This is a genomic window from Variovorax sp. V35 (assembly GCF_041154465.1).
Lineage (GTDB): Bacteria > Pseudomonadota > Gammaproteobacteria > Burkholderiales > Burkholderiaceae_C > Variovorax > Variovorax boronicumulans.
On record NZ_AP028666.1, the window covers coordinates 6,927,605 to 6,983,362 of the forward strand.

The 55,758-nt window shown below is 65.7% G+C and carries 56 protein-coding genes and 1 tRNA gene (2 of these 57 only partly in view); 15 read left to right on the top strand and 42 right to left on the bottom strand.

Going from position 1 to position 55,758, the window contains the following annotated elements:
* The 3 genes in view from ACAM42_RS32045 to ACAM42_RS32055 are tightly spaced (at most 24 nt apart) and all read left to right on the top strand, a layout consistent with a single transcriptional unit that may run on beyond the window.
* Positions 1-435 carry the 3' portion of a thiamine pyrophosphate-dependent dehydrogenase E1 component subunit alpha gene (locus ACAM42_RS32045; protein ID WP_369630555.1) on the top strand. The gene continues 588 nt to the left of window position 1, outside the view, so 435 of the gene's 1,023 nt are visible here — the last part of the coding sequence; the start codon falls outside the window, past its left edge; its stop codon occupies positions 433-435.
* Positions 426-1,388 (top strand): alpha-ketoacid dehydrogenase subunit beta, encoded by a 963-nt coding sequence (locus tag ACAM42_RS32050; protein WP_099793780.1) that lies wholly within the window; start codon positions 426-428, stop codon positions 1,386-1,388. Before ACAM42_RS32045 ends, ACAM42_RS32050 begins: the two co-directional genes overlap by 10 nt.
* 24 nt (positions 1,389-1,412) lie before the next feature.
* A complete protein-coding gene (locus tag ACAM42_RS32055; protein ID WP_070062984.1) occupies positions 1,413-1,862 on the top strand; it encodes a MarR family winged helix-turn-helix transcriptional regulator in 450 nt (149 codons plus the stop codon).
* Here ACAM42_RS32055 and ACAM42_RS32060 read toward each other — a convergent pair.
* A complete protein-coding gene (locus ACAM42_RS32060) occupies positions 1,850-2,617 on the bottom strand; it encodes an SDR family oxidoreductase (RefSeq protein WP_062474843.1) in 768 nt (255 codons plus the stop codon). The two genes, ACAM42_RS32055 and ACAM42_RS32060, sit on opposite strands and share 13 nt — an antisense overlap.
* Positions 2,618-2,740: 123 nt before the next feature.
* Here ACAM42_RS32060 and ACAM42_RS32065 point away from each other — a divergent pair, with 123 nt between their 5' ends.
* Together ACAM42_RS32065 and ACAM42_RS32070 are read left to right on the top strand one after the other, a co-directional pair.
* Complete coding sequence (locus ACAM42_RS32065; RefSeq protein ID WP_369630556.1) at positions 2,741-3,670, top strand: LysR family transcriptional regulator; 930 nt, start codon at positions 2,741-2,743, stop codon at positions 3,668-3,670.
* A 71-nt stretch (positions 3,671-3,741) separates the two neighbouring features.
* A complete protein-coding gene (locus ACAM42_RS32070) occupies positions 3,742-4,776 on the top strand; it encodes a Bug family tripartite tricarboxylate transporter substrate binding protein (RefSeq protein ID WP_369630557.1) in 1,035 nt (344 codons plus the stop codon).
* A 125-nt stretch (positions 4,777-4,901) separates the two neighbouring features.
* Here ACAM42_RS32070 and ACAM42_RS32075 read toward each other — a convergent pair whose 3' ends face one another.
* Both ACAM42_RS32075 and ACAM42_RS32080 read right to left on the bottom strand, forming a co-directional pair.
* Entirely contained in the window at positions 4,902-5,231 is a 330-nt protein-coding gene (locus ACAM42_RS32075) for a DUF1840 domain-containing protein (protein WP_070062980.1), read from the bottom strand.
* 17 nt (positions 5,232-5,248) lie between these two features.
* Positions 5,249-6,517, bottom strand: coding sequence for a class I SAM-dependent methyltransferase (locus ACAM42_RS32080; RefSeq protein ID WP_062474832.1), 1,269 nt, complete (start codon positions 6,515-6,517; stop codon positions 5,249-5,251).
* 119 nt (positions 6,518-6,636) lie between these two features.
* Between ACAM42_RS32080 and ACAM42_RS32085 the strand changes: the two genes are divergently transcribed.
* The 6 genes from ACAM42_RS32085 to ACAM42_RS32110 are packed head-to-tail and all read left to right on the top strand — an operon-like array spanning position 6,637 to position 13,583.
* Positions 6,637-9,021 carry a bifunctional salicylyl-CoA 5-hydroxylase/oxidoreductase gene (locus ACAM42_RS32085; RefSeq protein ID WP_369630558.1) on the top strand — a complete coding sequence of 795 codons (2,385 nt, stop codon included), beginning with the start codon at positions 6,637-6,639 and terminating at the stop codon, positions 9,019-9,021.
* 1 nt (position 9,022) lies between these two features.
* Positions 9,023-9,502, top strand: coding sequence for a MarR family winged helix-turn-helix transcriptional regulator (locus tag ACAM42_RS32090; RefSeq protein ID WP_101491458.1), 480 nt, complete (start codon positions 9,023-9,025; stop codon positions 9,500-9,502).
* The gene (locus tag ACAM42_RS32095; RefSeq protein WP_139700614.1) at positions 9,499-10,353 is read left to right on the top strand and encodes an enoyl-CoA hydratase family protein; all 855 of its coding nucleotides are present in this window, start codon (positions 9,499-9,501) and stop codon (positions 10,351-10,353) included. The genes ACAM42_RS32090 and ACAM42_RS32095 overlap by 4 nt, the downstream gene beginning before the upstream one ends.
* 8 nt (positions 10,354-10,361) lie before the next feature.
* On the top strand, positions 10,362-11,555 hold the full coding sequence (locus ACAM42_RS32100; protein WP_307582028.1) for an acyl-CoA dehydrogenase family protein: 1,194 nt from the start codon (positions 10,362-10,364) through the stop codon (positions 11,553-11,555).
* A 4-nt stretch (positions 11,556-11,559) separates the two neighbouring features.
* Positions 11,560-13,188, top strand: a complete 1,629-nt coding sequence (locus tag ACAM42_RS32105) for an AMP-binding protein (protein WP_369630559.1) — start codon at positions 11,560-11,562, stop codon at positions 13,186-13,188.
* On the top strand, positions 13,185-13,583 hold the full coding sequence (locus tag ACAM42_RS32110; protein ID WP_056576966.1) for a RidA family protein: 399 nt from the start codon (positions 13,185-13,187) through the stop codon (positions 13,581-13,583). The genes ACAM42_RS32105 and ACAM42_RS32110 overlap by 4 nt, the downstream gene beginning before the upstream one ends.
* Before the next feature lie 204 nt (positions 13,584-13,787).
* Here the strand turns inward: ACAM42_RS32110 and ACAM42_RS32115 are convergent.
* The 18 genes from ACAM42_RS32115 to rplN all read right to left on the bottom strand — a co-directional run bounded on the left by ACAM42_RS32115 (position 13,788) and on the right by rplN (position 22,712).
* Positions 13,788-13,864: transfer RNA gene (locus ACAM42_RS32115), tRNA-Met, on the bottom strand.
* Positions 13,865-13,882: 18 nt separating this feature from the next.
* The gene (rplQ, locus tag ACAM42_RS32120) at positions 13,883-14,281 is read right to left on the bottom strand and encodes a 50S ribosomal protein L17 (protein WP_056576970.1); all 399 of its coding nucleotides are present in this window, start codon (positions 14,279-14,281) and stop codon (positions 13,883-13,885) included.
* A gap of 87 nt (positions 14,282-14,368) precedes the next feature.
* Complete coding sequence (rpoA, locus tag ACAM42_RS32125; RefSeq protein ID WP_056576973.1) at positions 14,369-15,358, bottom strand: DNA-directed RNA polymerase subunit alpha; 990 nt, start codon at positions 15,356-15,358, stop codon at positions 14,369-14,371.
* Positions 15,359-15,500: 142 nt separating this feature from the next.
* Positions 15,501-16,124 (bottom strand): 30S ribosomal protein S4, encoded by a 624-nt coding sequence (gene rpsD, locus ACAM42_RS32130; RefSeq protein ID WP_056576976.1) that lies wholly within the window; start codon positions 16,122-16,124, stop codon positions 15,501-15,503.
* A gap of 130 nt (positions 16,125-16,254) precedes the next feature.
* Complete coding sequence (rpsK, locus tag ACAM42_RS32135) at positions 16,255-16,659, bottom strand: 30S ribosomal protein S11 (protein WP_009124825.1); 405 nt, start codon at positions 16,657-16,659, stop codon at positions 16,255-16,257.
* A 12-nt stretch (positions 16,660-16,671) separates the two neighbouring features.
* On the bottom strand, positions 16,672-17,037 hold the full coding sequence (gene rpsM, locus ACAM42_RS32140; protein ID WP_013544105.1) for a 30S ribosomal protein S13: 366 nt from the start codon (positions 17,035-17,037) through the stop codon (positions 16,672-16,674).
* A gap of 23 nt (positions 17,038-17,060) precedes the next feature.
* Entirely contained in the window at positions 17,061-17,174 is a 114-nt protein-coding gene (gene rpmJ, locus ACAM42_RS32145) for a 50S ribosomal protein L36 (protein WP_013544106.1), read from the bottom strand.
* A 66-nt stretch (positions 17,175-17,240) separates the two neighbouring features.
* On the bottom strand, positions 17,241-18,554 hold the full coding sequence (gene secY / locus ACAM42_RS32150; protein WP_056576979.1) for a preprotein translocase subunit SecY: 1,314 nt from the start codon (positions 18,552-18,554) through the stop codon (positions 17,241-17,243).
* Positions 18,555-18,581: 27 nt separating this feature from the next.
* On the bottom strand, positions 18,582-19,013 hold the full coding sequence (gene rplO, locus ACAM42_RS32155) for a 50S ribosomal protein L15 (RefSeq protein WP_056576982.1): 432 nt from the start codon (positions 19,011-19,013) through the stop codon (positions 18,582-18,584).
* An 11-nt stretch (positions 19,014-19,024) separates the two neighbouring features.
* Positions 19,025-19,207, bottom strand: coding sequence for a 50S ribosomal protein L30 (gene rpmD, locus ACAM42_RS32160; RefSeq protein WP_019653974.1), 183 nt, complete (start codon positions 19,205-19,207; stop codon positions 19,025-19,027).
* 35 nt (positions 19,208-19,242) lie between these two features.
* A complete protein-coding gene (gene rpsE, locus ACAM42_RS32165; protein ID WP_056576983.1) occupies positions 19,243-19,761 on the bottom strand; it encodes a 30S ribosomal protein S5 in 519 nt (172 codons plus the stop codon).
* 18 nt (positions 19,762-19,779) lie between these two features.
* The gene (rplR, locus tag ACAM42_RS32170) at positions 19,780-20,145 is read right to left on the bottom strand and encodes a 50S ribosomal protein L18 (RefSeq protein WP_056577252.1); all 366 of its coding nucleotides are present in this window, start codon (positions 20,143-20,145) and stop codon (positions 19,780-19,782) included.
* 14 nt (positions 20,146-20,159) lie between these two features.
* Positions 20,160-20,693 (bottom strand): 50S ribosomal protein L6, encoded by a 534-nt coding sequence (gene rplF / locus ACAM42_RS32175; RefSeq protein ID WP_062474819.1) that lies wholly within the window; start codon positions 20,691-20,693, stop codon positions 20,160-20,162.
* Between the two features lie 24 nt (positions 20,694-20,717).
* Entirely contained in the window at positions 20,718-21,113 is a 396-nt protein-coding gene (gene rpsH, locus ACAM42_RS32180; RefSeq protein WP_062474816.1) for a 30S ribosomal protein S8, read from the bottom strand.
* A 20-nt stretch (positions 21,114-21,133) separates the two neighbouring features.
* Positions 21,134-21,439 carry a 30S ribosomal protein S14 gene (gene rpsN, locus ACAM42_RS32185; RefSeq protein WP_056576989.1) on the bottom strand — a complete coding sequence of 102 codons (306 nt, stop codon included), beginning with the start codon at positions 21,437-21,439 and terminating at the stop codon, positions 21,134-21,136.
* Between the two features lie 8 nt (positions 21,440-21,447).
* On the bottom strand, positions 21,448-21,987 hold the full coding sequence (rplE, locus tag ACAM42_RS32190; RefSeq protein ID WP_056576993.1) for a 50S ribosomal protein L5: 540 nt from the start codon (positions 21,985-21,987) through the stop codon (positions 21,448-21,450).
* An 11-nt stretch (positions 21,988-21,998) separates the two neighbouring features.
* Positions 21,999-22,331 (bottom strand): 50S ribosomal protein L24, encoded by a 333-nt coding sequence (rplX, locus tag ACAM42_RS32195; protein ID WP_369630560.1) that lies wholly within the window; start codon positions 22,329-22,331, stop codon positions 21,999-22,001.
* 12 nt (positions 22,332-22,343) lie between these two features.
* On the bottom strand, positions 22,344-22,712 hold the full coding sequence (gene rplN, locus ACAM42_RS32200) for a 50S ribosomal protein L14 (protein ID WP_009124801.1): 369 nt from the start codon (positions 22,710-22,712) through the stop codon (positions 22,344-22,346).
* Positions 22,713-22,969: 257 nt separating this feature from the next.
* Here rplN and ACAM42_RS32205 point away from each other — a divergent pair, with 257 nt between their 5' ends.
* Together ACAM42_RS32205 and proC are read left to right on the top strand one after the other, a co-directional pair.
* Positions 22,970-24,106, top strand: coding sequence for an esterase-like activity of phytase family protein (locus ACAM42_RS32205; RefSeq protein WP_369632827.1), 1,137 nt, complete (start codon positions 22,970-22,972; stop codon positions 24,104-24,106).
* A complete protein-coding gene (gene proC / locus ACAM42_RS32210; RefSeq protein ID WP_369630561.1) occupies positions 24,103-24,960 on the top strand; it encodes a pyrroline-5-carboxylate reductase in 858 nt (285 codons plus the stop codon). Before ACAM42_RS32205 ends, proC begins: the two co-directional genes overlap by 4 nt.
* Positions 24,961-24,973: 13 nt before the next feature.
* Here the strand turns inward: proC and ubiA are convergent, their stop codons facing one another.
* The 21 genes from ubiA to ACAM42_RS32315 form a co-directional block, all read right to left on the bottom strand.
* Positions 24,974-25,837 (bottom strand): 4-hydroxybenzoate octaprenyltransferase, encoded by an 864-nt coding sequence (gene ubiA, locus ACAM42_RS32215; RefSeq protein ID WP_369630562.1) that lies wholly within the window; start codon positions 25,835-25,837, stop codon positions 24,974-24,976.
* Positions 25,838-25,928: 91 nt separating this feature from the next.
* Complete coding sequence (locus ACAM42_RS32220) at positions 25,929-26,513, bottom strand: Dps family protein (RefSeq protein ID WP_369630563.1); 585 nt, start codon at positions 26,511-26,513, stop codon at positions 25,929-25,931.
* A 136-nt stretch (positions 26,514-26,649) separates the two neighbouring features.
* Entirely contained in the window at positions 26,650-27,615 is a 966-nt protein-coding gene (locus tag ACAM42_RS32225; protein WP_062474802.1) for a LysR substrate-binding domain-containing protein, read from the bottom strand.
* A gap of 73 nt (positions 27,616-27,688) precedes the next feature.
* Entirely contained in the window at positions 27,689-28,432 is a 744-nt protein-coding gene (locus tag ACAM42_RS32230) for a hypothetical protein (RefSeq protein WP_369630564.1), read from the bottom strand.
* 434 nt (positions 28,433-28,866) lie between these two features.
* Complete coding sequence (locus tag ACAM42_RS32235; protein ID WP_369630565.1) at positions 28,867-29,550, bottom strand: hypothetical protein; 684 nt, start codon at positions 29,548-29,550, stop codon at positions 28,867-28,869.
* Positions 29,547-31,760, bottom strand: coding sequence for a hypothetical protein (locus ACAM42_RS32240; RefSeq protein ID WP_369630566.1), 2,214 nt, complete (start codon positions 31,758-31,760; stop codon positions 29,547-29,549). Before ACAM42_RS32240 ends, ACAM42_RS32235 begins: the two co-directional genes overlap by 4 nt.
* An 11-nt stretch (positions 31,761-31,771) precedes the next feature.
* Entirely contained in the window at positions 31,772-34,405 is a 2,634-nt protein-coding gene (locus tag ACAM42_RS32245; protein ID WP_369630567.1) for a type VI secretion system Vgr family protein, read from the bottom strand.
* 153 nt (positions 34,406-34,558) lie between these two features.
* Positions 34,559-35,077 carry a hypothetical protein gene (locus ACAM42_RS32250; protein WP_369630568.1) on the bottom strand — a complete coding sequence of 173 codons (519 nt, stop codon included), beginning with the start codon at positions 35,075-35,077 and terminating at the stop codon, positions 34,559-34,561.
* Entirely contained in the window at positions 35,074-35,988 is a 915-nt protein-coding gene (locus ACAM42_RS32255) for a DUF6708 domain-containing protein (protein ID WP_369630569.1), read from the bottom strand. Before ACAM42_RS32255 ends, ACAM42_RS32250 begins: the two co-directional genes overlap by 4 nt.
* A gap of 95 nt (positions 35,989-36,083) precedes the next feature.
* Positions 36,084-36,962 (bottom strand): DUF6708 domain-containing protein, encoded by an 879-nt coding sequence (locus tag ACAM42_RS32260; protein ID WP_369630570.1) that lies wholly within the window; start codon positions 36,960-36,962, stop codon positions 36,084-36,086.
* A gap of 1 nt (position 36,963) precedes the next feature.
* Positions 36,964-40,389, bottom strand: a complete 3,426-nt coding sequence (locus tag ACAM42_RS32265; protein WP_369630571.1) for a T6SS effector BTH_I2691 family protein — start codon at positions 40,387-40,389, stop codon at positions 36,964-36,966.
* Positions 40,382-41,326, bottom strand: a complete 945-nt coding sequence (locus ACAM42_RS32270) for a DUF4123 domain-containing protein (RefSeq protein WP_369630572.1) — start codon at positions 41,324-41,326, stop codon at positions 40,382-40,384. Before ACAM42_RS32270 ends, ACAM42_RS32265 begins: the two co-directional genes overlap by 8 nt.
* A gap of 13 nt (positions 41,327-41,339) precedes the next feature.
* Positions 41,340-44,171, bottom strand: a complete 2,832-nt coding sequence (locus ACAM42_RS32275; protein ID WP_369630573.1) for a type VI secretion system Vgr family protein — start codon at positions 44,169-44,171, stop codon at positions 41,340-41,342.
* 38 nt (positions 44,172-44,209) lie between these two features.
* Positions 44,210-46,933 (bottom strand): type VI secretion system ATPase TssH, encoded by a 2,724-nt coding sequence (gene tssH / locus ACAM42_RS32280; RefSeq protein ID WP_369630574.1) that lies wholly within the window; start codon positions 46,931-46,933, stop codon positions 44,210-44,212.
* A 40-nt stretch (positions 46,934-46,973) separates the two neighbouring features.
* Positions 46,974-48,095 (bottom strand): type VI secretion system baseplate subunit TssG, encoded by a 1,122-nt coding sequence (gene tssG, locus ACAM42_RS32285; protein ID WP_369630575.1) that lies wholly within the window; start codon positions 48,093-48,095, stop codon positions 46,974-46,976.
* Entirely contained in the window at positions 48,059-49,909 is a 1,851-nt protein-coding gene (gene tssF / locus ACAM42_RS32290) for a type VI secretion system baseplate subunit TssF (RefSeq protein WP_070062961.1), read from the bottom strand. Before tssF ends, tssG begins: the two co-directional genes overlap by 37 nt.
* Positions 49,910-49,938: 29 nt before the next feature.
* Positions 49,939-50,430 (bottom strand): type VI secretion system baseplate subunit TssE, encoded by a 492-nt coding sequence (tssE, locus tag ACAM42_RS32295; RefSeq protein ID WP_062474770.1) that lies wholly within the window; start codon positions 50,428-50,430, stop codon positions 49,939-49,941.
* A 109-nt stretch (positions 50,431-50,539) separates the two neighbouring features.
* Entirely contained in the window at positions 50,540-51,052 is a 513-nt protein-coding gene (locus ACAM42_RS32300; protein ID WP_062474768.1) for a type VI secretion system tube protein Hcp, read from the bottom strand.
* An 80-nt stretch (positions 51,053-51,132) separates the two neighbouring features.
* Positions 51,133-52,635 (bottom strand): type VI secretion system contractile sheath large subunit, encoded by a 1,503-nt coding sequence (tssC, locus tag ACAM42_RS32305; protein WP_369630576.1) that lies wholly within the window; start codon positions 52,633-52,635, stop codon positions 51,133-51,135.
* 2 nt (positions 52,636-52,637) lie between these two features.
* Positions 52,638-53,153: a type VI secretion system contractile sheath small subunit gene (tssB, locus tag ACAM42_RS32310; RefSeq protein WP_062474762.1), complete on the bottom strand. Its 516-nt coding sequence runs from the start codon at positions 53,151-53,153 to the stop codon at positions 52,638-52,640.
* A 121-nt stretch (positions 53,154-53,274) separates the two neighbouring features.
* Positions 53,275-53,943 (bottom strand): lipopolysaccharide assembly protein LapB, encoded by a 669-nt coding sequence (locus ACAM42_RS32315; protein WP_159279611.1) that lies wholly within the window; start codon positions 53,941-53,943, stop codon positions 53,275-53,277.
* Positions 53,944-54,160: 217 nt separating this feature from the next.
* Between ACAM42_RS32315 and tssJ the strand changes: the two genes are divergently transcribed.
* Positions 54,161-54,781, top strand: a complete 621-nt coding sequence (gene tssJ, locus ACAM42_RS32320; RefSeq protein WP_101494023.1) for a type VI secretion system lipoprotein TssJ — start codon at positions 54,161-54,163, stop codon at positions 54,779-54,781.
* Positions 54,782-54,860: 79 nt separating this feature from the next.
* Positions 54,861-55,758: the 5' portion of a type VI secretion system baseplate subunit TssK gene (tssK, locus tag ACAM42_RS32325; protein WP_062481129.1), read on the top strand. The gene runs 449 nt beyond the window's last position; only the first 898 of its 1,347 coding nucleotides appear in the window; it begins with the start codon at positions 54,861-54,863; the stop codon falls past the right edge of the window.

Consider the following 55,758-nt stretch of genomic DNA (forward strand, 5'->3'; position numbering starts at 1 on the left):
AGCGGCCCGATGACGGCCGGCGACGGCGCCTCGGCGCGCGCCGCGTCGATGGACATCGCGGCCACGCAGGTCGACGGCAACGACGTGTTCGCGGTGCATGCGGCCGCGGCACGGCTGGTGGCCGAGGTGCGCAGCGGCGCGGGGCCGCGCCTGCTGCACGCGCTCACCTACCGCGTGAAGGGCCATGTGTCGGTCGATCTCGCGGCCTACCGCGACCCGGCCGAGCTGGCCGCCGCGCTGGAGACCGACCCGATCGCGCGCGCCCGCGGCCACCTGCTGGACACCGGCGTGGCCACCGCGACGCTGGACGCCATCGAGAACGCCGCGCGCGACGAGGTGGACACGGCCCTGGCCGTGGCCGACGCGGCCCCCTGGCCCGAGGCGAGCGCCGCCTTCACCGACGTGCAGACCACGGGAGCAGGCCAATGGCTGTGACGACGCTGAGTTATTCCGAAGCCGCCGTGCGCGCGCTGCAGCAGGAGATGGACGCCGACCCGCGCGTGGTCGTGCTCGGCGAGGACGTGGGCCGCGGCGGCATCTTCGGCCAGTACAAGGGGCTGCAGCAGCAGTACGGCGCCGAGCGCGTGATCGACACGCCGATCAGCGAGGCCGCGATCATGGGCGCCGGCGTGGGCATGGCGCTCGCCGGGCTGCGCCCCGTGGTCGAGATGCGCGTGGTCGACTTCGCGCTGTGCGGCATGGACGAGCTGGTGAACCAGGCCGCCAAGAACCGCTTCATGTTCGGCGGCCAGGGCCGCGTGCCGTTGGTGGCACGCATGCCGGGCGGCATCTGGGACGCGTCGGCGGCGCAGCATTCGCAGTCGCTCGAGGCCTGGTTCGCGCACCTGCCGGGCGTGGTGGTGGTGAGCCCCTCGACGCCGCAGGACAACCACGGCCTGCTGCGCGCGGCGCTGCAATGCGGCGACCCGGTGGTCTACATCGAACACAAGACGCTGTGGGGCCTGCGCGGCGAGGTGGACGACACGCTGGTCGTGCCGCTGGGCCAGGCGGCGCGCGTGCGCGAAGGCAATGCGCTCACGCTCGTGAGCTGGAGCAAGCAGATGCAGCCTTGCGCCGCGGCCTGCGACGCGCTGGCGGCCGAGGGCATTGCGGTGGACCTGATCGACCTGCGCACGCTGTGGCCGTGGGACCGCGAGACGGTGCTGTCGTCGTGCGCGCGCACGGGGCGGCTGCTGGTGGTGCACGAGGCGGTGCAGGCCGCGGGTTTCGGCGCCGAGATCGCCGCGAGCGCGGCCGAGGCCACGGGCTGCCGCGTCGCGCGGCTGGGCGCGCCGCGCATTCCGGTCGGCTACGCGCCGGTGCTGGAGGCGCAGTCGCGCGTCGGCGTGGACGCGATCGTGGCGGCGGCGAAGAAGCTGGCCGGCTGACACGCAAGAAAAATACGAACGGCCATGGACCCGCTCTTCTTCAAGCTGGTGCGGGTCGTCAACCTCACGGCGCGGCCGTTCCATGAGCGCGTGGGGCGCGAGCACCAGCTCACGCTGAACGAGTGGCGCGCGATGGCCGTGCTGGCCGCGCAGCCGGGGCTCAGCGCCACGCAGGTCGCCGACCTCACCGGCCTGGACAAGATGGCCGTGAGCCGCGCGCTGGCGGGCCTGAAGCGCCACCAGCGCGTGCAGCGCCGCAGCGACCCGACCGACCAGCGCTGCAGCCGCCTGTACCTCACGGCCGCCGGCAAGGCGCTGCACGCCACCGTCGGCGCGCTGGGCCGGCAGCGCGAGGCCGAGCTGTTCGCGGGCGTCGATGCGAGCGAGCTGGCCCGCCTGAGCGACACGCTCGACACGCTGATCCGCGCGGTGGAGCGCGCGCCCGACTCAGGCACTGCCGGTCAGACCGTGTAGCCGCCGTCCACGCTCAGGTTGGCGCCGGTGACGAAGCCGCCGTCGGGGCCCACGAGGTAGGCGACCATGCCTGCGATTTCTTCGGCGCGGCCGTGGCGCGGCAGCACCATCACGTCGTGCATCGAGGCCGCGCGCGGGCCGGTGGCGGGGTTCATGGCGGTGTCGATGGGGCCGGGCTGCACGTTGTTCACGGTGATGCCGCGCGCGCCGAGGTCGCGCGCCAGGCCGCGCGTGAGGCCGACGATGGCGGCCTTGCTCATCGCGTAGACGCTGGCGCCCGCGTCCAGCACGCGCTCGGCGTTGATGCTGCCGATGTTGACGATGCGGCCCGTGCCGTCGCCCATGTGGCGCGCGGCGGCCTGGACGGCCACGAAGGTGGCGCGCACGTTGACGTCGATGGTGCGATCGAAATCTTCGAGCGAGAAGGTGTCGAGCTCGCCGCCGAGGTACACGCCCGCGTTGTTCACCAAGATGTCGAGCCGCTCGAAGGCGCGTGCGCCCTGGGCAATGGCGGCCGTGAGCGCAGCGGCGTCGCCGGCGTCGGCACGGATGGCCAGCGCGCGGCCGCCGGCGGCCTGGATCTCGCCGGCGAGCTTGTCGGCCTCGGCCTGCGCGCTGACGTAGGTGAAGGCCACGGCCGCGCCGTCGCGGGCCAGCCGGCGCACGATGGCGGCGCCGATGCCGCGCGAGCCGCCGGTGACGAAGGCGACCTTGCCGGCCAGGACGGGGGAAGAGGACACAGAGGTGGATGCCATGATTTTTCCGATCAGTTGGAGGAGGAAGGCCTTCAGTGTCGGAATTCCATTCCCTTTGCAGTAGCCATCAATCGGCCCGATCAGATTCAACCCAAAGTTGAAGATGGGCGCCAGAATCGCGGCATGGAACCGCTCAATCACCTCGAATCCTTCGTGCAGAGCGCCGAGGGCGGCAGCTTCTCGGCGGCCGCGCGGCGCCTGGGGCTCACGCCTGCGGCGGTCAGCAAGAACGTGGCGCGGCTCGAGGCGCGGCTGGGCGTGCGGCTGTTCCAGCGCAGCACGCGCCGGCTCACGCTGACCGAGGCCGGCGAGCGCTTCCTGGCGCAGGTCGGCGGCGCGCTGGCCACGCTGCAGGACGCGGTGGCCGGCCTCGCGCAGGACGACGGCCAGCCCTCGGGCACGCTGAAGGTGAGCATGGGCCAGGCCTTCGGGCGCGAGCATGTGCTGCCGTTCATGGGCGACTTCCTGGCGCGCTACCCGGGCATCGTGCCCGACTGGCATTTCGACAACCAGCAGGTCGACCTGGTCGGCGAGGGCTTCGACGCGGCCATCGGCGGCGGCATCGCGCTGTCGCCCGGCGTGGTGGCGCGCGAGCTGGCGCGCATCCACGTGGTGGCGGTGGCGGCGCCGGCCTACCTGGCGGGGCGCGCGCTGCCCGCGCACCCGTCCGAGCTGGCGCGCTTCGATGTGCTGCTGCGCCGCTCCTCGCCCACGGGCCGGCTGCGGCCCTGGACGCTGCGGCACGCGAGCGGCGAGGAAACCATGGTCGAGTTGCCGCAACGCCCGCGCGCGATCTTCAACGACCCCGAGGCGATCGCGCAGGCGGCGCTGCTGGGGCTCGGCGTGGCGATGCTGCCGATGCCTTTCGTGGAGCGCGGCCTGCGCAGCGGCGCGCTCGTGCGGCTGCTGCCCGGGTGGTACCAGGATTCGGGCGCCGTGTGGATCTACTACCCGAGCAAGAAGCTGCTGCCGCCCAAGACGCGGGTGTTCGTCGACTTCGTGCTGGCGCGCTTTCGCGAGGCGAAGTTCGCGCAGCGGATGCAGGTGGGCTGAGCGGCGATGTCCATCGAAGGCCGGGGTTTTTACTCGCGACGCCTTTGGCGCCCCCCTGTACAAAGGCGCGCATGACTTCCATCTCCCGCTCTTCTTCCGTCACTTCATCCACCCGCCGCTTCGCGCTCGTCGCCACGGCGGCGGCCACCCTCGCGCTGCTGGGCGGCGCCGCACACGCGCAGGCCACCTGGCCGACCAAGCCGGTGCGCATCGTCGTGCCCTTCGCGGCCGGCGGCACCACCGACATCCTGGCGCGCGCCGTGGCGCCCGAGCTCTCGAAGGCCTTCGGCCAGCAGTTCATCGTGGACAACCGCGCGGGCGCCGGCGGCAACGTGGGCGCCGAGATCGTCGCGCGCTCGCCCAACGACGGCTACACGCTGCTGATGGGCACGGTGGGCACGCACGGCATCAACCGCGCGCTGTACCCCAAGCTCCCCTTCGACCCGATCAAGGACTTCGTGCCGATCACCCTGGTGGCCGCCGTGCCGAACGTGATGGAGATGAACGCCGAGAAAGCCAAGTCGCTGAACATCCGCAACGTGCAGGACTTCCTCAAGTACGCCAAGGCCAACCCGGGCAAGCTCAACATGGCCTCGAGCGGCAGCGGCACGTCGATCCACCTGGCGGGCGAGCTGTTCAAGAGCATGACGGGCACCTTCATGACGCACATCCCGTACCGGGGCTCGGGCCCGGCGCTGCTCGACCTGGTGGGCGGCAGCGCCGACCTGATGTTCGACAACCTGCCTTCGTCGATGGCGCAGATCAAGGGCGGCAAGCTCACGCCGCTGGCCGTGACCAGCGCCCAGCGCTCGCCCGCGCTGCCCGATGTGCCGACGGTGGCAGAAGCCGGCGGCCCCGCGCTCAAGGGCTACGAGGCGAGCTCATGGTTCGGATTGCTGGCGCCGGCCGGCACATCGCCGGAGATCGTGAACCGCATCCAGCAGGAAGTGGCCAAGTCGCTGGGCACGCCGGCGATCAAGGAAAAGATGCTGACCCAGGGCGCGATCCCGAGCGGCAATTCGCCGGCGGACTTCACGAAGCTCATTGCGAGTGAGCATGTGAAGTGGGCGAAGGTCGTGAAAGACTCCGGCGCAAAGGTGGACTAACCCCCAGTCTTCGCGCACTTCGTGTCGCTACGCCAACCCCCTTGCAGGGGGCAACACCTGCGGCCCGGCAAAGCCGGTTCCGCGGTGTTCCTCGAAAAGACAGGGTGACTTGCTGAGGTCGGGGCTCAGGTCCCCCAGGTCACATCCTTGCTCTCGGCCTGCGAGTCCTTGAGCATGTGCAGCAGCGGTGCGGCGCGCTGGTGCAGGCCGACATGCTGCTTCTCGGCGTCGGCGTCGTGGCCTTCGACGACGTGTTCGTCGTGGTTGTGCGGCGCAGGCTTGCTGCTTTCGAGCGCCAGTGCGGCTTCGAGAGCGGCAATGGCGCCGGGGATCTGCTCGACCGTGATGATGCCCTGCGGCGCGGCCGGCTTGCCGACGATGTCGAGCAGCTGGCGCGCATGCACCTCGAGCATCACGAAGTCTGGGGCGGCCCGGGATTTGAAGCGGTAGAGCATGGTGGTGGTGTCCTCACTTATTTGTAGATGTAGTCACGGGCAAAAGGGTACACCGATTGCGCACCGCGCAAGGCACCGTGTTCGACCTTGCCGTCGGGCTTGGTCGACAGCATCTGGTGCAGCGAGATCCAGCCCTGCTCGAAGCTCATCGCCGAGCCCGCGAGGTACAGGCGGTAGGCGCGAAGGATGCGCTCGGCGTTCTCGCCCTGGCGCCCGCCGCTGCGGCCCAGCACTTCGCGCGCGGCATCGAGCTGCGCCTCGAGCGCGTCCGACCACGCCCACAGCGTGCGCGCGTAGTGCGGGCGCAGGCTCTCGGTGTCGACCATCTCCAGCCCGGCTGCCGCGGTCTCGCGCAGCACGTGCGTCACGTGCAGCAGCTCGCCGCCGGGGAAGATGTACTTCTCGATGAAGTCGCCCATGCCCGCGCCGAGCTGGCGGTAGTTCAGCTCGCCCGAGGTGATGCCGTGGTTGAGCACCAGGCCGCCCGGCTTGAGCAAGGTGTGGATCTTGTGGAAGTAGGTCGGCATGTTGGCCGCGCCCACGTGCTCGAACATGCCCACCGACGAGATCTTGTCGAAGGGCTGGTCGTCGGGCAGCTCGCGGTAGTCGCGCAGCTCCACGCGCACGCGGCCCTGCAGCCCTTTTTCCTCGATGAGCCGCTGCACGTGCGCATGCTGGTTCTTCGACAGCGTGATGCCGGTGGCGTCCACGCCGTAGTGCTCGGCCGCCCACAGCAGCAGCGCGCCCCAGCCGGAACCGATGTCCAGGTAGCGCTCGCCGGGCTGCAGCATGAGCTTGCGGCAGATGTGGTCGAGCTTGGCCTCCTGCGCCTGCGCCAGCGTGAGCTCGGGCGTGCGGAAGTAGGCGCATGAATAGACGCGGCGCGGGTCCAGCCACAGCGCGTAGAAATCGTCGGAGACGTCGTAGTGGAACTCGATCTGCGCGGCGTCCTTGCGCAGCGAGTGCGAGCCGCGCGACTTGGCGCGGCGCTGCAAGCGGCTCCACCAGGTGGTGTCGGTCTCGGCCGGGTTGCCGGGCAACAGGCCGACGGTGGCGTCGATCAGGTCGCGCATGGCGCCCTCGATCTGCACCTTGCCCTCGACGTAGGCCTCGCCGATGGCCCCGACCTGCCGGCCGGCCAGCTTGGCCAGCACCGACCACTCCTTGAAAGCCAGCGTCACGCGTGAACCCGCCTGGGCGACCCGGCGCCCGTCGGGCAGCTCCAGTGCGATGGGCACGGGCAGCGAGGCCAGCTGCGACTCGATCTTGGGTATCAAGTGTTGCATGCGTCCATGGTATTGATTTTTCCAAGGATTTGCATGACATCGCGCAGCCGCGCGGGACGCAGGCCTCTGCAGAGAAGCCCTCGTTGACAACAGATTGTTTATGCCTAAACTATTCAACCATGAACAGCTTGACCTCCCCCCGCCTCGCGCCCGCCTCGGACCTCCAGCGCATCCTGTGCATCGGTGGGGGTCCAGCCGGCCTGTATTTCGCCCTGCTGATGAAGGCCCGCAACCCGGCGCTGCAGATCACCGTGGTCGAACGCAACCGCCCCTTCGACACCTTCGGCTGGGGCGTGGTGCTCAGTGACCAGACGCTGGGCAACCTGCGCGAAGCCGACGGCCCGACTGCCGCGCTCATCGGCAACGAGTTCCACCACTGGGACGACATCCAGGTCTTCTTCAAGGACCGCCAGGTGCGCTCGGGCGGCCACGGCTTCTGCGGCATCGGCCGCAAGCGCCTCTTGAACATCCTGCAGGAACGCTGCCTCGAACTCGGCGTGGAACTGGTCTTCGAAACCGACGCCACCGACGACCAGGCCATTGCCGCGCAGTACAAGGCCGACCTGGTCATTGCCAGCGACGGCCTCAACAGCCGCATCCGCCAGCGCTACGCCGACGTGTTCAAGCCCGACATCGACCTGCGCAACTGCCGCTTCGTCTGGCTGGGCACGCACCAGACCTTCGACGCCTTCACCTTCGCCTTCGAACAGACCGAGCACGGCTGGTTCCAGGCGCATGCCTACCAGTTCGACGACAAGACCTCGACCTTCATCGTCGAGACGCCCGAAGCCGTGTGGAAGGCCCACGGCCTCGACCAGATGGAACAGCCCGAAGCCATCGCCTTCTGCGAGAAGCTGTTCGCCAAGTACCTGGGCGGCCACGCGCTCATCAGCAACGCCACGCACCTGCGCGGCTCGGCCAACTGGATCCGCTTTCCGCGCGTGGTGTGCGAGCGCTGGACGCATCGCATCGACGTCGAAGGCCGCTCGGTGCCCGTCGTGCTCATGGGCGACGCCGCGCACACGGCGCACTTCTCGATCGGCTCGGGCACCAAGCTCGCGCTCGAAGACGCCATCGACCTGGCCAACGAATTCGCGCAGGGCGGCACTGTCGACCATGTGCTCGAAGGCTATGAAGCACGCCGCAGCGTCGAGGTGCTGAAGATCCAGAACGCCGCGCGCAACTCCACCGAATGGTTCGAGAACGTGCCGCGCTACACGGGCATGGAGATCGAGCAGTTCGCCTACTCGCTGCTCACGCGCTCGCAGCGCATCAGCCACGAGAACCTGCGCGTGCGCGACACGCAATGGCTCGGCGGCTACGAGCAGTGGCTGGCGGGCGGCAAGGCCGTGGCGCCGATGCTGATGCCGCTGAAGGTGCGCGGCCTCGAGCTGAAGAACCGCATCGTGGTCTCGCCGATGGCGACCTACAGCGCGGTCGACGGCGTGCCGCAAGACTTCCTGCTGGTGCACCTGGGCGCGCGCGCACTCGGCGGCGCCGCGATGGTCTGCGTCGAGATGACGAGCCCGACGCCCGAAGGCCGCATCACGCCGGCCTGCACGGGCCTGTACAACGACACGCAGCAGGCCGCGTTCAAGCGCATCGTCGACTTCGTGCACACGCAGTCGAGCGCCAAGATCGCGCTCCAGCTCGGCCACAGCGGCCCCAAGGGCTCGACGCGCGTGGGCTGGGAAGGCACCGACGAACCCCTCGAAAGCGGCAACTGGCCTGTGCTCGGCGCGAGCGCCCTGCCCTACGGTGAACAGAACCAGCTGCCGGCCGCGATCACGCGCGCCGAGATGGACACGCTGCGCGACCAGTTCGTCGACTCGACACGCCGCGCGGTCGAATGCGGCTTCGACTGGCTCGAGCTGCACTGCGCGCACGGCTACCTGCTGTCGGCCTTCATCAGCCCGCTCACCAACCAGCGCACCGACGAGTACGGCGGCGACATCGACGCGCGCTGCCGCTACCCGCTCGAAGTGTTCCGCGCGATGCGCGCCGTGTGGCCGGCCGACAAGCCGATGAGCGTGCGCATCTCGGCCCACGACTGGGCACCGGGCGGCAACACCGACGCCGACGCAGTGGTCGTCGCGCGCCTCTTCAAGGAGGCCGGCGCCGACTTCATCGACGTCTCTTCCGGTCAGACAACGCGCGATGCGAAGCCCGTGTACGGCCGCATGTACCAGACGCCGTTCGCCGACCGCATCCGCAACGAGGTCGGCATCTCGACCATCGCCGTGGGCGCCATCACCGACGCCGACCAGGCCAACAGCATCATCGCCGCCGGCCGCGCCGACCTGTGCGCCGTGGCGCGCCCACACCTGGCCGACCCGGCCTGGACGCTGCACGAAGCCGCCAAGCTGCAAAGCCGCGACGTCGACTGGCCCAAGCAGTACCTGAGCGGCCGCGACCAGATGTACCGCGAGATCGCCAAGCAGCAGCAGATCGCCGCGGCCACCGCTGCCGCGGGCCGCGCGGCCGACGCCGAAGAGACGCACTGACATGGACCTCGAAGCACGCGCCCACAGCGAGCACCCCGAGGCGCTACGCCTCTGGCTGCGCATGCTCACCTGCACGCAGCTGGTGGAAAAGCAGGTGCGCAACGGACTGCGCGCGCAGTTCGCCACCACGCTGCCGCGCTTCGATCTCATGTCGCAGCTCGAGCGCTCGCCCGACGGCCTGAAGATGAACGAGCTCTCGCGCCGCATGATGGTCACGGGCGGCAACGTCACCGGCATCACCGACCAGCTCGTGACCGAAGGGCTGGTGGAGCGCATCAACGTCGAGGGCGACCGCCGCGCCTGGCGCGTGCGCCTCACGCCGCGCGGACGCAAGCTCTTCAACGAGATGGCGCAGCAGCACGAAGACTGGATCGTCGAGGCTTTCTCGAGCCTCAACCCCAAGGAGATCGCGCAGCTTCACAAGCTGCTCGGCAAGGTCAAGCAACATTCCCACAGCAGCCAATTGGCGGAGACCGCATGAAGCACTACATCGGCGCAAGCAATCCCATGCGCGCGCAATTCGAACCCAAGGCCGACTACAAGGCCGAGCACTTTGCCTGGCGTTTCGAGGCCGGCGTCGGCACCATCACGCTGAACCGCCCCGAGCGCAAGAACCCGCTGACCTTCGACTCGTACGCCGAGCTGCGCGACCTGTTCCGCGCGCTGACCTACGCGACCGACGTGAAGGTGATCGTCGTCACCGGCGCTGGCGGCAACTTCTGCTCGGGCGGCGACGTGCATGAAATCATCGGCCCGCTGACCGGCATGCGCATGCCCGAGCTGCTCGAGTTCACGCGCATGACGGGCGACCTCGTGAAGGCCATCCGCAACTGCCCGCAGCCGATCGTCGGCGCCATCGACGGCGTGTGCGCCGGCGCCGGCGCGATGATCGCGCTGGCCTGCGACCTGCGCTACGGCACGCCCGCCACGCGCACCGCGTTCCTGTTCACCCGCGTGGGCCTGGCCGGCGCCGACATGGGCGCCTGCGCACTGCTGCCGCGCGTGATCGGCCAGGGCCGCGCCTCGGAGCTGCTGTTCACCGGCCGCGCCATGACCGCCGACGAAGGCCAGGCCTGGGGCTTCTTCAACGCACTGCACGACAGCGCCTCGCTGCTCGACGCCGCCACCAAGGTGGCGCGCGACCTGGCCGAAGGCCCGAGCTTCGCGCACGGCATGACCAAGACGATGCTGTCGCAGGAATGGTCGATGACCATCGACCAGGCCATCGAGGCCGAAGCGCAGGCGCAGGCGATCTGCATGCAGACCGAAGACTTCAAGCGCGCCTACGAGGCCTTCGCGGCCAAGCGCAAGCCGGTGTTCGGCGGAGACTGACGCGCATCATGATGACCAAGATCCCCGCCCCACCGTCGACCGCGCACCTCGCGCTGCCGTTCTTCGACGACGCGCACCGCGCGCTCGCCAACGACCTGCTGCCCTGGTGCGCCGCCCAGGAGATCGATGAGCGCGACGACCGCGCGGCCTGCCGCGAATGGGTGCGCCGCCTCGGCGACGCCGGCTGGCTGCGCTATGCGGTGCCGGGCAGTGCCGGCGGCGCGCTCGAGCGCCTCGATTCGCGCGCGCTCGTGCTGCTGCGCGAAACGCTCGGCTACCACTCGCCACTGGCCGACTTCGCGTTCGCGATGCAGGGCCTGGGCAGCGGCGCGATCACGCTGGACGGCACGCCCGAGCAGCAGTCGCAGTACCTCACGGCGGTCGGCAAGGGCGCGAAGATCGCGGCCTTCGCGCTCAGCGAACCCGAAGCCGGCTCCGACGTGGCAGCGATGGCGATGCGCGCCGAGCCCACCGCCGACGGCTGGCGCCTGAACGGCGAGAAGACCTGGATCAGCAACGGCGGCATCGCCGACTTCTACTGCGTGTTCGCCAAGACCGACCCCACGGCCGGCACGCGCGGCATCACGGTGTTCATCGTCGACGCGACGACGCCGGGGCTCGACACCTCGGCCCACATCGACGTGATGGCGCCGCACCCGCTGGCCACTCTGCGCTTCGACAACTGCGTCGTGCCGCGCACGGCGCAGCTGGGCACGCTGAACGGCGGCTTCAAGCTCGCGATGCGCACGCTCGACATCTTCCGCGCCTCGGTGGCTGCCGCCGCGCTCGGCATGGGTCGCCGCGCGCTGGCCGAAGCCATCGCGCATGCCAAGGGTCGCCGCATGTTCGGCCAGACGCTGGCCGACTTCCAGCTCACGCAGGCCAAGCTCGGCGAGATGGCCGCGCTGATCGACAGCGCCGCGCTGCTCACCTACCGCGCCGCCTGGATGCGCGACGACGCGGAGCGCCGCGGCGCGCCGGCAGTCGGCGACGTGTCGGCCGCTGCCGCCATGGCCAAGATGTGCGCCACCGAGAACGCGAGCCGCGTGATCGACATGGCGCTGCAGATGCACGGTGGCCTCGGCGTGAAGGTCGGCACCAAGATCGAAAGCCTGTACCGGGACATCCGCTCGCTGCGCATTTACGAAGGCGCGACGGAAGTCCAGCAACTGATCATCGGCAAATCCGTTTTGCGGGGGTGAAACTGTGTCTGCCCAAGTCGATCGCTTCGTTCATGACCGCCTGCCGCCTGCCGCGCAGCTGCCGGTCTTTCGCTACGACCTGCCCGAACTGCAGTTCCCCGACCAGCTGAACCTGGTCGAGGAGCTGCTGGACAAGGCGGTCGCCAAGGGCTTCGGCGACCGGCCGATGCTGCGCTCGCCCGCCGGCGTGCTCACCTACGCCCAGGCGGGCGTCGAGGTGAACCGCATCGCCCAGGTGCTGGCCGAGGATCTCGGGCTGGTGCCCGGCAACCGCGTGCTGCTGCGTGGCGGCAACTCGGTGTGGATGGCGCTGTCGTGGCTGGCCGTGGTCAAGGCCGGGCTGATCGCGGTGGCGACCATGCCGCTGCTGCGCGCCAAGGAACTCGGCGAGATCATCGAGAAATCGCAGCCCGTGGCCGCGCTGTGCGAAGGCCGCCTGCTCGAGGAGCTGGTGGCTGCGCAGAAGGCGCACCCGGTGCTCGCGACGGTGATTGCCTTCAACCAGCCCGACGCACCCGATTCGCTGTCGGCACGCGCGGCCGGCAAGAGTGGCGTGTTCCCCGCCTGCCCCACGGCGGCCGACGACATCGCGCTGCTGGCCTTCACCTCGGGCACCACGGGCAAGCCCAAGGCACCCGTCACCACGCACCGCGACGTGGTCGCCATGTGCCAGACCTGGCCGCGCCACGTGCTGCGCGCGCGCAGCGACGACATCGTGGTCGGCACGCCGCCGCTGGCGTTCACCTTCGGGCTCGGCGGGCTGCTGATCTTCCCGATGTGGGCCGGTGCGTCGGTGTACTTTCCCGACGGCGCCTTCTCGCCCGAAGCGCTCGTGAAGCTCATCAACGAGGTCGGCGCGACCATCTGCTACACCGCGCCCACCTTCTATCGCCAGATGGCGCCCTTCGTCCGGCAGCACGGGGCGCCGAGCCTGCGCATCTGCGTGAGCGCAGGCGAGGCGCTTCCCGACGCCACGCGCCAACTCTGGAAGGAGACCACCGGCATCGAGATGCTCGACGGCATCGGCGGCACCGAGGTGTTCCACATCTACATCTCGGCCGCCGGCGACGAAGTGCGCCGCGGCGCCGTCGGCAAGGCGGTGCCGGGTTTCACGGCCAAGGTGGTCGACAACCAAGGCAACGAAGTGCCGCGCGGCACGGTCGGCAAGCTGGCGCTGCAAGGCCCGGTCGGCTGCCGCTACCTCGACGATCCGCGCCAGGGCGACTACGTGAAGAACGGCTGGAACTACCCCGGCGACTCCTTCGTGCAGGATGACGACGGCTACTTCTTCTATCAGGCGCGTGCGGACGACATGATCATCACGGCCGGCTACAACGTCGGCGGCCCGGAAGTGGAAGATGCGCTGCTCAAGCACCCGGCCGTGGCCGAGTGCGGCGTGATCGGCAAGCCCGACACCGACCGGGGCATGATCGTGAAGGCCTTCTGCGTGCTCAAGCCCGGCAACACCGGCGACGCAGCGATGGTGAAGGCCCTCCAGGACCACGTGAAAGCCACCATCGCCCCCTTCAAGTACCCGCGGGAGATCGAGTTCGTGACGGCGCTGCCGCGCACCGAAACCGGCAAACTCCAGCGCTTCAAATTGAGACAACTCAACAGCAACACACCATCATGACGAACAAACTCATTCAGCCTCCGGGCTGGCTGCCCCCGAAGGGCTATGCAAACGGCATCGCGGCGCGCGGCACCCAGGTGTTCGTCGGCGGCCAGATCGGCTGGAATGCCCAGCAGCAGTTCGAATCCGACGACTTCATCGACCAGTGCGGCCAGGCGCTGCGCAACATCGCCGAGGTGCTGCGCGAAGCCGGTGCCGGCCCCGAGCACATGGTGCGCATGACCTGGTACGTGACGGATCGCGACGAGTACAGCCGGCGCCTGTCCGAGCTCGGCCCGGTCTACCGCGACGCGCTGGGCCGCAACTTCCCGGCCATGACCTGCGTGCAGGTGGCGGCGCTGGTGGAACACCGCGCGAAGGTGGAGATCGAGGTGACGGCGGTCATTCCGGACTGATCCTGCGCTTGGGCTGCGCGTCAGCGCAGTCTTCAGGCGTCGCTTGCCGCGCACGTTCTCGAAACCGGCCTCTTCGCGGGGCGGGTCCAGAAACAGAAAAGCCCTCTTCGCGAGGGCTTTTTTGTGCCGAATTTCGGCCAGGAATTTCCAAAAGAATTCGGCCAAAGAAAAAGGCCCTTTGATTTCTCAAAGGGCCTTTTAAATTGGTTGCGCGAGCAAGATTTGAACTTGCGACCTTTGGGTTATGAGCCCAACGAGCTACCAGGCTGCTCCATCGCGCGGCAAGTATAAATTATAGCTTATTCAGCGGCGTTTTGCTCAGCGCCAGCATCTTTAATTTCAGCACGGTCGACCAGTTCGACGAGCGCCATCGGGGCGTTGTCGCCCACGCGGAAACCCATCTTCAGGATGCGGGTGTAGCCGCCCGGACGCGCGGCGAAACGCGGGCCGAGTTCGCCGAAGAGCTTGACGACGCTGTCGCGGCTGCGCAGGCGGTCGAAGGCCAGGCGCTTGTTGGCGAGCGTGGGCTTCTTGGCCAGGGTGATCATCGGCTCGATGACGCGGCGCAGTTCCTTGGCCTTGGGGACCGTGGTCTTGATGACTTCGTGCTCGATGAGCGAATTCATCATGTTCTGCAGCATCGCGAGGCGGTGCGAGCTGGTGCGGTTGAGTTTGCGGAGTCCGTGTCCGTGACGCATGGTGCTTTTCCTTTACTTTATTAAACAGGCAGCCGTATCAGGTACTGCCCGGGCACGAGCCCTCATGGGCTCAATTCAAAACAAAAATCAACGCTTATCGAGACCGGCCGGCGGCCAGCTTTCAAGCTTCATACCCAAGGTGAGACCGCGCGAAGCGAGGACTTCCTTGATTTCGTTGAGCGACTTGCGACCCAGGTTCGGGGTCTTGAGCAGCTCGTTCTCGGTGCGCTGGATCAGGTCACCGATGTAGTAGATGTTTTCGGCCTTCAGGCAGTTGGCCGAACGCACCGTCAGTTCGAGTTCGTCGACAGGGCGCAGCAGGATCGGATCGAATTGCTGGGCGCTGCGCGGTGCGGGTGCATCGAATGCAGCGAGTTCGCCGCCTTCGAGCTGCGCGAACACGGCGAGCTGTTCAACCAGGATTTTAGCCGATGCGCGAACGGCATCTTCGGCGCTGATCGCACCGTTGGTTTCGATCTCGACCAGCAGCTTGTCCAGGTCGGTACGCTGTTCGACACGAGCGCTTTCGACGGTGTAGCTCACGCGCTTGACGGGCGAGAACGACGCGTCGAGGACGATGCGGCCGATCGACTTGGTCGGCTCGTCGGCGTAGCGGCGCATCGTGCCAGGCACATAGCCGCGACCCTTTTCGACCTTGATCTGCATGTCGAGCTTGCCGCCTTGCGACAGGTGCGCGATCACGTGGTCGGGGTTGATGATCTCGACGTCGTGCGGGGTCTGGATGTCCGATGCGAGGACCGGGCCTTCGCCGTCCTTGCGCAGGCTCAGCGTGACTTCGTCGCGGTTGTGGAGCTTGAACACCACGCCCTTGAGATTCAGCAGGATGTTGACGACATCTTCCTGCACGCCGTCGATCGACGAGTACTCATGCAGAACGCCAGCGATCGTGACTTCGGTGGCCGAGTAGCCGACCATGGACGACAGCAGAACGCGACGCAGCGCGTTGCCGAGCGTGTGGCCGTAGCCGCGCTCGAAAGGCTCGAGCGTGACCTTGGCCTTGTTGGCGGCAAGTTGCTCGACCTGGATGGTCTTGGGTTTCAGCAGGGTGGTTTGCATGCAGACTTCCTCTCAATACCCCCGGCTCGTTACACCGGTAAGGCTGGTGAAGCGCCTGATCCGCAACAGAGTGCGGAGCAGGAACGTGAACAACAATATCAATCTCCCGCCGGCGCAAAGACGCGCAGGCGGGTAGAGAAAATCAACGCGAATACAGTTCGACGATCAGCGATTCGTTGATGTCGGCTGCGAATTCGTCGCGATCCGGGACCTTCTTGAAGGTGCCTTCGGCCTTGTCGGCGTTCACATCGACCCAAGCCGGCATGCCGACTTGCTGGGCGAGTTGCAGCGCTTCGACAATGCGGTTCTGCTTCTTCGACTTTTCGCGCACGGCGATCACGTCACCGGTCTTGACCAGGTACGACGGGATGTTGACCGACTGGCCGTTCACGGTGATCGCCTTGTGCGACACGAGTTGGCGTGCTTCGGCGCGCGTCGAGCCGAAGCCCATGCGGTAGACCACGTTGTCCAGGCGCGACTCGAGGATGAACAGCAGGTTGGCGCCGGTGTTGCCACGGCGACGATCGGCTTCTTCGAAGTAGCGGCGGAATTGCTTCTCGAGCACGCCGTACATGCGCTTGACCTTCTGCTTCTCACGCAGCTGCAGACCGTAGTCGGAGGTGCGCTGACCCGAGGTGCGGCCGTGCTGGCCGGGCTTGGAGTCGAACTTGGCCTTGTCCTGGATCGAACGACGGGCGCTCTTCAGGAACAGGTCGGTGCCTTCACGGCGGGAAAGTTTGGCCTTGGGGCCGAGGTAACGTGCCACGGTATTTCCTTGGTGTCATCTGCCGCAGTTGCCTGCGGGAGCCGTCGGCGGATGTGCCGATGGCGGTGGGCTTAGTGAAAAAACAAATGCGCAGCCGCTCGAAAGCTGGCTGCGCCTTGCGGACTGACGATCAGATGCGGCGACGCTTCTGGGGACGGCAGCCGTTGTGCGGAACGGGCGTCACGTCGGCGATGGAATTGATCCGGATGCCGAGCGCAGCCAGTGCGCGCACCGACGACTCGCGACCAGGACCGGGGCCCTTGATCTCGACGTCGAGGTTCTTGATACCTTGTTCGACAGCAGCACGGCCGGCCACTTCGGAAGCGACCTGCGCAGCGAACGGGGTCGACTTGCGCGAGCCCTTGAAGCCCTGGCCACCCGACGAAGCCCACGACAGGGCGTTGCCCTGGCGATCGGTGATCGTGATGATGGTGTTGTTGAACGAGGCATGCACGTGGGCGATACCGTCCGCAACGTTCTTGCGAACCTTCTTGCGAACGCGCTGTGCGGCGTTGTTTGCAGGTGCTTTAGCCATGCTTGTCTATCCTTATTTCTTCAGGGACTGCGCAGCCTTGCGCGGACCCTTGCGGGTGCGGGCGTTGGTGCGCGTGCGCTGGCCGCGCATCGGCAGGCCGCGACGGTGACGGAAGCCGCGATAGCAGCCGATGTCCATCAAACGCTTGATGTTCATCGTCGTCTCGCGACGCAGATCGCCTTCGATCGTGAACAGAGCGATCTGGTCGCGGATCTTTTCGAGATCGGCGTCGGTCAGATCCTTGATCTTCTTCGAATATTCGATGCCGCTCGCTTCGCAGATTTGACGGGCGCGGGTGCGACCGATACCGAAAATGGCGGTCAGGCCGATTTCAGCGTGCTTGTGCGGCGGGATGTTGATGCCAGCAATACGTGCCATGTGCGTCCTCTAATACTCTTCAATCAACCCTGGCGCTGCTTGTGGCGCGGGTCGGTGCAAATCACACGCACCACACCTTTACGGCGGATGACCTTGCAATTACGGCAGATGGTTTTGACCGAAGCCGAAACTCTCATTTCATTCTCCTAAAACTGTTTAACGTGGCGGTCTACCGCCCGGACTCAATACTGAAACTCACAGCCCTACGATGTCTTGAAGTTCGCCTTCTTCAGCAGCGATTCGTACTGCTGGGACATCATGTAGTTTTGCACCTGGGCCATGAAGTCCATCGTGACGACCACGATGATCAGCAGGGAGGTACCACCGAAGTAGAACGGCACGTTGTACTTCAGGATCAGGAACTCGGGCAGCAGGCAGACGAAGGTGATGTACACCGCGCCAGCCAACGTCAGGCGAACCAGAATCTTGTCGATATAGCGAGCGGTCTGGTCACCCGGGCGAATGCCAGGAATGAACGCACCACTCTTCTTCAGGTTGTCGGCCGTTTCCTTGCTGTTGAACACGAGTGCCGTGTAGAAGAAGCAGAAGAAAACGATCGCAGCGGCGTACAGCAGCACGTAGATCGGCTCGCCCGGACGCAGTGCGCTGGCGATGTCCTTGATCCAGCGGAAGCCACCGTCACCAGCGCTGAACCAGCCCACCACCGTTGCCGGCAGCAGAATGATCGACGACGCGAAGATCGGAGGAATCACACCGGCCATGTTCAGCTTCAGGGGCAGGTGCGACGACTGACCGCCGTAGACCTTGTTGCCGACCTGGCGCCGCGCATAGTTCACGAGGATCTTGCGCTGACCGCGTTCCACGAACACCACGAAGTAGGTGACCAGCACCACGACCGCGATGATGAAGAGCGCAACGATGGGGTTCATCGCACCGGTCGTCACCAGCGAAGCCAGGCCGCCGATCGCACCGGGCAGACCGGCCGCGATACCTGCAAAGATCAGGATCGAGATGCCGTTGCCCAGGCCGCGTTCGGTGATCTGCTCGCCGAGCCACATCAGGAACATCGAACCTGCCGTCAGGCTCACCATGGCGGTCAGGCGGAAGCCGAAACCGGGGGCGATCACCAGACCAGCCGACGATTCGAGGGCCACTGCGATGCTGAACGACTGGAACAGAGCCAGGCCGAGCGCGCCATAGCGCGTGTACTGCGTGATCTTGCGGCGACCGGCCTCGCCTTCCTTCTTCAATTGCTCGAAGGTCGGAAGCACGTAGGTCATCAGCTGCATGATGATCGACGCCGAGATGTACGGCATGATCCCCAACGCGAACACGGTGAAACGCGACAGCGCCCCGCCCGAGAACATGTTGAACAGGCTCAGAATGCCGCCCTGCTGGCCCTGGAACAACGCTGCCAGCTGGTCCGGGTTGATACCCGGCACAGGAATGTGCGCGCCAATCCGGTAGACCACGAGCGCGAGCAGCAAAAAGACGAGCCGACGACGGAGGTCGCCGAACTTGCCTGTTTTTGCGATCGTTGCCGCGTTAGTTGCCACGAAGAACTTCTTTCAGTCCGATGGTGATCAGGCGAGGCTGCCGCCGGCTGCTTCGATCGCAGCCTTGGCACCAGCGGTCGCACCCACGCCCGTCAGCTTGACGGCCTTGGTGAGTTCGCCGGTCTTGATGATCTTGACGACCTTGGCGAGCTGGCCCACGAGGCCGGCTTGCTTCAGTGCCAGGACATCGACTTCGGCCAGGCCGAGCTGCTCAAGAGCAGTCAGCGTGACTTCGGCGTTGTACTTCAGCAGGTGCGACTTGAAGCCGCGCTTGGGCAGGCGACGCTGCAGCGGCATTTGACCGCCTTCGAAGCCGACCTTGTGGAAACCGCCTGCGCGCGACTTCTGGCCCTTGTGACCGCGACCTGCGGTCTTGCCGATGCCGGAGCCGATACCGCGGCCGACGCGACGCTTGGCGTGCTTGGCGCCAGCTGCCGGCTTGATGCCATTGAGTTCCATATCAGTCTCTCTTACAGAACTTTGACCAGATAACTGATCTTGTTGATCATGCCGCGCACTGCGGGCGTGTCTTGCAGCTCGCTCACGCTGTTGAGCTTGCGCAGGCCGAGGCCACGCACGGTCGCGCGATGCGATTCCTTGGTGCCGATCGGGCTCTTCACCAGCTGCACCTTGAGGGTTTGTTGTTGCGTCATTTGAATGCTTCCTTCAGCCTTGCGAGAGCTTGCGCTCAGGCGAAGATTTCTTCGACGGTGAGACCGCGCTTGGCAGCCACTTGGCCGGCCGTCGTCGAGTTCTTCAACCCGTCGAGCGTGGCGCGAACCATGTTGTAGGGGTTCGACGAACCATGGCTCTTGGCCACGATGTCGGTGATGCCCATGACTTCGAACACGGCGCGCATCGGGCCGCCGGCGATGATGCCGGTACCCTTGGGAGCCGGGTACATCACGACGGTGGCAGCACCGTGGTGACCTTGCACCTGGTGGTGCAGCGTACCGTTCTTGATCGGAGCCTTGAACAGGTTGCGACGGGCTTCTTCCATCGCCTTCTGCACGGCAGCAGGCACTTCCTTGGACTTGCCCTTGCCCATGCCGACGCGGCCATCGCCGTCACCGACCACGGTCAGCGCTGCGAAACCGAGGATACGACCACCCTTCACCACCTTGGTGACGCGGTTGATCGCGATCATCTTCTCGCGCAGACCGTCCTCAGGACCTTCGTTCTGCGTTCTTGCTTGAATCTTTGCCATTTTGAATCTCGTGTCCGATTAGAACTGCAGACCGGCTTCGCGGGCTGCCTCGGCCAGCGCCTTGACGCGGCCGTGGTAGGCGAAACCTGCGCGATCGAAAGCGACCTTCTCGACGCCGGCAGCCTTCGCCTTTTCAGCGATGCGCTTGCCGATGGCGGTGGCAGCGGCGGCATTGCCACCCTTGCCCGAGGCGCCGAGTGCTGCGCGCACTTCGGCTTCGGCGGTCGATGCGGTTGCGATCACCTTGGTGCCGTCGTCGGAGATGACGGTGGCATAGATGTGCAGGTTGGTGCGGTTCACCGTGAGGCGAGCCACGCCCTGCGTCGCAATGCGGATGCGGGTCTGGCGCGAGCGGCGAAGACGCTGTGCTTTTTTGGTCAACATCATTTTGCTGCCCCTTACTTCTTCTTGGTCTCTTTGATCACGATCTTCTCGTCCGCATAGCGGATGCCCTTGCCCTTGTAGGGCTCTGGCGGACGAACAGCGCGGATCTCAGCGGCGATCTGGCCGACGCGTTGACGGTCAGCGCCCTTGATCACCACTTCGGTCGGGGTCGCGGTGGTCACCGTGATGCCTTGCGGCATGTCGATGTTGACCGGGTGCGAGTAACCGACTTGCAGGTTCAGCTTGGCGCCGGACGCTGCAGCCTTGTAGCCGACGCCGACCAGGTTGAGCTTCTTCTCGAAGCCCTTGGTCACGCCAACCACCATGTTGTTCACCAGCTGGCGAATCGTGCCGCTCATCGCATTCGCTTCACGCGAATCGTTGGCGGGCTCGAAGCTCAGCTTGCCGTCCTTGTTGACGACATTCACCAGCGCGTTGCGAGCCAGGCTGAGCGTGCCGCCCGTGCCCTTGACGCTGATCTGGTCTTCCTTGATCGACACATCCACGCCTGCGGGGATGGCGACCGGCATTTTTCCTACTCGGGACATTTCAGTAACTCCTCGATGTCTCGGTTAGGCGACGTAGCACAGAACTTCGCCGCCGACACCGGTGGCGCGCGCCTTGCGGTCGGTCATCACGCCCTTGGGGGTCGTGACGATCGCAACGCCGAGGCCGTTCTGGACTTGCGGAATGGAAGTGCTGGCCTTGTAGACGCGCAGGCCGGGGCGGCTCACGCGCTCAATGCGCTCGATGACCGGACGGCCAGCGTAGTACTTCAGCGAGATTTCAAGTTCGCTCTTGCCGGCTTCGGTCTTGACCTGGAAGCCGTCGATGTAGCCCTCGTCCTTCAGGACTTGTGCGATCGCGATCTTCACCTTGGAAGACGGGACCGACACGGTGGGCTTCGCCACCATCTGCGCGTTACGGATACGCGTCAGCAGGTCGGCAATGGGATCACTCATGCTCATGTTGTTTGCTCCTGCCTGGCTTACCAGCTGGCCTTGGTGACACCGGGGATGTCGCCGTTGAAAGCCAGTTCGCGGATCTTGGCGCGGGCCAGACCGAATTGACGGAAGGTGCCACGGGGGCGACCGGTGATTTCGCAACGGTTGCGCTGGCGCGTGGGGTTCGCGTTGCGCGGGAGCTTTTGCAGGGCCAGGCGGGCCGCTGCGCGCTCTTCGTCGCTCTTCTTCGCGTCGTTGGAAGTTGCCTTCAGTTCTGCGTGCTTCGCAGCGAACTTGGCAACCAGCTTGTCGCGCTTGAGTTCGCGCTGGATCAAAGATGCTTTAGCCACAGATCACCTCAGTTCTTGAACGGGAAACGGAAGCCAGCGAGAAGCGCCTTGGCTTCTTCGTCGGTCTTGGCCGTCGTCGTGATGCTGATATTGAGACCGCGCAGGGCGTCGACCTTGTCGTACTCGATCTCAGGGAAAATGATCTGCTCTTTGACGCCGATGTTGTAGTTGCCACGGCCGTCGAATGCGCGACCCGAGATACCGCGGAAGTCACGCACGCGGGGCAGCGCCACGGTGACGAAACGGTCCAGGAACTCGTACATGTGCACGCCACGCAGCGTGACCATGCAGCCGATCGGCTGGTTTTCGCGGATCTTGAAGCCGGCGATGGCCTTCTTCGACTTGGTGACCACGGGCTTCTGGCCAGCGATCTTGGTCAGGTCGGCGACAGCGTTGTCGAGGACCTTCTTGTCGGCGACTGCTTCACCCACACCCATGTTCAGGGTGATCTTGGTGAGACGCGGAACTTGCATCGGCGACTTGTAGCCGAACTTTTCCGTCAGGTCTTTCGCAATCTTTTCGCGATAGTGTTGTTGGAGACGTGCCATGTGAGTACCTCTTAGGCGAACTTGATTTCGTCGCCGCTGGACTTGAAGACGCGAACCGCGACGCGCTTGCCGTCAGCACCTTCGGAGATCTTGATGCCCACGCGATCGGCCTTGCCGGTCGCGGCATTGAAGATCGCCACGTTGGATTGGTGAATCGGCATGGACTTCTCGACGATGCCACCGGTCGTACCCTTGAGGGGGTTCGGCTTGGTGTGCTTCTTGACGAGGTTGATGCCGTCGACGATCACATGCGAGTCGTCTGCGCGCAGCGACACGGTGCCGCGCTTGCCCTTGTCACGACCGGCCAACACGATGACCTGGTCGCCTTTGCGAATCTTGTTCATGGCGTTGTGTCCTTAGAGAACTTCGGGTGCCAGCGACACGATCTTCATGAACTTCTCGGTGCGCAGTTCGCGCGTGACCGGTCCGAAGATGCGGGTGCCGATGGGCTCCAGCTTGGCGTTGAGCAGCACGGCGGCATTGCCGTCGAACTTGACGAGCGAGCCGTCAGCACGACGGATGCCCTTGGCGGTGCGGACCACCACTGCGCTGTAGATCTCGCCCTTCTTGACGCGACCACGCGGAGCGGCTTCCTTGATGCTGACCTTGATGACGTCGCCCACGCTGGCGTAACGCCGCTTGGAGCCACCGAGCACCTTGATACACAGGACGGATTTCGCGCCCGTGTTGTCGGCCACTTCGAGCCGGGATTCAGTTTGGATCATTTCTTGATATTCCCAACTTGTACCGATGAGCCTCCAGGAGGGAGACACCGCGGTCAGTCTTGGGCCCGTCGTCCACGCCTCGAACCACTCGAGACGCTTCCGCTTTGGGCTGAAAGCTTCGCCTTTTGAAAGCGAAGCCCGCGATTGTGGCACCCATGCCGGGCGATGTCAACTGCCTCATCACGCGAACTTCGACAGCCGCTAGACTTTGTGGCGTGCGCGCCCCCATCCACCCCCTCGTTTCGCCGCCTTCCGTGCTGCGCCGACGCCTGCTGGCGGGCGGCGCGGGCCTGCTGGGGCTGGGATCGCTGGGGCTTGCGGGATGCCGCAGCGCAGCACCGGCACCGGACACCGGCCGGCTGCAGCGCCTGGGGGAAGCCCGCTGGGCGCACCGACGCTCTATAGAGAACACCACGGCAGGCGGCCTGTCCGGCATCGACTACGACACCGCCAAAGGTGAGTACCTGCTTCTCAGCGATGACCGGTCAGACCTGGCTCCCGTGCGCTGCTACACCGCGCGTTGGCCCCAGCCGACCGACGCCGCTCCCGAGCCCACCAGCGTTGTCCAGCTGCAACGCCCCGGCGGCGGCCCCTGGCCCGGCCGGCGCCACGCGGTCGACGGCCTACCCGTTCCCGACCCCGAGGCCCTGCGCCTGCGCCCCTCGGCCGGCACCTTGCTCTGGACCAGCGAAGGCGACCTCGCCCGCGGCTTCGGCCCCGCCCTGTACGAATCGGCGCGCGATGGCCGCTTCCTGCGCGAATTCGCCCTGCCGGCGATGTTCGCCCCGGACCCGACCCAGCGCCGCGGTCCGCGCGACAACCTGACGTTCGAAGGCTTGGCCCTCACGCCGGACGACCGTTCGGCCTGGCTTGCGATGGAAAACGCCCTGGTCCAGGACGGCCCCGTCCCGACCACCACCACCCCCGGCGGCCCCTGCCGCTTCACCCAGGTCGACCTCGCGACCGGCCGCGCCGTGCGCCAGATCGCCTACGTGCCCGACGCCATCCCGCTGCGCCCGCTGGTGCCGGGCACCTACGCCGACAACGGCGTGAGCGAGGTGCTGATGCTCGACGCCCACCGGATGCTGGTGCTGGAGCGGGCCTACGCCACCGGCGCCGGCAATTCGCTGCGCCTGTATGAAATAGACACCCGGGCCGCCGACGACGTGCTCGCCATCGACGCCCTCGCCCCCGGCAATCATCGCCCGGCCGCCAAGACGCTCGTGGCCGACTTCGCCACCCTGGGCCTCTCGCGCCTGGACAACACCGAGGGCATGTGCTGGGGCCCACCGCTGCCCGACGGCCGCCGCCTGCTGGTGGTCGTGAGCGACGACAATTTCAACCCGCTGCAAGTGACGCAGTTCGCCGCCTTCGCCTACACCGACCGACCATGACCATCGCCGTGACCTTCCTGCCCCGCACCGCGCCGGGCCCCCTGCCCCCCATCGCCTTCATCGGCGGCGGCAACATGGCCAGCGCCATCATCGGCGGCCTGATCCAGCAAGGCGTCGCGGCCGACAACTTCGAAGTGGTCGAGCCTTTCGAGGAAGCCCGCACCAGGCTGGCCCAGTCCTACGGCATCGTCGCCAGGGCCGAGGCCAGCGAGGCCCTCGCGCGCTGCGCCGTGGTGGTGTGGGCGGTCAAGCCCCAGACCTTTGCCGAAGCCGCCCGTCCGGTGCGCGCCTTTGCGGCCGACGCCCTGCACCTGAGCGTGGCGGCGGGCATCCCATCCGACAGCATCGCCCGCTGGCTCGGCACCGAGCGCGTGGTGCGCGCCATGCCCAACACGCCCGCCCTGGTCGGCAAGGGCATGACCGGCCTCTTCGCGCGGCCCGGCGTCGAAAGCGCCGACCGCGCACGCGTCGGCCAGCTGCTGGCACCGACCGGCGAGCTGATCTGGGTCGACGCCGAACCCGCGCTCGACGCGGTGACCGCCATGTCGGGCTCCGGCCCGGCCTACGTGTTCTATTTCATCGAGGCGATGACCGAGGCCGGCGTCGAGATGGGCCTCACGCCCGACCAGGCCCAGCGGCTGGCCATCGGCACCTTCACCGGCGCCTCGGCGCTGGCGCACAGTGCGACCGAGCCACCGTCGGTGCTGCGCGAACGCGTGACCTCCAAGGGCGGCACGACCTACGCGGCCCTGAGCGCGCTCGAAGCCTCCGATGTGAAGGGCCAGTTCAAGACCGCCATCCGCGCGGCGCAGAAGCGCGCGGCCGAGCTGGGCGAGGAATTCGGGCGCGGCTGACCCGCCCGGTGGGCTATCGGAGGGCGTAGCCCGCCACGATGCCCACGAACACCGCGAAGCCCAGCCAGTGGTTTTCGCGGAAGGCCTTGAAGCAGCCTTCCCGCGTGCGGTCATGGATCAGGCGCCAGTGCCAGAGCGCCTGGGCTACCGCCGCGGCAATGCCTACATAGAAGAGAACCCCGAGCGATCGGCTGGCACCGGCCCAGATCCAGACCGCCAGGAAGATCGCGTAGCTGGCCATCACCGCCGCCACGTCGAAGCGGCCGAAGGTGATCGCCGAGGTCTTCATGCCGATCTTCAGGTCGTCGTCGCGGTCCACCATCGCGTATTCGGTGTCGTAGGCCAGCACCCAGAACAGGTTGCCCGCCAGCAGCCACCACGCAAAGGCCGGCACCGTCGACTGCACCGCGGCAAAGGCCATCGGGATGCCGAAGCTGAAGGCAATGCCCAGCACCGCCTGCGGGATCGACACGAAGCGCTTGGCGAACGGATAGATCAGCGTGATCGCCAGGGCCGCGAACGACCACAGCACCGTCGTGCGGTTGGTGGTGAGCACCAGCCCGAAGGACAGCAGCGCCAGCACCGTGCCCAGCCCCAACGCCTCCTTGACCGACATCGCGCCGCTCGTCACGGGCCGCTGGGCCGTGCGCTTCACGTGGCGGTCGAAATCGCGGTCGGCCACGTCGTTGACGCAGCAGCCTGCACTGCGCATCAGGAAGGTGCCGAGCGTGAACACCGCGAGCAGGTGCAAACCGGGCCAGCCGTCGGCCGCGAACCAGAGCGCGCCCAGCGTGGGCCACAGCAACAACAGCCAGCCGGCCGGCCGGTTCCAGCGGATCAGATCGAGGTAGAGCGCGAAACGGCGGGCGAGAGGCATGCGAAAAGCGGCAAGGCAGACGTCAAAAGAGCGGCCATTGTGCCGCTCTCTGAAGGGGCTCCCGGCATGTCGGGAGATCAAGACGCCGTCATCAGTCCTCGAGCAGCGAGCGCAGCATCCAGGCCGTCTGGTCGTGCACCGTGCAGCGCGCGGTCAGCATGTCGGCGGTCGGATCGTCGCCGGCCTCTTCGGCCACCGGGATGAACTCGCGCGCGATGCGCGACACCGTTTCGTGGCCCTTCACGAGGATGCGCACCATCTCCATCGCCTTGGGTGGGGTCTGCGGCACGTCGGGCACGGTGGCGATCTTGCTGAACTCGGCGTACGAGCCCGGCGCGTAGTGGCCCAGCGCGCGGATGCGCTCGGCGAGCACGTCCGTCGAGCCCCACAGCTCGGTGTACTGCGTCATGAACATCGCATGCAGCGAGTTGAAGTGCGGCCCCGTCACGTTCCAGTGGAAGTTGTGCGTCGTGAGGTACAGCGTGTAGGTGTCCGCCAGCACCCGGCTCAGGCCTTCGGCGATGGCCGCGCGGTCCTGGCGTTCGATGCCGATGTTGATGATCGGCGCATTGCGGCTGCCCGACTCCTGCGCGACGACGGCGCCGCCCTTCTTGGGCACCTTGCCGGCGGAAGCTGCGGGCGACGGGGACTTGGTTTTCTTCGAGGGTTTGGCCATGGCGGAGGGGTCTTTCTTGAAGTTGGGTGACAACACCGAAATTCTGAAAGCCGGCAGGCGGCTTCGCAACAGCTTCACTCTATCCCAGCGATCAGCGATCCCAAACAGCCCGCGCGTAGGCGAAGGCCCCGAATCGCTAGGAGAGTCGTTTGACACCCGGCAGCTCGCACGCGTAGATCGCGTTGCGCAGCGCCGCAATGGCCTCGTAGCGCGTGAAGGTGCGGCGCCAGGCCAGCACCACGCGGCGCATCGGCGGGTCGCGATCCTGCGCGTCGCGCACGGGCAGGTAGCGCACCATCTGCTCGGGCTCCTTGCGGCCCTTGACCTTCGGCTTGAGCGCCTCGGCCGGCACCGACAGGCGTGGCACCAGCGTCACGCCCATGCCCGAGGCCACCATGTGCTTGATGGTCTCCAGCGACGAGCCCTCGAAGCTCTTGCGGATGCCCTCGGCGTTGCTCGAGAAGCGCGCGAACTCGGGGCACACCTCGAGCACGTGGTCGCGAAAGCAGTGGCCCGTGCCCAGCAGCAGCATCGTCTCGCTCTGCAGCTCTTCCGACGTGATCGACTCGCGGTCGGCCAGCTTGTGCTTCACGGGCAGCGCCGCCATGAAGGGCTCGTCGTACAGCGGCGCCATCGCCAGGCCCGTGTCGGGAAAGGGCTCGGCCATGATCGCGCAGTCGATCTCGCCGGCGCGCAGCATTTCGAGCAGCTTGACCGTGAAGTTCTCCTGCAGCACCAGCGGCATCTGCGGCGTGCGCGCGATCACCTGGCGCACCAGGTCGGGCAGCAGGTACGGGCCGATCGTGTAGATCACGCCCAGGTTCAGCGGGCCGGCCAGCGGGTCCTTGCCGCGCTTGGCGATCTCCTTGATGCTGGCGGCCTGGTCGAGCACGCTTTGGGCCTGCTGGACGATCTGCTCGCCGAGCGGCGTCACGGTCACTTCACCGGCGCTGCGCTCGAAGAGCTTGACCTCGAGTTCGTCCTCGAGTTTCTTGATGGCCACCGAAAGCGTCGGCTGGGACACATAACAGGCCTCGGCCGCCTTGCCGAAGTGCCGCTCGCGGGCGACTGCGACGATATATTTGAGTTCGGTGAGAGTCATAGCTTGCGTCAATTATGCGCAAGGGTCTGTGACCCGGCTGGGGCGGGGTTAAAAGCCGCGGGCTGCGCTGCGCTCAGCCGGGGCGGCTCCAGACCCATTGCACCGGCTGCCCGCCGCTCGAAGGCATTGGCTCGCCCTTCGTGACCGCCGCGCTCACACGCAGGTCGGTCAGGCAGGCCCAGATGCCCGAGCGGGGGCACTTTTGGCCCGTGTCCGCAAACAGCAGCTCATCGCGGCGCATGCGGTGCCCCTGGACCTGCGCCGAGCCATCGTCCTGCACGGAGAAAGCGACGCGGCCGGACGCGGCACGCTCTTCGAAGATCTCGATGGCGCCTTGCAGGGCGATGAAGAAATCCCAGTCGGACAGATCCTGTTCCGCCGCCGCGGCGGTAAAGTCGGCCTGGTACAGGCGTTGATAGCGCTCGGCGTTGTAGTCCAGCTCGAAGACGACCTGACCTGTTGCAGCATCCATCAGCCGGAACTGGCTGAAGCCTTGTCGCAAGCGCCCGTCGCCATACCGCGACGGAGCGATCTCGCTGCGCAGGACGGGCGAGAGCATCACCACTGAGCCGTCGTCGCGCTTCTGGCAGATCTCGAACACAGCGCCGTCGTCGCTGCGAAAAACGAACTTCTCATCGTCCGTCCAATAGCTGTAGTAGCGCTTGTCGTTCTCGATCGTGTAGCCGCCTTTGACCGGGAGATCGGCGAGCACCGACGCGCCTGGCGGTTTCTCGGCGTCGTCGACTGGGCGCCAGCGGCCGGTTGTGGGGTCCAGGTCGATGAGGTCTGAGGCGGTGTGATGCAGGTAGAGCCACATGCGACTATTTCTTTGCTCGGCACTTGGCTGCTTTCGAGGACTCCTCTTTTCCGCTGCCGGGCAGCGCAGCTGCCTCGCAGCATCCGAATTTTCTGAGCAGCTGCGGACTGGCTTGCGATGTTGCCGGACCACGCGCGTAAGCGCCATTGCGAATCACCACAGGCATCGGTCCAGCCCGAGGGGCGAGCTCCTACTTCATGCCGGTCCAGTGCACTTTTCTTCGCTTTGCTCTGATTGGCGAGATGCGCGAGTGCGATGCGTTGCCCTCTGCAGGTGCAAGTGCGAACTCGCCTGCGGGGAGCCTGCGTTTTGGTGTGACCCGAGTCACCCACGCGCACGAGCGTGGTGTCATAGGCCCAGGCTGCAAGACCAACATCGCCTGCACCCAGGGTTGTTGGCACCTCAGCCAAAAACGCTCCTCCATCCGAAGTCGTCTATTGCACCAGTTCGATAGACCGAAACAGTTTTTCAACAGCGTCGACCTCTTCGATTGCCACACTGTCGTCGACCCTCAATAGAACGGAACTATAGGCTGCAGAAATTTTATTCTTTTTAAAGAAGGAGAAGTGCCGCTCCATGAATTGAGGTTCATTTTTTTGACTCCGATAAACTATCGTGCACACCAAAAAATCCCCCGAATTATTCTTCCAGTGCTGAACGCTTGCATCCGGATTTACCACCCCTCCAGACTCCTGCACTATTTTCGCAGCTCTCTGCTGATATACCGGCCACTCATTGACTGCCTGCAAAAATTTACTTTCATCAAAAAAATACCTACCTCTAGAAGCCTCGTATTTTACAAAATCAAAAATTGGCCCTGGGGGAGTTGTTCGATCCTTCCTCACGTACAAATAAGGCTTCTTTTCTTTCTGAGTCCTCTGCTCGCTCCTCTCATTGTCTCTCTCCAGTCTTACGACCAAAACTTTTGCTTCGGCGCTTTTCCATTTTTGACACGCTCCCTCATCGGAAGAGGATTTCAACTGCTCCAAGCTAAATCCGTAAGTTTTGAATTTTATTGAGCTGCATAGATTGAAACTCTCAGCTTCACCAGCATGAAGACATACAGAAAAAACAAAGATCAGGGGAATAAAACAAAAGATCCGAAGAAATTTTTTCATTTGATCCTCTTGAAATCATTGGGGGCGTTAGGCGAATCATTGACGGCATGCCATGCATGCAAAAAACCTGGCCACCGAAGCTCGGAAAAATGGTATTGAGCCGGATTTATGCATTTCGTCACTTGCCTCGCGTCATCTTCCTCCGCGCCTTGATCTGCCCAGTAACTTATTCCCAGTTTCCCCATCGGAACGAGCTTCTTGTTTTTTCCCATGGAGTATCTTTGCTTTGAAATCCAATAATACCCACTGGCATCACAAGTCAGGCTTGCGTCTGTCGCAAGCGATGAAGAGCCAGCATCCGTTACGTAAATATTTGAGTCGCCCTTGAATCTTCCGTAATTCTCATAATTCGATCGGCCTGTAATCTGAATGATTCCACGGCCTTTGAACCTTACGCCATCTCCAACGTCCGTGTTCCCCAGCTTTGCACCTTGATCAGTTCCTGGCTCATATTTATCAAAGTACGAGGCGCCGCCTTTTTCGATCATCGACTCGAGCCTGCCAGTCTCTTCAATCAATTGACCGAAAAGATGAGCTGAGCGCAATGATGAAGCAAGCCCGTACTTGCGCATCATTTTCTGAAGTGGAACATGCAGGCCTTGCGGTCGTCCGCCTTTTGCGGTGATTGACAAAGAAGTTTCCAGATAGGAAACAATGGTTGATCGAGTTATCAAGAGTTTGTCCACGTTTCGAACCAACCTCACAACATCATCTTTGCTCAACCACCCGCATTTCCTGAAGTGTTTGATGAACTCCCTCGGGTGAAAGTGCCAGTGCTTGATCGTCAGGCGCGCCTTGTCTTCGGCGGGAAGCTCCTCCCAGAAGCAAAGCTTTTGCGCAAAGTCAGTCATTTCCGTGAAGTCCGTCTCGTCCTCCAACGGGTACGGCACGTAAGGGTTGCCCTTGTCGCGTGTCCATGCCCAGCGCTTGCGCACCTCGTCTTTGGCCCACTCCGTGGGGAACTTGCAGACCGTTTTGGCCAACTTCGCTTGAACAGCGGGTTTGCACAAGTTCTGCTTTCGGTTGGCCGCCTTTTGCTCCGGCGTGGTTGCAGCGCCTTCCGGCGCCTGCGGTGCTGGCACGGAAGGGCTGGTCATGTCCGGGGGGCTACTGGGTGGTGCCGCGGGCTGGGCCGCTGGGGCCAGCATGGCATCGATCAGGGCCGAGTTGCACTGGCTGTTGTCGTCCTGGGTATCGTCGTCAATGAGCTTCCAGTCTGACCAGTGGGGGAAGTCGGCATCACTGAATTTCCTGGTGTTGCTGGCATTCAGGTCGAGCCAGACGCCCCCGGGCTGTCCGGGGACAACGACCTTGCGCCAATGGGCCGCATCGTTGGGCAGTGGGTCGCTGCCCAGCTTGCGACCGAAACGCAGCAGTTCGTACCAGCCGCTGGGGCTGCTGGTGGCTTGGGCGGTCGCGCTGAGGCGACCATGGCGCGTGTTCGCTTCGGTATAGAGGTTGTACTCAGCGTCGGTTTCCGCGATTCCCGCACTGACAACCTCGCCGGTGAGTTGGTAGGTGGTCAGTGTGGCGTTAGCAGCCTCGTACCTGATGCCGACGATCAGATCGGCACCGCCGCTGTCACCTGCCGCCGCAGGCAGGGTCGCGCCGGTTGGTTGTGCGCTGTAGTACGGGGTCTTGGCAGGCACCAGCACATAGACCTCACCGTACACCGCGTCGGCGCGACCGTCACTGGTGAGCGGCAGATCGCCAGTGTTGCGCCCCACAAGGCTCCGAGTATCGGCATCACCAGCAACAATCTCCAGGTGGATGCAGTTGGCGCGGCCATAGATGGTGCCGGCCAGTCCCAGCTTGTCCTTGCGGTAGACGATCTGATTGACGGCCGGCAGATTGGCATCGAGCAGGCGCAGGTGCTGATAGATGGAGTAGTAGACAACTTCAACTGCGGTGGCGTCGTTGGCGCCGATCTCGGTCTTGTGGCGAATCACGACACATCCCGTCGAATGGTCTTGCGCGTCATAGCGGGCGGTGCCGCCATCGCGCCGGAAGATCACGGTGCCATCGGCGATGGCGCGCACCGGCTCGTCGGCCGTGGGAGCGTTGATGTGGATGCCGCCATGCCAGGCCATTGCCTGGCTGACGGGAAATGCGCCGCTGCCGACGATACCGCCGGGCATCACGTCGCTGACGCACTGTTCGCTGTAGACGGGGATGTCCGGCTGAGACAGAAAGGGTGGGCTGATGATCATCGCGTGCTCGCCTAAACCGAAAACTTGAACTTGCGGGGCGGTGGTGTGACATTCGGTGGCTCTTCGAACACCGCTATGCCCGTGGGCAGTGCCGGCAACTTTGCAGGCTTTCCTCCCGGGCCCACGAAGCTCTTGGTCGTCCCCTTGATGTCCAGCAGCCCCGGCATCTTCAAGGTGATGTTCATCCCATCCAGCTCGATGCTCGTCTGCCCACCCTTGAGCGTGATCTTCTGCTGCGCCAGCACATGGATCTCGTCATTGCTGCTGGTGACCGTGAAGCCTTCCTTGGCCAGCCATTCGAGTTCGTCGGTGTGCGCCTGCACGCTCACCGGCCCGTCTTGCGCGATGACCTGGATGCCGCCCTTGTGGCTGTACAGCCCCACGGACTTGGCGGCCGCAAAGCTCACGGTCTTGCCCGCCGCGATGTGGGCCTGCGCCTGGGCAGTCCAGTGGATCGCCTCGCCCGCGTACACAGTCGCGCTGGCGGGCGTGGCCATGTTCAGGCTCATGGCCGCATCGAGCACCATGATCGGCCGGGCGAAGGCGGGCACGGGGTCTTGCCCTTCGCGTGAGCCTGCGCCCTCTCCACCCTTCGGCTCGCGCGCGTCCTGCCCGTTGACGCTGCCGGGATAGTGCCCGTTCTTCTGCGGATCGATGTCGTCGATGAGCGGCTGCAGCAGCGCCGTGGCGCTCAACGCCAGGGCCTTGGCGCCGCCGGCCGCATCGGACAGCTTCTGCGCCTCGCGCAGCGCACCCGCGAGCTGGCCGCGCACGCTGGTGGTGTCCTGCACACTGCCCGCCGCGCGTTCCTGGGCGAGCGTCGAGATCAACAAACCCTCGCCGGCGCGCGTGGCGACCCAGGCGTCGGAGCGCAGTTCGGCGCCGCTGCCGCGCCAGGCACCGCGGCTGCTCTCGTCGGGCGACTGGGCGTTGAGGTGGCCCAGGTTCAGCTGGCTCGCGGCGTGCGAGCTGGCCAGGCGGGTACGCACCTGACCGGGCGCGTCGTCGGCGATCCACTGGTTGTAGCCGCTGCCGTCGAGCGCGCGGCTGTGCCAGCCCGAGAGCACGCCCGCATGGTTGGCCGACGAGTCGGTGCCGGCCGACCAGGGCGGCAGGTCCTGTCCGTTGTACAGCTGCTGGGCGACCACCGGTCGGTCGATGTCGCCTTCGATGAAGGACACGAGCACTTCGGAACCCACACGCGGCAGGTGATGTGCGCCCCAGTTGGGACCGGCCACGGGTGCAGCCACGCGCAGCCAGACGGACTGGCGATTGCTCGCGTGGCGACCGGCGGCGACCAGGCTGCCTTGTCCGCTGCCCGTCGATTGCTGCTGGCCTGCACGCTGGGCCTGCCAATGGAAGCGCACCTGCACCCGATGATCGCGCTGCGTGTGGACGGCGGTCGGTGCCTCGTCGTCATCGCCGCCGACCACGAGCGCGACCATGGCCTCGGGGGCCGTGGGCTTGGGGCGCCATAGCGGCACGACCTGCGCCTCGGCCGGCTGGGCCTCGAAGCTGTTGCGGTAGCTGCCCTTCTCGAGCTCGCCGGCCTCGAGCACCTGCGCGGCCTGTGCGCCGAGGTTGTTGGCCGCTTCGTGGCGCACGCGCAGCGCGAGGAATCTGCGGCCGTCGTAGCGGTCGTGCTGCGTCAGCGTGAAGCGCTCGCCGGCACCGAGCTGTCGCACGCTGCCCGCGGCGCCGTAGCGCTTGATGCGCGATTCGAAGGCCACCAGCTGCTGCTCGGCGCGGCGGGCGGCGGTGGCGCTGTCGGCATAGCGCTGCGCGCCGGTGCCGTCGTAGTGCTCCAGCACGGGCACCTCGCCCACGGCCAGCGCGCTCTGCACTGCGCCGGTGGGGGCCTGCAGCACGCTGGCGTCCCAGGCGTTGCGCATGACGGCGTTGGTGGTGACCTGGCGCCGGCTGCTCCAGGCGGTGATGGCGTCGGTCGCTTCGGTGGCGTCGACGCGGTGGAAGCGGATCTGCGAAAGGGCGCAGTCGGGCGGGGTTGCCGCGCGATCGAAGATCACCAGGCGGTGATGCGAAGGCGTGGTGTTGCCACTCCCGCCACCGGTCGCCTGCTGCTCATGCTCGAAGCGAAAGCTCAGCCCTTCTTCCGCCAGCAGGCGCAGCACGAAGGCCAGGTCCGACTCGCGGTACTGCACGCAGGTGGGCCGCACGGGCATCTCCTGCGTGACTTCGAAACTGAAGCTCGCGGTCGTGTGGTCGGCGAACACTTCACTGACGATGTCCTGCACGTGCTTGGCGGCATACACGAAACTGTCGCGGCGCAGGCCCAGCGCGGCGAGCCAGGGCTGCAGATGCAGCCGGTAGCGCGCCAGACCGCCGTCACCGCCCAGCGCATCGACGGCCGTGAGGTAGCCGTGCCAGGTGCGAAAGCTGCCGTTGGCCAACAGCAGGCGCAGGCTCAACTCTTCGCCGATCAGCGCGAACGGGTCGAATTCGCTCGAGGTGGCGAGGGTGTCGATGGTGAAGTCGAAGAGTTCATTGAGCCCCTCGGTGCCGGTGAAGCGCTCGACGACGACGGCGTTCTGCGGCGCCGACGTGGGCAGCTGCAGCTTGATGAGCCGCGCCTGCTCCGACAGCCGCGCGACGTTCAGGCCTTCGAGCTTCCATGGCGTCGGCATGAAGCTGCTTGATGTGTCTGATGACATGGATATCCACCTCCCTGGTGTCAGTGCCGGTCGTGCCGGTCTTCGTTCGATGCATGGCCGCGCGCGATCTTCCCGCCCTGTCGGTTCAGGGGCTGGCCGATCGGCATCGCGTGGACCGGAAAAATCCTAGTTCGCCAACGTTGCATGTGCGTTTGCTGTGCCACAGCTGAATTTCATGACCGTAGGCGGCGGAAACACGGTGTTCGATCCGAACAGCCGGTAGCGCTTTGCATTGATCGTGACGGTCTGGGTGAACGAGCCGGTCAGTCCCAGGCTGGACGCGGTCGGGTTCGTCTCATCGAAGCTCAAGATCTGCGCAGGCAGGAACGGATCTTTGGGCATGTCGAGTACCACATGAATGGCGGCTGTCGGGACGGTTTCATTTCCAAGACGGATTCCGAACCAGCTGCGCGTCACGAACGTGGAGGACTTTTCCAGCCACGCGTCATGGACCGAGCAATCGCCAAAGGACGGTGCATCGAAACGAAGCTTCGCCAACAGCCTTCCCTGGGCCCGGCTCTCGTCGCTCGATACCGCGGTTGAAGTGTCGGAAGTGCTCGTGTTCACCCGATAGCCGCGGTACGCCACAGCCGATGCGATGAGGACTGCAACAACAACTGCGGCAAGTAGAGCGAATCGCTTCATAGGGCAAAAGAACGGCTGTGCAGCGCGCAGGCCACACCGGCCACACCCGCCAGCCGGGCAACCTCTTCCACACTCAACGCCGGCCCGCCAGCCGCTGCAATGACCTCCGGCGGCAACTCCGGCAGCTTGCCCGCACCGCTGGTTCGTAAGGTCTCGCCCGGCTGGATGGCCAGGCCGCCCTCTTCCATGTAGCGCCGGATGTGTTCCCACAGACGCCAGAGTGCAGCGTCTTCGTACCAGCCGAGGTAGCCGATCAAGGCGATGCCTTCCAGCTTGCGCGGATTCCGGGCCTCGCCCCACAGCAGGCGCAGCACATGGGTGTCGCGGGCCGCCTCGCCGGTGAGTTGCATGACCTTGTAGCTGCGGGCCTGCAAATCGTCCCACGAGGTGGTGATCACTTTGTCGATGCCCACGCGCTCCCAGAAGCGCCAGAAGCGCAAGCGCCCCAGCACGCAAATACTGACCTCGCGGGTCTTGCGGTTGAAGACCACGGGAATGTCGCGAGGGGCTAGGTGGGACATCCTCAGGGCGAAGGAGAAGGGGAAGAAGCCAGTCGCAAGAATGATGCTCCCGCTAACAAGAAAAAAAATACTCCGAGACATCAATCCTTCCCAGAGAAACCAGGCCCCGAATCCCATGAATCCCAAAAAGAAAGCCGCATAGGTATTCCCATTCCCCACTGTCTCCCCGGTTCCAAAGGGCGCGCCAATCTCAATCGCATGCGGATGTACAGCCAACAGCGAATCGCAGGTGCTGGCGCTCTCGTGCACGGGCTGCTTCTTGTCCCCGGGCGCCACACGCGTGATCGTTCCATTGAGCATCGGCCGCAGCACCTCGCCGATCTCGTCAAACTGCGTCTCCTCCCCTTGCCAATCCGGCAGCAGCACGTTGTATTCGGGTAACTTTTTCATGTCACGCCGTCATCCCGTCACCGTCGGCATCGATTGATTTCTTGACAGCCGCCTGCGCCTGACTGGTGAAGATCGAGTGCACGTCAGCTTGCACCCTAAGCCGCCGCATCGGCCGCACCCGCCAGCCGGGTAACCTCTTCCACACTCAACGCCGGACCACCGGCCGCTGCAATGACCTGCGGCGGCAACTCCGGCAGCTTGCCCGCACCGCTGGTGCGCAAGGTCTCGCCCGGTTGGATGGCCGGGCCGCCCTCTTCCATGTAGCGCCGGATGTGTTCCCACAGACGCCAGAGGGCAGCGTCTTCGTACCAACCGAGATAGCCGATCAAGGCAATGCCTTCCAGCTTACGCGGGTTCCGGGCCTCGCCCCACAGCAGGCGCAGCACATGGGTGTCGCGGGCCGCCTCGCCGGTGAGTTGCATGACCTTGTAGCTGCGGGCCTGCAAATCGTCCCACGAGGTGGTGATCACTTTGTCGATGCCCACGCGCTCCCAGAAGCGCCAGAAGCGCAAGCGTCCCAGCATGCAGATGCTGACTTTTCGGGTCTTGCGATTGAAGACGATGGGGATATCTCGGGGAGCAAGGTGAGACATGCGAAGGGCAAAAGAAAACGCATAAAAACCAAGCAAGAACATTGCCGCGCTCAGCGCCCAGCCCAAGACATCAGCACCTCTTGGTGTCATCCATCCCCCCAAACCCATAAGTCCCACCGAAAAGAGAATGTATGTATTTCCCGTCCCGATCACCTCTCCCGTACCCATGGGCGCACCGATCTGAATCGCATCCGGATGCACTGCCAGCAACGAATCGCAGGTGCTCGCACTCTCGTGCACCGGCTTCCGCTTATCGTCAGGCGCCACGCGCGTGATCGTTCCATTGAGCATCGGACGCAGCGCTTCGTCGATCTCGTCAAACTGCGTCTCCGGCCCTTGCCAATCCGGCAGCAGCACGTTGTATTCAGGTAGTTTCTTCATGTCAGTCAGTCATCGTCTGATCCACCACATAGTCTCCGCTGGTGGCGTCGACCAGCACCTGGACCTGGACCTGGGCTCGCGGGTAGAGCAACCCATCGGTGTCGATGGTGATGCGGGTGAAGTCGCCCTCATCACTGCGTTGCGGACGCTCCAGGCCCTTCAAGCTCAGCGCTGGCGCAGGCGGCACGCTGCGACCCAGCATGTAGACCAAAGTCGAGATGCCGTCGCGGCCGCCCAGCGTGATGCCGATGGTCCATTCAAGGCTGTCGCGCAATGCCTTGGGCATCCACAGCTTCAGTTCGACGGTCTTGTACAGACCGCTGTGACCTTCGAACGGGTCTTTCATGAACAGCGCTCCCAGCCCGCCATTGGCACGCGACATACCGGCCCCGGTCGTGGCCATGGTGTTCATGCCGTACTCGAACTCGACGCGGATGCCCATGAGCAGCTTGTTGAGTTCCTGCTGCTCAACTTCCAGGCTGCCCCATTTGGTATCGGCTCGGCCCCAAATGGTTTTAGCAGCCCATTCTTCAGTGGGCGTGTCTTGTAGCAGCATGGCGATGTAGCCGACACCGATGGCCAGGCCGATCAGAATCAGGCCCCAGCCGGTCCACGACAGGCCCAGCAGGCCGGCGCTGACCACCGAGCCGCTGATCTGCCCAGCAGCCATCAGCCCTGCGACCCCGGCGAGTCCGAAAAGAGCTGCGGAGACTCTGTATGCATTTGCGGCATCCTTGTCCGCCACCTCCGACCTTCGCACTGAATTAACCGCAGCCAAACCCGCATCGACAAACAATCCCATTGCCGACAACCTGCTCGCCATCAGCTTCAGCATGTTCGCCTTCGAAGCCCATGCACCGTTCGCCTTGGCAATCTGCTCGGCAACTTCAAGGCTCGCGCCCGTGATGCCCAGGCCCGAGCCGGCCAGCCCAAACCACGCAGCTGTGCGCTGGTCTTGCGTGCCGTTCTCCAGCATCTTGATGGACTTGGCAATCGAGAATCCATGCAACACCGCGCCGGCTGCCGAGAAGGACGCTGCGCCGCCGCTCATGACGGCTGCCGAGCCCTTGGCAAAACCGGAGAGCTGTGCGGCGGTCCAGCCGGCCGCACGGGTGGCCGCTTGCGTTGCCGGCGCGGTGGCGCTGCCGATCGCCCGCCCCGCCGCAGTGGCGACGTTGCCGGCAGAGCGGCCCGCCTGAGCTGCAGCGTTGGCGGCGGAGCGCCCTGCGACGGTGGCCTTTTTGGTGAGGTCGTCTGCAGATTCAGCCGTGAAGATCCACACATCGATCAGCGTGTTGAGACCGCGCGAATGCCCCGCCAGTGCCAAGCTCAGACCACCCGCCAGCGCCACGTTCTTGAGCTTGCCTGTGGCGGCGGTACCGGCCTTGTTGGCCGCGCCCGTTACGGCGCCCGCGCCCTGCGCCGCGCGGCGACCCAACTCGCCGCGCAGGCTCTCCCAGTACTTCACAGCCTCCGACAGGGTCATCTTGACCGTTTGCGCCATCGCGCCTGAAGGCCCTGCCGGGCCGGCGGTAATGCATTGCATGACGGCCGTGAGGAATTGCCGTGTCTTGACCGATGCCGGGTCCGTGCCTGTCGTGGCCATGCTGATCCCGCCCACGATGGTGATGAGCGGATGCGCCAGACCCGAGGCGGCGTTTTTCAGCAACGGCAAGCTGCTGACGACCTTGTCGTAGAACGGATACTTGGCAAGGAGGACCTGGCTGGCCAAGGGAGTTCCCTTGCCCGCGCTTGCATCTTTCAGAGCCTGTGCCGTTTCCTCGAACAACTTGAAGATGTTCTTGGTTTCCTTGTGGATCTTGGTGGGCTTGAATGCGTCGAAGAATGCCACCTGATTCCCAAGCAGCGCCCGAGTGAGCAGCGCCTGGCTGTCATGTGGGTTGTCAGAAGCAAAGGGCTTGTACCACTCGAGTCCCGTGGTGCTCATGTGCCCTCCCAACGTGATCTGTGCGACAGCATTGGCGTAGTGCAGGCCGTCGATGCGTTCGTTGAGGCCAAAGTCATGCTCGGTCACGAGCTTGCGCGCTGCCGAATTGAGCCACGCCCCGTGATCGGGCTCGATCTTCGAAAGAAGATTCTTGTCGGCCTTTGAAAGCCTGTCGAATTGCTCCAGAAAACTCCGGAAGGTGTACCTGCCACTCGATCCGAGCTTCTCAAGAACGTCATCCTTGAGGCCCGCGGTGTCGTGGTCGATCTCCCCCTCGTTGGGAAGCTCGATTTTTCCATTGATCGGGTCGGGGTAGGCGTCTACCCTCGACATCGGCCTTGCCTTGCGATTGCCTACCCAACGAGCTTCCGGCGGCAAGCTGCCGGCTGCTTTCTGCTTGCGGAAATCCTCGCTCGTGATGGCCTTGCCATTCAGGTGCCCCATGCCTGCGATGCGTCTCTTGGTCGCATCGCCTTGTGCATCGATTTCTTTCAGCAAGCCCTCGATGGTCAACGCCGTTTGAAGTCGCCACTGCCCCTGCTTTTTACCTTCCGAATCCTTGTACTCGTTCAGCCACCGGGCTGCGCTGTTGCACTTGACCAGACGCATGTAGGCCGACTCGGAGGTCACCCCAACGGCATCGGGAACGCTGACCATGTGCACATGGTCCATGGTGTATTGCCCCTGTGAAGCCCTCACCAGACGCTCGGCTGCTTGAAAAACGTCCAGTGCGATTTCCGGCCGCACGCCGGCTTTGCCCGCCGCCCCCTTCTGCATGTTCAACGGGGGGAACGGCGTACCCAGCAAATCGTTGGGCTGCAGCTTCTCGTCGTAGTCCGCGACAAGCGTCAGGATGGCGCCCGTGGTCAGTGGCATCGACCGCTTGGCCGTTCCCTTCGAAGCCTCGATGAGAGTCATGCGTCTTTTCCGCAAGTCCTCTTTGGACGCGTACAGGTCTCGCACAGGCTGGGACCAGGGATGGTCGCTGTAGCCCACCCACACGGAACCCGCGAGCTTGGCCTCTGGAATCACGAGCAGCATCGCATTGGCATACGCTTCGGAGCGCTGGCACACAAAGCCACCTTCGCTGCTGGCACTGTTCGTGTAGGGCACGGCCTGCAGCGGGAAAGGACTGAGATACCCACCATCGCTGACACGAAAAATCTGCCAGCCTTTGTCGGCCTTCAATTGCGGCGTATGGGGCTTCTCATAGAAAACGACAACGAATCCCGCACGCAGCGTACGCATTGCGTAGCGGCTGTAGCTCAACGCCGCCTCCGCGGTGTGCCTGTCGAGCAGCGGCCGCGCCGCTTCCTGTTTGGGCTGCGCGTAACTACTTTCCGCGAGGCCGGGCCGTACGAGCAACACCGGCAATCCGGCTTTGGCGCACGCCGGGCAGCCGCCGGCAGTGCATCCGGGCGTGCCGGCAGCCGCCTTTTGCGCGCCCGCCGAATAGCTGGGGGCAGGTGTATCAGCCAAGTCGTTCTCCCTGTGTGGCCGGTTGAAGCTGCGACAGTCCGGCGTGGCGCTCCAACTCGGTCCGAATGGTGTTCCATCCCTCGGGGTCAGGCACGCCTTCGAGCGCCTGCGCCAGCGTGGCGTCACCGCGCAAGGCGCGAGCGATCAACGAGTGCACGGTCGGATGGGTGGTCAATTGCGGGTGGACCTGCAGGATGTAAGCCCCCAGCAAGACCCGGTCTTGCCGGTTCGACAATCCCGCGGAGATGGTCGCGGCAGTCGCCTCGGAGGCCTTCTGCAAGTAATCGGAGGGCAAGACGCCTGCGAACCGCTGCCACCCGCGCAGCAAATCCTGAACCGCTTCGTTGCGGGTTGCATGTGCCCACTGCTCGGCACTGAAGCCCACGCCCTCCTGCTTGGCATCGGAGGGGGCCTCGTAGCGCACAAGTTCGCCGCATCGGTCCAGGCTGTACCAGCAATGCACGGGCCCCAAAAGACCCGCTTGCTGGTCCGGTGTCAGTACAGGCCACATCCACTCGATGACCCGCCGATCGGCCCAGCGTATGAACTTGGGGTTGGTCTCACCGGCGAAGCTGCCCTGCATGCACCGGGCGAAATGTCTAGCCAATGCGTCTGCCGGTGCGTCAGCCAACAACCAGCCGCCCAAGACGAACCCTTGTTCGCCCTCCGCATCCGGGTCTGCCTGCTCGCTCAACGCCAAGGCCAGGCTCGCCTTCAGCAGATGCGTGTCGTGCGGATGCAGGCGAATCAATCGAGGGCGCTGTTCGGGCTTCAACAACGGGTGACGAACAGGAACGGTCCAGGTTTCGCGCGGCTCCGCCTGCAACAGGTCCTCGGAGAAGGGCTCGCGCAACATGGGGTCGACCAGCAGGTAGGCGGACAAGGCATCGTCCGCCTGCAGCGCCTCCCCCAACTGCCGAACAAGGTTTTCGAACATCTGTCCCTGGCCGTCAGAGGGTGACGGCGCCGCTGGCTGCGGCATCGTTTTGCTTGGGGCATGGCTGTGCTTCCGCCTTGCCCACGCTGTTGCTCGCACTGTCCCCCATCGGCCCCACAAAGTTATGCATCCCCCTGAACGTCACCTTCCCCGGCGCATGGATCTTGATGCTCGATCCTTCCAGCCTGATGTACGCCCCCGCACTCGTCAGCAGCACGTGCTTGGGCGCCTCCACGGCCACGTCCTTCGCCGTGCTGGCGATCGTCACCTTCTTGTCCGCCGCGATCTTCGTGGCGCCGGTCTGACTCTGCAGGCTCACCTTGCCGCTGGCCGCGTGCAGCGCGATGCCACGCTCCTGGTTCGGCTCGCCGCCTTCACCGGCCTTCGCGCCCACCGTGTACAGGCTCACGCCGCTGGCCACGCTCAGGGCGATCTGCCCTTGCGCGGGCAGGTCAACATCCTGGCTCGCGACGATCGCGGTGTGCTGCCCGCTCACGGCGATCACTTCCTTCGGCGTGACGAAGCCGATGCCCATCGGCGCGCTGAACTGCAGATGAGGCTCGCTGTACGCGGTGACGCTGCCGTGGCCGCCTTCGGTGGCCTTGATGTCGCCGCCGCCTGAACCAGCGTTGCTGCCCGATGCCGCAGCACCTCCTTCCTGCTTCGCCTCCAGCACTTCGGCCACATGCTTCAGCGCGGCAATCGCCGGCAGTTCGCCAGGAGCGTCTTCACCCTTGATCTGCGCCTTCTGCGTCTGCGCACTCTGGGCGAGTGAGGTAGCGAGTTCTTCCGCCTGTTTCGTCTGCTGCTGCGCTTCGCGGCTCGCCATGAACGCGCCCTTGGCGTTCGGCTGGGCATAGGCGCTCACGAGCAGGCCCGCGCCAGCGCGGATGGCGCCTTGCGCGGTGGTGGCCAGCTCGGCGCCGTGGCCGCGGCCCTTGCCGCGGGCGTTGTCGTCCTGCTGCTTGTGGTGGCCCAGGTGCAGGCGGCTGCTGGCCTGGGTGGTGGCCAGGCTGGTGCTGCCCTGCCCGGGGGTGTCGTCGAAGACGAGCTGGTTGTAGCCCCCGTCGCCGCTCTGACTGGCGCTGAGTTCCTGGGTCTTGATGCCGCTGAAGACGGCGTTGTGCGCGTGCTCCTTGGCGCCCTTGCCTTCGCCGGCGAACCACGCGGGCGCATTGCCGGTGGACTGGGCAGCGCCCGCGGGTTTCTGGTTGTGCTGGGCGTCGACCTGGCCGGCGCCGTTGTACAGCGCGGCGACGACCACGGGGCGGTCGATGTCGCCGTGGTGGAACTCGACCAGCACTTCCTGGCCCACGCGCGGCAAGCTCATCTGGCCCCAGTTGTCGCCGGCGGCGCTGGCGGCCACGCGCACCCAGGCGCCCAGGCGGTCCGCGGCGGGCGCGTTGTCCTGGCCGTCGGTGCGCGACTGGCGCGCGCTGGACGCACTGCCGCGCTGCCAGTGGAACTGCACCTTGATGCGGTGGTCGCGGTCGGTGTGCACCGGGGCATCGCCGCCGCCCACGCCGATGACGATGGCGCTCTGGCTGCCGTGCACGCTGGGCTTGGGGTGGATGCGCTGGCCGTGGCCGTCCAGGCTCAGCGGCCGGTAGGGGATGGCCGCGCGCACGGTGGTGAACTCGTTGCGGTAGTGGGTGACGGCGTCTGCGGTCGTATCGCCGTTGCCGCTGTCGAACACGGTGGCGATGTCGGGCAGGCCCAGCCGCTCGCCGATGCCGGTCTTCAGGTCTTCGTCGAAGTTGTTGCGCGCGATGTGGCGCACGGCGAGCACGGCGAAGCGGCGGTCCTGTTCGCTGTCCTTGTCATGCTGCTCGTGCCCGCTCAGGGTGAAGGTGGTGGCCGGGGCCAGGGTGCGCACGGCGCTGCGGCCTTCGAAGCGCTTGTTGCGCAGCTCCAGCGCCTGCAGGGCGTTGGCGAGCAGGCGCTCGCCCTGCGCGGAGGTCTCCCAGCCGTAGGCGCCGGGGTCGTCGCTCCAGTGCAGGGTGCGCTGGCCCGCGGCGCGGCTTTGCTGTTGCACGGGGCGTGCGTTCACGCTCTTGTAGTCCCAGCTTTGCTGCGCGAGGCTGTTGGTCTGCAGCTGGCGATGGCCGCGCCACTGCTGGATGGTGTCTTCGCGCTCGCTGGCATCGGCGCGGTGGAAACGAATGGTGGGCTGGGCATTGGCGCGGAAGGCGCCGTTGTGGTCGGCGATGACGAGGGTGTGGCTGCCCAGTGCGCCGTCCTTGCCCGTGGCGTGTTCGAACCAGTAGCACAGGCCCTCTTCCGCCAGCAGCCGCGCGACGAAATCGAAGTCGCTTTCCTGGTACTGCGTGGTGATGCCGCGCACGGGGTAGATGTCGCGCTGGGCGATCTCCCAGCGCCACTGGGGCACGAGCTGGCCCTGGCTCTGGTAGCGCCCGAACACGGCGTCCACGATGTCGAACACGTTCTGGTGCTGGAACAGGCAGCTGTCCTGGCGATACCGCAGGAAGGCCATCCACGGTTCGATGACGAGCCGGTAGCGCGCCATGCCGCCGTTGCTCGACACGCACTCGGCCTCGCTCACATGGCCGTGGAAGGGGCGCAGCTCGGTGCGGCTTTGCGCGGTCTGCAGGTCCAGGCGCACACCCTGGCCGATGAGGCTCTTGAGTTCGATGTGCGCGTCATCGCTCAGCGCGGTGAGTTCGAAGCGAAAGCCGCCGCCGTCGATGCACTCCACGCCGTCCAGGCGCTCGGCCAGCAGCTTGTTCTCGCCCAGCGGCGTGTGCAGCACCAGCAGGCGATCGCGCTGCGTGGTGCCCGCGCGCATGAGCCCGCCGAGCGAGGCCGATGTGAAGGTCGTCGTCATTGTTTTTGTTCTCCCGTGGGCACGCGCGGCTGCTGCGCCTAGGTGATCCGGTAGCGGAACTCGCCACCCTTGCCGCAGCTGGCCTTGATCTTGGCCAGCGGCGTCTCGTCGGCCATGCGCGTGAGCACGGCCTCGGCGATCTCGGGCAGCAAGGTGCCGTTGAGGATGTGGTCGACGTTGCGCGCGCCCGAGTCGACCTCGGTGCAGCGTGCGAGCACGGCCTCGACCAGCGCGTCGTCCCACTCGAACACGGCCTTGTGATTCGTCGCGATGCGGTCGCGGATGCGGCCGAGCTTGAGCGCGATGATCTGCTCGAGCACCGCGTCGGTGATCGGATAGAACGGCGCCACCTTCATGCGGCCCAGGAAGGCCGGCTTGAAGGCCTTCATGAGCACCGGGCGCAGGGCGTCGGCCAGCGCGTCGGGCGCGGGGCGCTCCTCGTCGGCCTTGTTGAGGCACGCCTGCATGATCTGCGACGAACCGATGTTCGAGGTGAGGATGATCAGCGTGTTGCGGAAGTCGATCTCGCGGCCCTCGGCGTCGTCCATCATGCCCTTGTCGAACACCTGGAAGAACATCTCGAGCACGTCGGGGTGGGCCTTCTCGACCTCGTCGAGCAGCACCACGCTGTAGGGCTGGCGGCGCACGGCTTCGGTGAGCACGCCGCCTTCGCCATAACCCACGTAGCCGGGCGGCGAGCCCTTCAGGCCCGAGACGCTGTGCGCCTCCTGGTACTCGCTCATGTTGATGGTGATGAGCTTCTTCTCGCCGCCGTACAGGATGTCGGCCAGCGCCAGCGCGGTCTCGGTCTTGCCCACGCCCGAGGGGCCGACGAACATGAACACGCCGCGCGGCTTGTTGGGGTCTTCCAGGCGCGCGCTCGCGGTGCGCACGCGCTGGGCCACGGCGGCGAGCGCGTGGTCCTGGCCGATGACGCGCTCGGCCAGCAGGGTGTCGAGGGCGCGCACGGTCTTGATCTCGTCCTTGACCATGCGGCCCAGCGGCACGCCGGTCCAGGCCGAGACGATCTCGGCGACGACGTGGCCGTCGACCTGCAGCGGCACCATCGGCGTGGTGCCTTGCAGTGCGCGCAGTTCGGCGAGCAGGGCATCGAGCTGGTCGCGCGCGGGGTCTGCAGTGGCAGCAGCTTTCTTGCGGCTGGCGGCGCGGGCCGGCGCCTTCTCTGCAACGGCGGGTGCAGCCTCGGGCTGCGCAGCCGATTCGTCGCGTTGCGCACGCAGCGCGCGGATGCGTTCGACCAGCGCGTTCTCTTCGGCCAGGCGCTGCTGGCTCGCGGCCAGCTCGGCCTGCAGCGCGCTTTTCTTTTCCGCGAGTTCGGCCAGGCGCGCTTCATGGCGCCCGCCGGCCGCGGTGTCGCGCACCAGCGCGGCGCTCTCGGCCTCGATGCGTTCGAGGCCGCGGTTCGCTTCCTCGATCAACGCCGGCGTTGCACTCTGGCCGAGCGCCACTTTCGCGCACGCGGTGTCGAGCACGCTCACGGCCTTGTCGGGCAGTTGCCGCCCGCTGATGTAGCGGTGCGACAGGCGCACGGCTTCGGTGATGGCTTCGTCGAGCACGCGGATGTTGAAGTGCTTCTCCATCAGCGGCACCATGCCGCGCAGCATGGCGGCGGCCAGCGTCTCGCTGGGCTCCTCGACCTTCACGACCTGGAAGCGCCGCGCGAGCGCCGCGTCCTTCTCGAAGTACTTCTTGTACTCGCCCCAAGTGGTGGCGGCGATGGTGCGCAGCTCGCCGCGCGCCAGCGCCGGCTTGAGCAGGTTGGCCGCATCGCTCTGCCCGGCTTGGCCGCCCGCGCCGATCATGGTGTGGGCCTCGTCGATGAAGAGCACGATCGGGTGCGGGCTCTTCTTCACTTCGGCGATCACGTTCTTCAGGCGGTTCTCGAACTCGCCCTTCACGCTCGCGCCGGCCTGCAGCAAGCCCATGTCCAGCGTGTGCAGCGCCACGGCGCGCAGCGATTCGGGCACGTCCTGCGCGGCGATGCGCAGTGCCAGCCCTTCGACCACGGCCGTCTTGCCGACGCCGGCCTCGCCCGTAAGGATGGGGTTGTTCTGGCGCCGGCGCATCAGGATGTCGATGACCTGGCGGATCTCGGTGTCGCGGCCGATGACGGGGTCGAGCGCGCCGTCCTTCGCGCGCTGCGTGAGGTTGGTGGTGAACTGGTCGAGCGCGGGCGTCTTGCCCGGAACGCCCGCGGCCAGCGGGTCGGCCGCCGGTTGCTGCGCGTCGCCCTCGGCGGCCGCGCCCGAAGCGCCGGCCTCGGCCGCTTCGCTCGAGCCGTCGGTGAGCTTGTCGAAGTCGTGCTTCAGGTCTTCGAGGCGGATCTTGGCAAAGAGCGGCGAGCCGCGCTGCGCGAGCTGCGCGAGGTCGGGCTGGGTCAGCAGCGCGAGCAGCAGGTGGCCCGAGCGGATCTGCGCCGCGTGCGCGTCGAGCGAGGCCAGCAGCCACGCCTGCTGGAACAGCTGCTGCAGGTGTTGCGAGAACACCGGCGTGCGCGTATTGCCGTTCTTGAAGGTCTGGATCTCTCGCTCCAGGTCCGACTGGATCGCGGTGGCGCTGATGCGGTTGGCGCGCAGCACGCGCGCGAGGTCGTTGTCAGTCTGCTCCAGCAGCGCCAGGAACAGGTGCTCCAGGTCGACCTCGTAGTGGCCGTGGGCCAGGCACAGGTTGGCGGCGCGCTGCGTGGCCATGCGGGCGCTGGCGTTGAGCTTGGTGATCAGTGTCTTCAGCGAGGTGCTCATGAGCGGTGGTGTTGTTCTGTCGGTCGTGTTCGTTGAAAAGTCACTGCAGCGGCTGAAGCTCGTACTGCGTGTCGCTGCGGTCGCCCTCGGCCTCGCGGGTGGTGATGAAGCTGTCCCAGCCGAGGTGGCTGCCGCCGCTGTCGCTGAGCTGCACGGCGGCGACTTCTTCGCGCGCCAGGATCAGGCGCACTTCGTATTCGCAGGTCACACCGGCCAGCAGCGCCAGCATCTTTTCGAGCGCCTTCGCGTGTGCGCGGCCCGGAAAGAACTCGCGCAGCGCGCTGCGCTTGAGCGGGCCGATCCACAGGCGGATGCGCAGGTCGCGCTGCCAGATGCGCTCGCCCGCCATCGCGTTCTGGCCCAGGCTCACGTTGCCCTCGCCCAGCCTGGAGCGCTGCTGCACGGGCATGTCGTACCACTTGCCCAGGAACTGCTCGATGCGGATGTGGCTGCGGAAGTAGTCGGACAGCACGCGCTGCAGGTACGCGGCCGACATCGGCCGGTGGCGCACCGCGGCGGCGTAGCCGGCCACGGTCTCGTCGAACACGGTGCCCGTGCCGTCGGTCAGCGGATCGCGCTGGGCCGTGTGCTCCAGCCCGGCCATCGACAGCAGCACCGGCAGGTAGGCGCGGCTGCGTTCGTGCTCGTAGTGCAGCGGCAGGCGGTACTTGCGCCAGGCGGCATAGAAGAGCGCGGCAGCGCGGTTGCTGAACACGTCGAGAAAGGCACGCGCCGAGCTGTCGCGCAGATGCTGCTCGCGGCGCATCAGCATCTCGGTGTAGACGATGGGCAGGGCGCCCGACACGCCCAGCATGCCGAACGAGGCAGGCGTGAGTTCGATGCGGCCCAGGCCGTGTTCGTCCTCGGTGGGCAGCGGCGGCTCGCACAGCTGCGCGCCCGACATCAGCTCGCCCACGGCGTCGCGCACCGCCAGCGCCTCGATCTCGCTGGGCGGGAAGTTCAGGCTGGTGGAGCTGCGAAAGCGCACCCAGCGCGGCACCATGCGCTCGCCGGGCACCAGGCGCTGGTGCACGTCGCGCTCCTGCCGCTTGAGCAGCATGAGCTCGATCAACCGCACCGCCTGGAAAAACTCGAAGCGGTAGGGTTCGCGCAGCAGCCTTTCGGCTACAGGAGGATCGATTCGCCGCTGCGGGGCTTGCATCGCACCAGCTCCTCCTTGTCGCGCGCCGAAACGATCACCAGTTGGGTGAAGCTGTTCAGGTGCACATAGAGACCGAAGAAATGGTCCATCACGCGGGCAAAGGCCTGCAGGCTGCTGCCCACGAAGCCGGTCTCGTCGACCGTGAGCTTGAGCTCGATGCCGCGCACGAAGGTCGCGAAGGGCTTGCCGGGCAGCCACTGGGTGGTGGCCTGCTGCTCGATCGCGGTGATGGCCTCGATCTGCCGCGCCGACACGGCCGAGCGGCCCAGGTCGTACAGCCGCAGCATTTCCTTCAACGCCGGCAGCCCGCTGGTGGCCAGCGACAGGTGGTTGAGCGACAGGTGCGACACCAGCCGCCACTGCACGCCCTTGCCGCGCGGCATGCGCAGCGTCTGCGTCGGGCGGCGCAGCATGCGGATCGAGCGCGCCACCGAGTTGCCCTCGATGAACAGGTCGCCGCCCGGCAGGCCGAAGGCCAGCGAATGCGGCAGGTCGCGGTTGGTGCAGGTGAGGTCGATGCTCAGCGTTTCGGTCTGCGGCAGCGAGGGCTGGAAGTCGATGTCGACGATCGAGAGCTCGGTCTCGTAGCCCGGGCTGCGCTGCGCCACGAGTTCGTTGCGCCGCGCGAACCAGTAGTGCTCGGCCTCCTTCGGATGCTCGCCGTGGTGCAGCGAGTAGAAGGGCCGGAACTCGATGTACGCGTCGCCCTCGGCGGTCTGCTTCACGAGCTTGACCGAGTCGATGCTGTAGACCTCGAAGCCGAAGGCGCGGCGCGCATCGGCCACCACCGGGTAGGCGGCGGCGGCATGCGTGACGCGGATCGGGTCGCTGCGCTGCTTGAAGAGGTTGATGACGGGCGTGCAGCCCAGGCGCAGGTTGCGGCTGGACACGCCCTCGAGCAGCCGCGCCGTGGGCGAGTCGGCGCGCACGCCGGTCATCACCAGGTGCAGCGTGATCGAGCGGCACGAGCCGATGTGGCGCAGCGCGTTCGCCAGGTCGATGTCGACGAAGTTGAACTTCTCGGGGAACGCGAAGTACTCGCTCAAGAGGCGGTAGGCCGGGTGCGAGCGCGCCGGCAGTTCGATGAGCGCGTCGGCCTCCTCGAAGCCGACGGGGTGCAGCGCCTCGCCCTGCACCAGCGTCCACTTGCCGCTGCGCTCGGGCTCCACGAAGACGGCGGCCGTCTTCAGGAAGATGGCGTCGGCCAGCGCCGTGGCCAGCGAGGGCTCGGCGTCGATGAAGGTGCGCAGGCGCGCCAGCGTGAGCGCCAGGGTGCCGAGCGACTTCTGCTCGCCGGTGGCCTCGAGCGTGACCGAGAGGCAGCCCGTGGCGTTGCGCGGCAGCGAGGCCTGCGCGGGCGCATTCACCACCGAGTGGTAGACCACGTTCGACACCTGCACCGCCGCCAGCGTGACGTCGTACACGCTGCGAAAGCGGCAGGCGCCGCCGCGCACCGGCTGCGAGGTGAGCTCGGTGCCGCGCGCGATGGTGACGGGCTTGCTGAGCTTGGCGAGCGCCGCGCCGCCGGCGTCGAACTGCGCGATGGAGCACGACGGAAAGGGCCGCAGGTAGTGCGGGTACATCACCTCGAGCAGCGCTTCGGTGAGCTCGGGGTAGTCGTCGTCGAGCTTCTTGCTGATGCGGGCCGTGAGCAGCGCGAACGACTGGATCATGCGTTCGACGTGCGGGTCTTCGCTGGCGTCGGCCGAGATGGCCAGGCGTGCGGCGATCTTCGGGTAGCCCTTGGCGAACTCCTGCGAGTAGCCGCGCAGGAAGGCCAGCTCGCGTTCGTAGAAGGGCAGCAACTCGTCCATGGTGTGCGTCGTGTGCGCGGATCGTGGCGCTAGGCGTACCGGCTCTTGCCGGTGCCGCGGGTGATGGAGTACTGCAGCGTCGTGGGCTGCAGCATGGCGTCGAAGTTCACCGGCTCGGCCAGTTCGGGCAGCACGAGCAGGGCGGTGATTCCGAAATAGAGCATGTGGGTGCTGGCCTGGCCGTCGACCTCGAGCGACACCGAGACATCGCGCAGGCGCGACTCGTGGCGCGCGATGGCCTGCTCCAGCGAGCGGCAGATGAACGAACGGTCGTAGTGGCTGGCCAGGCTCAGGCCCGAGAAATCGCTCAGGCCGTAGGTCATGACGGAGCGCCGGCACTCGGGGTAGGCCTGGAGCTTGGCGTCGTCGAAGACCATGCGCGTGTTGAGCAGGGATTCGAGGTCGCGTGCGACCACGTTCTTGACCTCGTCAAGCGACAAATGCCGCAGCACCGGCGAAGCCGGCCCGCGCCAGTCGTCATCGAACAGCTTGTCGAGCAGGCCCGGTTCGAATCCTGTCATGGGTCACTCCCTGTCTCTCGCGTCGGACAACGGGCACGGCGCCGCGCGAGGGGCGCGGCGCCAAAAAGAAACCGCGGCCTGCGCCGCGGTCGTCATTGCCCGACTGGCGTCAGACCGAGTAGGTCTTGTCGTTCTTCGTGAGGCTCCAGGCGCCTTGCGAGTTGCCGCCCTGGTTGCCGCCGATCTTCTGCTGCGTGTACTTCCACTGCACGGCGGCGTACTTCAGCGAGAAGGTCTCGCTCGGCACGCTGGCCACGTCGGTGCTCACGACCTTCGGGTTCACGCTGGCGATCAGCACGTACTTGAGCTTGATCTCCATGTACTGCACGCGCTTGCCTTCGCCGTCGGCACGGTAGAACTGCACCGTGACTTCGTCGAAGGTGGTGCCGCCCGACGCGTGCTGGTACAGCAGCGGACTGACGACGTCCATGTCCTTCGTGAAGATCATCTCGCCGTGCTCGCAGCGCTCGGCGGTGTGGCCGCCGGCGGTCGACGCGGTGGCCGAGCGCGGTTGCACGATGCTGTGCTGCCACGAGCTGACTTCGATCCAGTCCTTGTGGTCCTTGTCCTGCGACTCGCCGTTGATGGCCGGGCTGCCGAACTTGACGTAGATATCTTTCATGTTTCTTCCCCTTCTTGATTGATTACTGACAGTTAACGTGTTGCAGCACGGCCCCTCGGCCGCGCACCCGATCTGCCTCCTTACTTATTCACTGACTTCGGCAGATCGGCGACCAAGCGCAGTGAAATAGACAGTTCATCCAGCTGGAAGTGCGGGCGCAGGAACGCGACCGCGCGGTACACGCCGGGCCGCCCGGGCACTTCGCCGACCTGGATGGCGGCTTCGCGCAGCGGGAACTGGGCCTTCTGTTCCTGCGTCGCGTTGTCGTCGAGCAGCACGTACTGCGCGATCCAGCGGTTCAGGAACTGTTCGACGTTGTGCGCCGAGGCAAAGCTGCCGATCTTGTCGCGCATCATGGCCTTGAGGTAGTGCGCGATGCGGGACACCGAGAAGATGTACTGCAGCTGCGCCGAGAGCACCGCGTTGGCGTTGGCGCTGTCGGTGTTGTACTTCTTGGCCTTCTGCAGCGACTGCGCGCCGAAGAACGCCGCGTAGTCGGAGTTCTTGCAGTGCACGAGCGGAATGAAGCCCAGGTCGCTGAGCTCCTTTTCGCGCCGGTCGGTGATGGCGATCTCGGTCGGGCACTTCAGGGCGATCTCGCCCTCGTCGGTCTTGAAGGTGTGCGTGGGCAGGTCTTCGACCAGGCCGCCGCCTTCGACACCGCGGATGGCCGCGCACCAGCCGAAGTCGTCGAACGCGGCCGTCAGGCGCGTGGCGAAGGCCCAGGCGGCGTTGCACCAGAGGTACTTGGCGTGGTCGGTGCCGTCGACGTCTTCGACGAAGTTGAAGCTGTCGACCACCGTGCCTTCGCGTGGGTGGTAGGGCAGGCGCCCGAGGAAGCGCGGCAGCGTGAGGCCGACGTAGCGCGAGTCTTCCGAATCGCGGAACGACTTCCACTTGGCGTACTCGACGGTGTCGAACACCTTGGCCATGTCGCGCGGCTTGCCCAGGTCGGCAAAGCTTTCCAGGCCCAGCAGCTCGGGCGAGGCCGCGCCGATGAAGGGCGCGTGGGCGGCGGCCGCCACGTGCGCCATCTGGTCCAGGAAGTACATGTCTTCGGGCTGGCGCGTGACGTCGAAGTCGCCCACCAGCGCGCCGAACGGCGCACCGCCGAAGGTGCCGAACTCTTCTTCGTAGACCTTCTTGAACATCGCGCTCTGGTCGAACTCGACGGCGGCCTTGAAGTCGCGGATCAGGTCGCGCTTGGTGGCGTTGATGACCTTGATCTTGAGCATGGTGCCGGTCGGCGTCTCCTTGACCAGGTACTCCAGGCCGCGCCAGGTGCTCTCCAGCTTCTGGAACTCGGGCGCGTGCATCACGGCGCTGAGTTGCGCGGAGATGAGCGCGTCCAGGTCGGCCACGCGCGCGTCGATCATGGCCGACACGTTGTCGGAGACGATCACCGAGCCTTCGAGGACCTGGCTGACGAGTTCGCCGATGAGGTCCTTGGTGCGCGTGTGTTCCACGTCGGACTTGGCGACCTTGCTCTTCTCGACGATCTGGTCGAGCAGGTCGACGGAGGCTTCAGACGAAACCTGGGACGAAGAGGCACCGCCCGATGCCGATAGTGCTTGCGCGGTCATGGTCAGCTTTCGTCCTTCTTGCCAACGCCCTGTCCCAGGCGCTGGAGTTGCTCGGTGTTGTTCAGCACGTCGGCCAGCAGGTCTTCGAGCTTGCTGTTGCCGGCCATCTTGTTGCGCAGGTCGGCCAGCTTGGTGCGCGCGTCGAGCAGGCGCTTGAGCGGCTCGATCTGCTCGACGACGGCTTCGGGCGAGAAGGCGTCCATCGAGTTGAAGGTGAGGTCGACACCGAAGCTGCCGCCGCGCCCGTCCAGCTTGTTCGGCACCTGGAAGGCGGCACGTGGGGCCACGCCCTTCATGACGTCGTCCATGTTGTCGCGGTCGATGTTGACGAACTTGCGGTCCTTGAGCTTGGGCTGCTCGACCTCGGACTGGCCCGCCAGGTCGGCGATCACGCCGACGACGAAAGGCAATTCCTTTTTCTCGATGGCGTCACCGAGTTCCACGTCGTACGTGAGTTGCACGCGCGGCGGGCGCACTTTTTGGAGACGCTTCTGCACGCTCTGTCTTTTGGTCGCCATAAGCTTCAATACCTTCGCAATAGGACTGAGAAACGAATTAAAAAGTTGTACGACCCATTTCCAGATCGCACGCCCATTCGTTAATACATTGGTTTAAAAACCAATTCAAAAAACCGGACAATTACTTGAGCGCGTCAAATGGATTGCCGCCACCCGCGCGCGGGGCGGGCGCGGCAGGTGCCGGGCGCGGCGCGGCGACCGGGGCGGGCCGTGCGGCGGCGACCGGGGTCGGCGCGGCGGACGATGACGACGAGGGCGCGGGGGCCGGGCTGGGGGCCGCGGCGCGGCGCGTGGGTGCCGGCCGGGCTTCGGGGCCGGCGGGCACCAGGACCGACAGGCCCAGGGTTTCGCGCAGCAGGGCGGCCAGGCGGTAGGCGTCGGCGTTGGCGTCGCCGCTCAGGCTGCTGTCCTTGCCCAGATCCTCGATGGAGCGGGCCGCCAGGCGCAGGCCGCCCACGGCGGTGATGCTCTTGGCCTGCCGGCTGGAGGGGTCGCGGCGCAGCGACTCCTCGGCGGCCGAGATGGCCAGGCTGTAGCGGCCTTCGTTGAAGTAGATCTGCGCGATGCGCGACCACGGCTCACCGCGGGTCGGGTTGTCGGTGGCGAGCTGCTGGTACTGGCGGATGACGGGCGCCTTGTCGCCGGTGGCGGCTGCCGCGGCGGCATCGACCTCGGCCAGGCTCTTGTTGTAGGCGGCGGTCGCCTGCGCAACGGCCGCGTCCGGCGTGGTGGTACAGGCCGACAAAAAGACGGTGCTCGCAATGGCACCGGCAATCATCGTGCGCGACATGATTTTTCGAATCGACACATTCCCCCCTGATCTGACTTTTTAGCAGGCCGCAATCATTCATTAAATTGCGACCGTTGACAATAACAATACACGATACTACAGCCGCGTGGATGGCAAATGACGGGGGCGGATTAATGCTAATTTCCTAATCGAAAGTCATTTTCGAAATCGGTTAATCCTATTTGGTCCATCGAAATATTGTTACGACTCGCTTTTAATGAAAATATTAATTACATCTGGCGCGCTGCTGGCCGCGTTGATGCTCGGCGGGTGCAGCTCGCCGGCCCTCACGATCGCCAACATCGCGCTCGAGGCGAGCGGACTGAAGAAGCCCGAGCTGCCCGAGTCGCAAAAGCCCCCGCGCAAGGTGACGATGTCGATCGCCGCGGGCAAGAACCTCAACGCCGACGGCCGCAACCGCCCGCTGTCCGTGGTGATGCGCATCTACAAGCTGAAGGAGACGACGGGCTTCTACCAGTCGTCCTTCGACGCCTTCGTCACGCCGGGACGCGACAAGACGCAGCTGGGCGACGACCTCGTCGAGAGCCGCGAGATCACGCTCATTCCCGACCAGCAATACACCTGGACCGAGATGGTTCCGCGCACCGCCAACGCGGTGGCCGTGGTGGTGCTGTTCCACTCGCCCGATGCCCAGCGCTGGCGCTTCGCCTTCAACGCCGCGGACGCCGAAAAAACCGGCATCGTGATGGGCGCGCATGCCTGCGCGCTCACGGTCACGACAGGCGCGGTGGTGGGCCAGCAGAACGCACAAGGCGCGGCCCCCACGGGCGCGCTCAACCTGTTGGGGCCGGTGACCTGCCGGCCCTCGCCCGCCTGATCTGTAGCGACGGCGGGGCCGTTCAAGTCGACACGACGATGCGATACATTCAAAAAAAATTGAGGGGAGTTGATCCGACGTGAGCTACGCAGCCAAGGTCCTCTGGGGAGAGGGCTTGTTTCTACGCCCCCAGCATTTCCAGCGCCAAGACGCGTACCACGAGGCGCGCCTGCGCGCCACGGCGCAGACGCTGCATCCGTACTTCTGGGGCGTGCGCTCCATCAGCTTCGACCTCGATGCGCTGGCCAGCGGCATGCTGCGCGCCTCGCAGCTGTCGCTGGTGTTCCCCGACGGCGAGCCTTACGCGGCACCGCAGGCCGATGCGCTGCCCCCGCCCATCTCGCTGGACACGCTGAGCCCGGGCCAGAACGAGATCACCTTCTACCTGGTGCTGCACCCGGTGAAGGAACTCGGCAAGAACTACACCGACCCCAACGAAGAAGGCTTTGCCGCGCGCTACACCAGCGACGCGACGCAGTCGCTCGACCTGTACACCAACGCCGTGAGCGCCGAGGTGGTGTTCCTGCGCAAGAGCGTGAAGCTGCTGGCCGACACCGAGCCGCGCGAGCAGTTCGTGTCGATCCCCGTGATCCGCATCCGCCGCACCGCCGCGGGCGGCTTCGAGATCGACCGCAGCTTCGTGCCGCCGTGCACCAGCATCGACGCCTCGCCCACCGTGTTCCAGCAGCTGCGCCGGCTGCTCGACGTGCTGCAGGCCAAGGTCAATTCGCTGTACGGCATTCACCGCGAGCCGAGCAAGAACATCATCGAGTTCCGCTCGGGCGACATCGCCTCGTTCTGGCTGCTGCACACGGCCAACTCGGCGTTCGCCTCGCTCTCGCACCTGTTCCATCACCCGTCGCTGCACCCCGAGCGGCTGTTCCAGGAACTGCTGAGCCTGGCCGGTGCGCTGATGACCTTCGCCAAGACCTACTCGCTGAACGACCTGCCGGTGTACGACCACGAGAAGCCCGGCC

Excerpts from the sequence above, each read along its gene's own strand:
- ACAM42_RS32050 (WP_099793780.1), top strand. The coding sequence starts at position 426 with ATGGCTGTGACGACGCTGAGTTATTCCGAAGCCGCCGTGCGCGCGCTG.
- ACAM42_RS32055 (WP_070062984.1), top strand. The coding sequence starts at position 1,413 with ATGGACCCGCTCTTCTTCAAGCTGGTGCGGGTCGTCAACCTCACGGCG.
- ACAM42_RS32060 (WP_062474843.1), bottom strand. The coding sequence starts at position 2,617 with ATGGCATCCACCTCTGTGTCCTCTTCCCCCGTCCTGGCCGGCAAGGTC.
- ACAM42_RS32065 (WP_369630556.1), top strand. The coding sequence starts at position 2,741 with ATGGAACCGCTCAATCACCTCGAATCCTTCGTGCAGAGCGCCGAGGGC.
- ACAM42_RS32070 (WP_369630557.1), top strand. The coding sequence starts at position 3,742 with ATGACTTCCATCTCCCGCTCTTCTTCCGTCACTTCATCCACCCGCCGC.
- ACAM42_RS32075 (WP_070062980.1), bottom strand. The coding sequence starts at position 5,231 with ATGCTCTACCGCTTCAAATCCCGGGCCGCCCCAGACTTCGTGATGCTC.
- ACAM42_RS32080 (WP_062474832.1), bottom strand. The coding sequence starts at position 6,517 with ATGCAACACTTGATACCCAAGATCGAGTCGCAGCTGGCCTCGCTGCCC.
- ACAM42_RS32085 (WP_369630558.1), top strand. The coding sequence starts at position 6,637 with ATGAACAGCTTGACCTCCCCCCGCCTCGCGCCCGCCTCGGACCTCCAG.
- ACAM42_RS32090 (WP_101491458.1), top strand. The coding sequence starts at position 9,023 with ATGGACCTCGAAGCACGCGCCCACAGCGAGCACCCCGAGGCGCTACGC.
- ACAM42_RS32095 (WP_139700614.1), top strand. The coding sequence starts at position 9,499 with ATGAAGCACTACATCGGCGCAAGCAATCCCATGCGCGCGCAATTCGAA.
- ACAM42_RS32100 (WP_307582028.1), top strand. The coding sequence starts at position 10,362 with ATGATGACCAAGATCCCCGCCCCACCGTCGACCGCGCACCTCGCGCTG.
- ACAM42_RS32110 (WP_056576966.1), top strand. The coding sequence starts at position 13,185 with ATGACGAACAAACTCATTCAGCCTCCGGGCTGGCTGCCCCCGAAGGGC.
- rplQ (WP_056576970.1), bottom strand. The coding sequence starts at position 14,281 with ATGCGTCACGGACACGGACTCCGCAAACTCAACCGCACCAGCTCGCAC.
- rpoA (WP_056576973.1), bottom strand. The coding sequence starts at position 15,358 with ATGCAAACCACCCTGCTGAAACCCAAGACCATCCAGGTCGAGCAACTT.
- rpsK (WP_009124825.1), bottom strand. The coding sequence starts at position 16,659 with ATGGCTAAAGCACCTGCAAACAACGCCGCACAGCGCGTTCGCAAGAAG.
- rpsM (WP_013544105.1), bottom strand. The coding sequence starts at position 17,037 with ATGGCACGTATTGCTGGCATCAACATCCCGCCGCACAAGCACGCTGAA.
- rpmJ (WP_013544106.1), bottom strand. The coding sequence starts at position 17,174 with ATGAGAGTTTCGGCTTCGGTCAAAACCATCTGCCGTAATTGCAAGGTC.
- rplO (WP_056576982.1), bottom strand. The coding sequence starts at position 19,013 with ATGGAACTCAATGGCATCAAGCCGGCAGCTGGCGCCAAGCACGCCAAG.
- rpmD (WP_019653974.1), bottom strand. The coding sequence starts at position 19,207 with ATGACGCAACAACAAACCCTCAAGGTGCAGCTGGTGAAGAGCCCGATC.
- rpsE (WP_056576983.1), bottom strand. The coding sequence starts at position 19,761 with ATGGCAAAGATTCAAGCAAGAACGCAGAACGAAGGTCCTGAGGACGGT.
- rplR (WP_056577252.1), bottom strand. The coding sequence starts at position 20,145 with ATGTTGACCAAAAAAGCACAGCGTCTTCGCCGCTCGCGCCAGACCCGC.
- rplF (WP_062474819.1), bottom strand. The coding sequence starts at position 20,693 with ATGTCCCGAGTAGGAAAAATGCCGGTCGCCATCCCCGCAGGCGTGGAT.
- rpsH (WP_062474816.1), bottom strand. The coding sequence starts at position 21,113 with ATGAGCATGAGTGATCCCATTGCCGACCTGCTGACGCGTATCCGTAAC.
- rplE (WP_056576993.1), bottom strand. The coding sequence starts at position 21,987 with ATGGCACGTCTCCAACAACACTATCGCGAAAAGATTGCGAAAGACCTG.
- rplX (WP_369630560.1), bottom strand. The coding sequence starts at position 22,331 with ATGAACAAGATTCGCAAAGGCGACCAGGTCATCGTGTTGGCCGGTCGT.
- rplN (WP_009124801.1), bottom strand. The coding sequence starts at position 22,712 with ATGATCCAAACTGAATCCCGGCTCGAAGTGGCCGACAACACGGGCGCG.
- proC (WP_369630561.1), top strand. The coding sequence starts at position 24,103 with ATGACCATCGCCGTGACCTTCCTGCCCCGCACCGCGCCGGGCCCCCTG.
- ubiA (WP_369630562.1), bottom strand. The coding sequence starts at position 25,837 with ATGCCTCTCGCCCGCCGTTTCGCGCTCTACCTCGATCTGATCCGCTGG.
- ACAM42_RS32220 (WP_369630563.1), bottom strand. The coding sequence starts at position 26,513 with ATGGCCAAACCCTCGAAGAAAACCAAGTCCCCGTCGCCCGCAGCTTCC.
- ACAM42_RS32225 (WP_062474802.1), bottom strand. The coding sequence starts at position 27,615 with ATGACTCTCACCGAACTCAAATATATCGTCGCAGTCGCCCGCGAGCGG.
- ACAM42_RS32230 (WP_369630564.1), bottom strand. The coding sequence starts at position 28,432 with ATGTGGCTCTACCTGCATCACACCGCCTCAGACCTCATCGACCTGGAC.
- ACAM42_RS32235 (WP_369630565.1), bottom strand. The coding sequence starts at position 29,550 with ATGAAAAAATTTCTTCGGATCTTTTGTTTTATTCCCCTGATCTTTGTT.
- ACAM42_RS32240 (WP_369630566.1), bottom strand. The coding sequence starts at position 31,760 with ATGATCATCAGCCCACCCTTTCTGTCTCAGCCGGACATCCCCGTCTAC.
- ACAM42_RS32245 (WP_369630567.1), bottom strand. The coding sequence starts at position 34,405 with ATGCCGACGCCATGGAAGCTCGAAGGCCTGAACGTCGCGCGGCTGTCG.
- ACAM42_RS32250 (WP_369630568.1), bottom strand. The coding sequence starts at position 35,077 with ATGAAGCGATTCGCTCTACTTGCCGCAGTTGTTGTTGCAGTCCTCATC.
- ACAM42_RS32255 (WP_369630569.1), bottom strand. The coding sequence starts at position 35,988 with ATGAAAAAGTTACCCGAATACAACGTGCTGCTGCCGGATTGGCAAGGG.
- ACAM42_RS32260 (WP_369630570.1), bottom strand. The coding sequence starts at position 36,962 with ATGAAGAAACTACCTGAATACAACGTGCTGCTGCCGGATTGGCAAGGG.
- ACAM42_RS32270 (WP_369630572.1), bottom strand. The coding sequence starts at position 41,326 with ATGTTCGAAAACCTTGTTCGGCAGTTGGGGGAGGCGCTGCAGGCGGAC.
- ACAM42_RS32275 (WP_369630573.1), bottom strand. The coding sequence starts at position 44,171 with ATGACGACGACCTTCACATCGGCCTCGCTCGGCGGGCTCATGCGCGCG.
- tssH (WP_369630574.1), bottom strand. The coding sequence starts at position 46,933 with ATGAGCACCTCGCTGAAGACACTGATCACCAAGCTCAACGCCAGCGCC.
- tssG (WP_369630575.1), bottom strand. The coding sequence starts at position 48,095 with ATGCAAGCCCCGCAGCGGCGAATCGATCCTCCTGTAGCCGAAAGGCTG.
- tssF (WP_070062961.1), bottom strand. The coding sequence starts at position 49,909 with ATGGACGAGTTGCTGCCCTTCTACGAACGCGAGCTGGCCTTCCTGCGC.
- tssE (WP_062474770.1), bottom strand. The coding sequence starts at position 50,430 with ATGACAGGATTCGAACCGGGCCTGCTCGACAAGCTGTTCGATGACGAC.
- ACAM42_RS32300 (WP_062474768.1), bottom strand. The coding sequence starts at position 51,052 with ATGAAAGATATCTACGTCAAGTTCGGCAGCCCGGCCATCAACGGCGAG.
- tssC (WP_369630576.1), bottom strand. The coding sequence starts at position 52,635 with ATGACCGCGCAAGCACTATCGGCATCGGGCGGTGCCTCTTCGTCCCAG.
- tssB (WP_062474762.1), bottom strand. The coding sequence starts at position 53,153 with ATGGCGACCAAAAGACAGAGCGTGCAGAAGCGTCTCCAAAAAGTGCGC.
- ACAM42_RS32315 (WP_159279611.1), bottom strand. The coding sequence starts at position 53,943 with ATGTCGCGCACGATGATTGCCGGTGCCATTGCGAGCACCGTCTTTTTG.
- tssJ (WP_101494023.1), top strand. The coding sequence starts at position 54,161 with ATGAAAATATTAATTACATCTGGCGCGCTGCTGGCCGCGTTGATGCTC.